The organism is Alphaproteobacteria bacterium (assembly GCA_023898745.1).
Taxonomy (GTDB): domain Bacteria; phylum Pseudomonadota; class Alphaproteobacteria.
Genome location: CP060237.1, coordinates 115,226 through 172,896, shown reverse-complemented (window position 1 = coordinate 172,896; position 57,671 = coordinate 115,226). Strand labels below are relative to the sequence as shown.

Here is a 57,671-nt window from a genome sequence, read left to right as displayed (position 1 = left end):
TTTTCTGGAGGGTAGAAGATATCCAAGCCTTGCGCCACAACAGCAATGCAGCCCCTTTCAAATGACCCTTTATGGGCGCTAGTGTCTATGCCTTTGGCGAGTCCTGATACAACGGTAATATCATGAGCTTCAGCTAAGGTTTGTGCAATTTTAAAGCTCAGATTTTGTCCGGCATAAGATGCATTTCGTGCACCAACAATTGCGATAGTGTTTTTATTCAGAAGATCTAAATTCCCCTTATAAAACAAAACAGGCGGTGGATTATGTATACTGCTTAAGGATTTTGGGTAACGTTTATCGCAAAAGCACAGCATTTGAATGCCAAGTTTTTTATGTGTTTTGATAATTTTTGATACGTCAGGAATCTTAAATCCGTTATTTACAATAAAGGTTTTTGCTCTTTCGATATCGTTGTTATGAAACTTTAAAATATCCCAGAATTTTTTTGGGCCGATGCCTTTTGTTTTAATGCATTCGAGGGTTGTAAGACAGTGCGGTGGCGTCATGATATCCTCGTCATCACGAGGGGCGTGGCCCCGCGGTGATCCATAGGGGTGGTCATGCTGCCTACGCTTAGGCTACGGCACGCTGGCCATGACGACTCTTTGTGTCCGCAATACATCATTTCGCAGGTGGCGGTAATGTCGCAACCAAACGGATGGATACAGTCAGTTCCTCCATTTGATAGTGCGGCCTTAAATATACAACTGATTTATATGACCCAGGTTTGCCTGGAATATCAAACACTTCAACGCGCGCTTCTCTCAGTGGATATTGCGCTTTGATGCTTTGTGAAGCTTCATCGTTTAAGAGTACATAATCTGCAAGCCAGTTATTTAGATATGTTTCAACTTCAGATCTTGCCATAAAAGAGCCAATTTTATCACGCATCATAACTTTAATATAGTGTGCGAAGCGAGACGCAACCAGTATATAAGGCAGTCTTGCTGACAATGCTGCATTAGAGTTTGCCTCATCTTTGTTATACAATTTTGGCTTTTGTGCTGTTTGACCTCCAAAGAATGCTGCAAAATCTTTACCTTTGCAGTGACATAAGGAAATAAATCCAAGGTCACTCAATTCTTTTTCACGACGATCTGTGATCGCAACCTCTGTTGGGCACTTCAAGGTTGTGTCGCCATCAGGTGTTTTGAAGGTGTAAGCTGGTAGATCTTCTACGATACCACCGCCTTCAACACCTCGCACAGCAACTGTCCAGCCAAATTGTCCAAACGCGCTTGTAATACGTTCTGCTAGAATATATGCGCAGTTTGTCCAACAGAATTTAGAGCTATCTCTGCCATCAATTGTTTCTTCGTAATTTAATCCATCGACTTCAATCGATTGACGTGAATAAGGGTTACGAATCATAACGCGTGGCATGGTCATAGCAAGATAGCGCGAATCTTCGGACGCTCTTAAAGAATTCCATTTTGCTAATTCGACAGATTCAAACACTTTAGATAAATCGCGCGGAATTGCTAAGTGTTCAAATGAATCCAAGTCAAATAGAGACGGATCAGATGCTGTGATAAGCGGCGCTAATGCAGCTGCTGCTAGGCCTGTTAATTTTTCTAAGATTTCAATATCTTCAAAGGATCTTCCAAAATAAAAGTCACCCACTAAACAAGAGTATGGAGCGCCGCCAAAAGTACCATACTCTTCTTCATAAATTTTCTTAAACAGTTTGCTTTGATCAAATGAGATCGCAGACTCCAAGTCCTTTTGAATTTCTTTCTTAGAAATATTAAGAACGCGTAGCTTCAAATGTGGTCCGCTTGGTGTTTTACTTACAAGGTATAAAAGACCTCTCCAAGACCCTTCTAAAGCGAGAAAATCTGGATGATGTAAAATTAAATCTAGTTGATCACCCAGCTTTTTGTCTAAGTCTGCTATTGCATTCATAAGCGCGCCCATCGGAGTTGCGAAGTTTTTATCATATGTATCCAAAAAGGCGCCTATCATATCAACGCATGTTTTCGGATTTGAAGGGTCGCGTAGAACTTTGATATCATCTAAGAGTGTCGTAAGTTGTTTGCCAACTTTTTGCGATTTATTGAAATCATCAACTTCTTTGCTAAGCGCAGTCATATCACCAGATTTTTGAATTAAGTTTGTTAAAAACTCTTCAAGGCGCTCATTACCATCAATTTTTGTAGCTAAATCCTTTAAACTGGATCGTCTTTCATATAATACTTTTAGGTCCGGGATAATTTTGACGATTCTGTTGGGATTAAAGTCATCAATCGTATTCAGTGTGAAATTGATTTTGAGTTGCACACGTGTTTTAGCCTTTGACTGATCTATTAACATATTATCAACGTTAAAGTTGAGCGTTGGTTGCACAGATTTCAACACATCATTGAAATTGTCTGCATCAATTTCCACAAACTTTCTTTCTTTAATGCTTGGAAGGTCTGTGGTTCTTGCTCCAGATAAGTCGGCTAATATACCCACAACAAATGGAAGTTCCTTCTTTTCAATTGCATCTCCAATTTCAACATCATATGTGATTTGTACGCGTGGCGGGCGAATGTAGCGCAATTGTTTTTGAATGCTGAGTGACATTTCAAAAATCTATATTCTTTCTCTAACCATAGAGTAGGGAAGTGGAATTTAATAAAAGGTTAAAGGGAGAATTGTCAGCACGAGGCGCGGAGCGCCGTGATGATCCATATGGATGGTCGCAGGTTAGACTAAAGAATTAGTATGAACCTTCGTCATCTTTGTGGTCAGGACGTCCTTCGTATGGAAGGTAAGGTCCATGAGGTTCTTTATCATGGTCGTTTTGAGATCCTCTATAGTCAGGTTTTCCATGATAGTGGTGCTGATTATACTTCTCATCAAAATGCTTGTAATCACCGTGAGGTCCGTGGTGACCGTGAAGAGGGCAGCCTTCTTGTGGGCAGTATAAGAATGTACCGTTCTTCTTCATAGTTACGATTTTGCTCTTTCCGCCGATTGCGAATGTGAAGACAATTTCATCTTCCAAGTCGTCATCAACGTCACAAGATTGTGCTTTCAATTCGTACAATCTTACAGGCTTACCTGTTAATGTAAACGCGTATAGGTAGAACAATTTAAACTTGTTTCTAATGCTTACAAGAATCTCAAGCTCTCCATCATCGTTTGCATCACAGCATGTTACACCGATGAATCTTTCATGGCAGTGACCAACTGGCTCACCATTAATTTTCAAATCTCCATCGCATGTTAGAAGGAATAATTTGTTTTGTTCAGCGCTGTTCTTTTGCACAACAAGGATGTTGTTTGCGCAACATTTTACTTCCAACAATTCGTTTGAGCTTTTTCCAACTCTTACAGGGCAGAACATCAATAATCCTGCAGCATCAACTCCTAAGAATTGATAGTGCCCATCCTCTTTGTAGTAGAAAACAAATTCATCTTTTCCATCTGCATTGCAGTCGCATAGTAGAAACTCTACATCTTCATTCGACTCAATTACTTTTCCAGTTTTATCAAGGAAAAGAACTGTGTATTTTGCGCCGTCTTTTAATACCGCACCGATTTTTTCTCCACAGCAGAATAGGGAGAACAGCTCGCTACCTGTATCACCGATTGTTTTTGATCCAAAAACTTTCTCACAATCTTTAGTATAAACAGACAGTTTGATAAGGTTGTCGTTTTCGATTGCGATAATTAAGCACGCCTCACCGTTATCTTGCGCACAGCAGATCCAGTTTTCTAAGTGGCCTGCTCCAAGCTCAGTAGGGCAGCACACTACTTCTCCGCCTTCTTTTAATACAAGAAGTTGGTAAATACCGTTAAGTTTAAAGATGAATGTTCTTTCTTCTGTGTTATCACCATCTAGATCACAACGTTTTGTTTGTACAGCTTCGTCAAATGTAACAGCTTCTATTACATATTTTCCACCTTCGTTTTGTACAGACTTAAACGCATTCAATTTACCATCTTTTGTTACGATGAATAACAACTCTTGTGCAGCTTCGTTTTTTCCAACTGTGCAGCAGAACGCGTTTAGGAAGTTCTCAACCGTTTTTGAGAATACCACAGCTCCTGTTGCTTTGCTTAAGAAGTACACGGAGTGCGTTTCTTCGTCTTTAAATGTCATCACAATGTTATCATTGCAGCAGAATACACGTTCTAGCTTTTGATTTGTCACACACCTTAAGAATTTTGGACAGAAGGATAGGGACATGTTGTGGCTATTGCTTAAGTGGAAGATTTTCGCTTCTCCTTCAAATGTGAAGAAGATAATACGGTTTTCGTCACACTTAACTTCATCTTCAGGGCAAACAACTGTCATGTTGCCTGTTCCGTCAATAACGAAGATTTGAAGATCTCCAGATGGAGTTTCCATAACAGCCATAATTTCGTTAACTCCGTCACGGTTGATGTCACAACAAGATACGTTTAGTAACTCGTCACATGCATCTCCAAGCAATAAGTCGCGAGGCGCGCCAAAGTCAGCTAAGATGCTGATTGTGTGTTGACCACTTTCTGCTTGCTCAACGATTACACCTTCTTTTTCCCCGTCGCCATCTAGATCGCAACAAAATGCTTTTACTGGGTTATTTTGAACTGCTGGGATATTGATAATATCTTGACAAGGGCAGCCAATATTTTTAAGTGTTTGCGCATGTTGCACCAAATCTCCTGATAAAGCGCCAGAGTTGAAAATTTCTTCACATGTACATCCAGCATCTTTCAAAATTTGAGCAGCTTCTTCTGAATCAAGATTCAAGTTCAATTCTGACCCCTTAAGGATTGAGGTAATAGTAGAACATGAACAGTCTGATGCTTTCAGCGCTCTTGCGATATTCGTAGGTGTTAATCCTAGAATATTTCTCAACACTTTTGCAAATGTAAGACAAGAATTACATTCACCTTCTGGAAGTGCATCTAAGATTTGTTTAATTTGTAAGTGTCTTTCAAGTCCTCTTGTGATAAGAAGATCTTGAATAGTAGCGATAACACTTGCGCATGAGCAGTTTGTATCTTGCGCAAAAATTTCTTTTGCAATTTCAATAAGATGTGCAACATCACCTCTACAAGCGCATTTTGTGTCTAATAAGAACTGATAGTATTCTGCATAAGTATTAAAATCATCTCTTTCAGGAGTGCAAGTTTTGCAATCAAAGTCTACCGCTTCTCCTTTATTGTTATAACCAAGCAATTTGTATCTGCCTGCTGTATTCACTAAAGTGATGGAGATAGAATCTGATGCACTTTCCCCACAGCATTTTAACTTAGTTAGCATATCGCCTTCTTTTCCAATTGGGAAACCAAATCTTGGAAGTGGGCTACCTTCGAAGTTGAAAACAAACAACCATAATTGAAGACTTAAATCGCGTGTGATTACAATGATTTCTTTTTGACTATCTTTATCACAACCAAGTTCACAACAATCGATTGTGTCTACAACATGACCTTTTGCGTAGTTTCTTTGACAGAAACGAAGAGTTCCATCATTGTTAAGAACGATAAGATAGTTTTGCTCTGATGTTGCTGTTGGCAATACAGAGTTTGCAAAGATAATGCGAGAATCAGTGCTTTTGTTTTTAAAGTTTACAAATTTTTGCACTGGATTATCGCCAGAAACGTCAAATAAGTACAAGAAGTATTCTCCGTATGCTTTTAACAATACAAACAACTCTTTGTCATCTCCATTATCGCAACAGAATGCAGAAACAAATTCATGACACTCTGAACCGAACCAGCATTTTGTGTCTGAGAATGCGAATAATTTTGTTGTTTTATGGCGAATGATTTGTATAAGCTTTTCATTGCAACATACAAGATGTTCACTTTCTTCATCTTTTGCAAGAGGCGTAAGATTTTCAGTTCCTTCTGTTGGAGTTGTATCTAAAGCGCCATTGTCATCAAATGTTAATTTGATTACAACACCATTTGCATCAATTAAGAAGATAACGCGGTAGCAGCATGCAAATTCGATAGTATTTGCATCGTAGTCAAAATCTTCATTTGTAAGAACGCCGCCAATAGGACTAGCTGTTTTTAACTTACCAGCATTATCGAAAACGAATAGTTGGTAAGCGCCTTGAGTTTCTGTTGTGTCTGTTGAAGACATTCCACCCGCTTCAAGGATAAAGAAATAATGCTCTACTTCACCGCAGTCATTTCTTCCTACGCAGCAGAAGATTTTTTCGTCACCATCAAGAAGGATCACTTGGTTATCACCAACGCTTGTAGTAAGTGTTAGAGAATTGTCTCCACTAATTGTTTCAATTGCATCCTTAACTTGCTTACAAGTGCAGCACGCCATTGTCATTGCAAGAATAATTTGGTTTACGTTAAACACATTTTGTTCAATTCCCGCTAAAGCTTGCGCGATTTCTGTGCATGTGCAGCCTGCATCTTTCATTGCCATAGCGATAAGGTTTGCAAGTTCTTGAGTCATGTTCATAAATTGACTTTGGAATGTTGTGTAAAGCGCAGCGCCAATTTCTGTTTGACAGCAGCAATTTACATTTTTCATTGCTTTTGCAATAATGTTAGCTTTATCTTGATTGCTTGCATTGGTTTCAAATAGTTTAGTTGCAAGACTTAGCAAAGCTGAAGCTACTTCTTGACATGAACAGTTTGGCATTGGGGATTGTTTTAATGCAGCAGCAATTTCGTCAGCACGTGCTTGTCCTTTTGCAGCGGCATTGCTAAGATCTGCTAATGCAGTCGCAATAGCGTTACAGTCACAGCTATCATTTGCAAGAGCGATAGCAATTTGGTTTTTTGTAATGTTGGAGCATTTATTGAAAAGCTGTTGAGCAGCGCTAGTGCAGTCGCATCCTAGACCGCCACCGGAACCTGTGTTATCTGCAGCAAGTTTTACAGTTTTTGCAAGTTTGTTAAAGTCGTCTTGCGTACCGCATTTGATTGAAGTTAAATCTCTCCAGCAAGTGCTGCTGCAAGTTGGTAAAATGTATGTTCCGTTTGTTGCGTGAACATCTACAAATTTGTAAGCTGAGTTGCTATCTTCAAATAAAATTGTGATAGTTGTTCCGCAGCAGACAAGCTCTTTAAATGTATCGCTAGTTGTTCCAACATTAAGAGGAAAGAGATTTGATGTAAGATCAGCATCCTCATCATTGTTGAAAACATAAATTACATGTTGTGTTGGAGTGGCATCTACTGTTGCAAGCACAACGATTCTACCATTACAACATACGATGTGTTGTGGTGTATTCTCACCGAATTCTACGTCATCCACTAAGCATGATTGACCGTCATTAGTAACAATTGCACCGTTTAGAATTTTTGGACCGTTTGGACATTCTGTTATGAAAGCCATTTTTAGTTAGTATTATATTTTCTTACCTATATTATATCACAATTTATTTATAATTGTAATTTATTTATTATATTTTTTTTATAAATTAAAAAAGGTCATTTGCTCCGTCATCCTGGGCGAGCGCGGTAAGAGAAGGATCTTCTTACGACAAACTCAAGAAGATTCTTCGCTGCGTTCAGAATGACGGAGTTAACGTTTTTTTTACTCTCAGTGTTTTAGCATGAAAATAAAACATATTTCAATGGTTTCAAAATGTTATACAGTGGCATTTAAGGGTGTGCACGCTATACCAGTTATGGTAGAAGTCCACTTTTTACCGGGTTTACCCAAATTTACAATTGTTGGGTTAGCCAACAAGGCGGTTTCAGAATCTAGGGATCGTATTCGTGCATGCTTTCATGCAATTGGTTTGGATATGCCACTTAAGAATGTGGTTGTAAATCTTATGCCCGCAGATATGCAAAAGGAAGGTTCACATTATGATTTACCTATTGCGCTAGGGATTTTTGCGGCAATGGACATTATAGATTCTACAGAGCTTGAAAATTACATTGCTTTGGGTGAGTTAGGGTTGGACGGAAATGTTATTCATACAACTGGTGTTTTATCTGCTGCCTTGCACGCATTTGAACAAAGCAAAAAATTTATTTGCCCCTATAATAATAAGAGTGAGGCAACTTGGGTGGGTGAATTATCGATTTTGCCACTTAAGAATATTGTTGAGTTGATTCAACATTTTAATGGTAAAGCAATTGTAGCGCAGCCAGAACCTGAAAAGCCGAGACATATAAATAAGAGTCATAAATACGATATGAGAGATGTAAAAGGGCAAAGTGCTGCAAAACGCGCTTTGGAGATTGCGGCAGCGGGTAAGCATAATGTTTTAATGATTGGGCCGCCTGGCACAGGAAAGTCGATGTTAGCTAAGCGCATAACTTCAATTCTACCTTCACTTGCCCCAAAAGAAGCTTTAGAAACCACTATGATTTACAGTATTGCGGGTATGTTAGATAAGTATGGACTTGTTTCAGATGTGCCATTTCGGGAGCCGCACCATTCGTCGTCTTTGGTGGCGCTTGTTGGAGGTGGTCAAAAAACTAAACCTGGGGAAATATCTTTAGCGCATAATGGTGTGTTGTTTTTGGATGAGTTGCCAGAATTTTCAAGAATGGCGATAGAATCTTTAAGGCAGCCTATTGAATCAGGTGAAATTATTGTAGCGCGTGCAGAAAATCATGTGACTTATCCTTCAAAGTTTCAGTTGGTTGCGGCGATGAATCCTTGCAGATGCGGATATTTTGGTATGCCAAAAAAAGAATGTCACAGAGCGCCTAAATGTGCGGGGGATTATCAAAATAAGATTTCGGGGCCAATTTTGGATCGTTTTGACATATTTATATATATGAGTAATGTGAAAATTAAAGATTTGGATGATAAAAAAGAAGAATCTTCTCAAAAAATTAAAGAGCGTGTTTTGAATGCGTATTATCGACAAAAAGACAGAGGGGTCATGAACTCGGAACTAGATGGGGAAAAATTAAGAAATACTGTTGTATTAAATGATGAGTTGAAAGATTTTTTTATGGAGGCATGTGAGAAGTTGGATATTTCAGCAAGACGATACAATAGGATTTTACGTGTAGCCAGGACAATTGCAGATTTAGATGCAAAAGAGATGATTGAAAAGAAGCATTTACTTGAGGCGATGTCACTTAGAATGTATGGAGTATCAAATGTTATATGAAAATGTTTTGATTCGGGTGGATTTAAACACCAAAGATCCAGACGATCCAAAGTTTCAAGTGATCGATGAGACGATTAGATTTTACTTGAAACATAGTCGTAAGGTTATTTTAGCAACACATTACAAAAATCCCAGACCGTCATCACGAGGAGCGGAGCGACGTAGTGATCCAGAATGGATGGCCACAGCCCCTCCGGGGCTTCGCCATGACGAATTTTCTATTCAATTTCTCATTCCACCTTTACAAAAACAATTCAATATACCCATCGAATTCCTAATAGATCTAAAGCGACCAACCTCCAATAACCAACTATTTTTATTGGAAAATATCCGTTTATTTTATGGGGAAACTGATAATGATCCAGCTTTCGCTGAAAAATTGTCTGAGATGGCAGAGTTTTATGTGAATGAAGCGTTTGCCTCATCTCATAGGCAGCACGCATCTTTAGACAAGATTCTGGACTATCTACCCTCTACATTAGGCTTTTCACATGCGAAAGAGTTGCATATGTTAGAATTAATTTTATCGCGGATTCAAAGGCCTATCCTTGCGGTTATTGGAGGGGTAAAATGGGAATCTAAGCGCCACATCATTGAGAAATTGCAAGCAGTTTGTGATGATGTGTTTTTGGGTGATGGCATGTTGCAAACAGGTGCACTGGATATTTCAAAAGAGCGGCAAGAAGATTTAGCACAGCGTGTTGCAAAAGCAGGAACGGTTATATGGAATGGCGCTTTAGGTAAAATTGAAGACAAGCCCTATGATGCAGGAAGTCTTTGGTTTAATGATTTGCTACAATCTGTTGTATCTGAAAAATCTGTGATTATTGGGGGAGGAGATTTGACAAAGTTTTTAGCGCCTGATTATGCAACATATTCCTCCACAGCTGGTGGGGCGCTGCTGCAATTTATTGTGGAGTTTCTTACTATCCGCAAAACACTATAAATAAACCGCTAAGGATAAGTAGGGTAGATGCCACAGAACGTGTTTTTATCCATTGCATAGAAAATGGAAGGATAATAGCGAATGTTGCCAGTGCTGCGGCAGCATATCTTAAGGCAAAAACGAATCCTGCGGGATAGAACATAACAAAAAGCAACGGCGGAATAAATGTTGTTAGTGTTGTAAACAACTTACGCTTATTTAAAGCATGATAATTTAAGTCAAAAAGCGCCATAGCCACACCTAAGAACGATGTCAAAATAGCCAGCAAGCTAAAGCAATTGACGAGAATTTTGCATAGCCAATTTATGCGAGATAGCTCCTGAATCAAAGCATCTAATGTGTTTGGAATACTCGCTAAACCTCCAAACACAATCCACATCCAAATAATATAAACAAAAAGAGGAATGAGACTACCTATAATAAATACACGCTGAAGTTGTTTGCGATCATGACCAATATAATTGATCAAAACAGGAATGGATCCATGGAATCCAAATGAAGTGAAAAATATAGAAATCAGTGAACCAGATACTGTGTCTAATTTAACTTTTTCCAGAGTCGGGATGCCCGTTTGCGGCAAAAGATAAAAAACTAACACTGCAAAAGTGAGGATCTTAGTAAAAAATAAAAAACGATTTACTATGTCGACGCTTTTATAAGCTGTTGAAATTAAAATGGCGGAAGATGCAATGAAGAGAAAATAGGATAATTCACGCGGTAGCCAAAGCGATAAAATATCACTGCTGCCAGCTGTATAGGCAGCTAGAAGACTGTAATGCAGTCCTACAAAACTCACAATACTCAACCATTTTCCAACTGGCCCTAAAAGTTTTTGTGCTAATTGCGGAAGTGTTTTTTCTTTAGGGTGCTCTAAAAATAACTCAATTGTTTCAAGTGCGGAGTAGATCATCCACAACCATATACACAGCATAAGAAGGACGTTCGTTGTAAAGTTTGTATGGTGCGCTTGAAGGGGGAGCGCAAGCATACCCGCGCCAATTGTTGTGCCTGCTACAATGAGCGTTGCACCAAATGTTTTGTTAAGCAAAGTGTCAAATACATAATTACATGCTTAATTGTAGACGTTTTAGATATATGTTTACAAAAAAACCATTCCTTTACTTGACTTCGAAAAAGTCGTACAATCTCGAGGTAAGGTAATAAGCTATCCCATAAAAATGTTTAAGCGACTTTTAGAGCTTCCAAAAAATCACAGTTTTTTCTTATTTGGTCCTAGAAATACAGGAAAGACCACGCTTATAAAAGAGCGATTTCCTGAAGCGGTTTTTATAGATTTGCTTGATCCTGAGGAAGAAGAAAAATATATGCGCCATCCTAACGAATTAAAATACAAGGTAGAGGCTCTGCATAAAGATCAAATACATATTGTGATAGACGAGGTGCAAAAAATCCCGAAACTTTTAAACGTTGTGCACTATTTAATTGAGTCAACAGATAAGCATTTTATTTTAACGGGTTCTAGCGCAAGAAAACTTAAAAAGGATGGTGCAAATTTGCTTGCTGGGAGGGCTTTCGTTCGTTATCTGTATCCTTTGAGTTTTATGGAGTTACAAGATGATTTTGATCTGAATAAAGCTTTAAGTTTTGGTTTATTGCCAAAAATTTATCAATTTGATAGACAGGAATTATATGCAGACTTTTTAAAAGGCTATGCACGTACCTATCTAAAAGAAGAAATTTGGGCGGAGCATTTTATTAAAAAACTAGACCCGTTTCGTAAGTTTTTAGAAGTTGCTGCGCAGATGAATGGTAAAATTGTGAATTTCACAAAAATAGCTGCAGATATAGGTGTGAGCGATCAGACGGTCAGGCATTATTTCGAAATTTTAGAAGATACTTTGATTGGGTTTTTCTTAGAGGGATTTAAACACTCTGTCCGCAAGCGTCTTTTAGAGCGGCCAAAGTTTTATTTTTTTGATACAGGTGTGAAGCGGGCGCTAGCCAGAAATCTTGAAATACCTGCGCAAAAAAGCACATATGAATACGGAGAGCTCTTCGAACACTTTTTGATTTTGGAGTGTCAAAAGTTGGCGCAATATAGCGATAAAGATTTTCGATTTAGTTATTTTATGACCAAGGATGGTGTGGAAATTGATCTTGTGGTGGAGAGGCCTGGACAGTGTACGCTTTTTATCGAGATGAAAAGCAAACAAACAGTTGATGAGTCAGATCTAAAAGAGTTGCGAATGATTTCAAAAGATTTTAAAGGTGGAGAGTTTGTATGTTTCTCAGATGATTCTTACAAAAAAGTGATTAATGGGATAGAGGTTTATCCCTGGAGAGAAGGTATTAAAAAGTACTTCACTTAATTAACCATGTGCAATACTGACCATCCGGTTTTTCACATAGACAATTTTTTTGATAGGCTTATCAGCAATATATTTTTGTGCAATGTCTTTTGCCTGCGCTGTAATAGCATCTTCTGACGTATCAATATCAACCTCAAATTCGCCACGTCTTTTTCCATTTATTTGTACAACAATAGTCATTTTATCGTCTTTTGTTAGCGCTTCATTGAATTCAGGCCAAGTAAACTGTTCGTTTGAGAGCTCTGCAAGCATTTCATTTGCAATGTGTGGCATAATAGGCGCTATGGTTAAGATCATAGCGCGCAACGCTTCTAGTGCAACCTCTTTTGTTTGTTTTAAGTATTTACTCTCTATAGTTGATACAAATTCACGGTGATGTGCAATCGCGATATTAAATTCATGCTTTTCATAGTCTGTCGTGATTTTTTGAATAAATTTATGTGTATCATTTTGTAAATCGGTATCATTTCCAAACATTTGCGCAGATAAAACGTTTTGATATAAGCGCCATACGCGATTGGTATAGCGGTAACATCCTTCCAATCCTTCTTCATTCCAATCAAAGTCTTTATCAATCGGTGTATCAGATAAAATAAATAGTCGTGTTGTGTCCGCGCCGTAACTGTTAATGATGTCATCAGGATTGATAACATTGCGTTTAGATTTGCTCATTTTTTCAGAACGACCCACTTCAATTCCTGTCAGATCATCAGGTAATTCTTGTGGATATAAAAATTTACCGGCTTTTGTTTTGTAAGTTTTATGACAAACCATACCTTGTGTGATAAGTTTTTTAAATGGTTCACGCACGTTAATGTATCCAAGATCTGTTAAGGCTTTCACAAAAAATCGCGCATATAAAAGATGCATAACAGCATGTTCAATTCCGCCAATATATATGTCTACAGGCATCCATTCATCAATATTTTCTACAGGTTTTTCTGATTGTGGAGAGCAGTAACGCAAGAAATACCAAGAGGACTCAAAGAATGTATCTAAAGTGTCAGTTTCTCTCGTTGCTTTACCTTTACAGGTAGGGCAAGTTGTATGCTTCCATGTTGGATGGTGGTCTAATGGGTTGCCTTGACCTGTGATGTTGATATCGTAAGGTAATTCAATTGGAAGGTTTGTTTCTGGAACAATGCCACATTTATTGCAGTAAACCATCGGTATTGGACAACCCCAATAACGCTGTCTTGAAATACCCCAATCTCTTAGGCGATACTGCGTTTTTTCTTCACCTTTTCCAATTTCGTTAAGTTTTTCTATAGCAACTTTTTTGGCTACTTCGGTGGTGAGTCCATTTAAGAAATCAGATTCAATTAATATGCCATTTTCATCTACAACTGTTTTAATTGGTAGATTGTATTTTGTTGTAAACTCATGATCGCGCTCATCATGTGCAGGACAGCCAAATACGACTCCTGTGCCATATTCCATTAATACGAAATTTGCTGCATAAACAGGAATTTTGCGTGAAGAATCAAATGGGTGGTCAACGGTGAATTTTAGGTCAAATCCTTTTTTCTCAGCCTTTTCCACAGCTTCCTCTGTGTTTGGTGTAGCTTTTATTTCTTCAATAAATTTCGCAAGCTCAGGGTTATCTTTTGCGAGTTTTAAGCATATTGGATGTAAAGCGGACATCGCAATAAACGAAGCGCCAAAAATTGTGTCAGGGCGTGTGGTATATACGGTGATGTCATCGCTGAAATGAATTAATGCGCCTCTGGATTTTCCAATCCAATTTTCTTGCATTTTTAAGACTTTTTCTGGCCAGTCGAGCTTTGTTAAATCTGCTAATAACTCATCAGCATAATCTGTGATTTTGCAGAACCACTGCTTAAGTTTTTTACGCTCAATTACAGCACCAGAGCGCCATCCACGACCATTTACGACTTGTTCATTCGCAAGTACTGTGTTTTCTACAGGGTCAAAATTTACATAAGATTCTTTTTGATAAATCAGACCTTTTTTATAAAAATCTATGAAAAATTGTTGCTCATGCTTGAAATAGCTTGGGTCACATGTAGCAAATTTACGACTCCAATCATAAGAAAATCCAAGCTTTTTTAGATCGCCTACCATGTCTTCAATATTGCTATATGTCCAGTCTTTTGGATTAATGCCGCGTTCAATGGCGGCATTTTCTGCAGGTAAGCCAAATGCATCAAACCCCATTGGATGCAAAACATCAAATCCTTTCATGCTGTGAAAGCGCGCAATGGCATCACCAATGGTGTAGTTTCTCACATGCCCCATATGAAGATTTCCGGAGGGGTAGGGCAGCATCTCAAGAACATATTTTTTCTTTTTCACAGGAAGAGATGGGTATGTTTGAGTTTCCCAATTTTTCTGCCATTTTTGCTCAACTTTTTTGAAAGGATAGTTCATAAGGAGTTTTTGATGATATAAAATTTATAGCTTATTATGGCACGGATAGAAAAAGATGAAAATTGCTACTGCGTTTTAGTGTGGTCGGTACTTTGCCAAAAAGACGGGCATAAACATCCAAGAAAACCAAGCCAGCTACTCTCTTCTTGTTTTGATAACTGATCTGTTGGGTATGCATATTTTGCTTGAATATGAGCTGAGAATTCTTCCGCAGTAAGTTGATCCATAGACTTTGTCAAAGACGATCCTTTGTGTGAATGAGGCGAGGTAAGTTTCGCTTGCCATTGTGTCAAAGATTCTAGCGCGTTACTTCCAGAGATAGGCGAGCCTATTTTGCTTAAGACATCTATTAACACCTTATTACTCTCAAGGCAGCCTCTGTTGTTTCTATAGACTAGAATGTGCAGCGCAATCTCTCCACATGGAAAACGAGCAGAAAGATCAACAGAGTCTTTTAGTTTTGCTTTGCAGCGTAAGAGATAGATTTTCACAAAAGGTTCTACTACTGAAAATGGTTCTAATTTTTCAGAAATAAGTTCCTGTGAAGGGGTGCATTCAAGAGAAAATTTAGCAGTTTCAGGAGTTCTATGAGAATTTTCCACTAGCAAAAAAGGGGCGGAATTTGAGAAAATAAAAAACATAAAGCCAAGCATCATAAAATCCTTTAAACCTGTTGAGTTTTAAACATTATATACCATTTTTCTAAAGAATGATCAACTGCGTCATCAGATGTATGAATTTTATAATTTAGCGCTTTATAAAATATAGCTAGATCAAACTCTGATTCATTTTCTGGTTGAGTTTGTGCGAGTGTGCTTAAAAAATCTGCAGTTCTTTCTAAGTTTTCATTGCTTCTCGTATCTGATAGTTTTGGGTGAGCTTTTTTTCCAATCAAGCCAAACATAAGATACTCCTCATATACCAAAGACATAAAATAAAATACCGCAGATAAGGCGGATAGCTCTTTTTTCCAGTCTGTAGCAGCAAGAGCCATCAAAGCAATAAACTTGGATAACACATTGAACCCAAAAGAACCTTCAATTTTTACACTGAGTGGCAATTTATCATGCATAAAAACTCTTTCAGATCTGCAAAGAACTTGCATTTGTTCCATAATTCTGACTTTTCGTTTTTCATGAGTTGCTGCTGATTCTAAAATTTTTGCTGTCTGTAAGTTTTGTGCACTGCTTCCATGCAAGTGGCACATGCGCACAAAATGTAGTATTTTTCTGCGATCTTCTTTGTTTTTTGAAATTGGAGCCTGTGAGATTTTTAAAACAGCATCTGACCATTTTCTGCTTTTAAGATCTTGCATAATTTCCCAGTTATCTCGTAATAGCTCTGTAACACTCACATAAGGAGTGGCTTTAGGCAGTCCAACTATAAATTCAAAACTGCACCTATGTCCTTTTTGCAATAGTGTATCAATTTCTGCGAAAGCGCTGGAATTTTCAGTGTCTGTTGAGTGCTGGGTTGCTAACAATGAAGTGCAAACTGTAAACGTAGTATCATCTTGACCTTCTATTTTTGCGTCACCTAATTCTTGCGCAAAAGAAGGAGAGGGGTTGGTTCTTGGTTGCGCAATTGTTGTGGCGTACTGTTGAATTGTCTGTTGCTGTGTTGTTGCATATATGGATAATAAGAACCTAATTTTGCGTTAACATTTAGTTAACACATTCATAGTGAAAATTTTACAACAGACAAGAGAGTGTGCTTTCAACTCATTGACTTTTTTAAACGAAAACCCCTAAAATAGACAATAAAGGAGAGGTGGCCGAGTGGCTGAAGGCGGCGGTTTGCTAAACCGTTATACGGGATTTAACCCGTATCGAGGGTTCGAATCCCTCTCTCTCCGCCAAGAAATTACACTAAAGATATATTCTGAAGGAAAAAAACAATGTCAAGTTTAGTTGTTGAAAAGCGAGACAAAAAGAGCAATTTGCGTACTTTGCGTTTAGAGGGCAAAGTGCCAGCAACGATTTATGGAGACAATCAAGATCCTGATATGGTAACAATTTCAAGCGCTGATCTTGTAAAAGAGTCTTCTAAAAGGGGTTTTTTTAGCCGCGTTGTTACGTTGAAATTAGGAAGTAAAAATGTAGATGTTTTGACGAAAGACATCCAAAGAGAGCCTTTATACGATCAACCTATCCACGTAGATTTTATGCGCGTGAATAAGCAGCAAAAAATTCGTACGTTTGTTTCGATTGATTATGTGAATTCAAGAAGATCTCCAGCAATTAAGAAGGGCGGTGTCTTGAACATCGTTAAGCAAAACCTAGAGGTTCGTTGCTCACCTTATGATATTCCAACAGAGTTGGTGTGCGACTTGTCAAATTTGGATACGGGCGAGTCTGTAACACTTGATTCCTTAAAGTTAGGAAAAGATGTGACACCTGTACATCCAGAGCGTGACAATGTTTTAGCAACAGTTGTTGCGGCAGCTGAAGAAGATAAATCAGAAGCAGGGGAAGAGGCAGCTGCAGCAGCAAAAGCTTAGTCTATGCTGATTATTCTTATCTGTGGACTTGGAAATCCCGGATCTAAATATCAAAACAATCGACATAATATTGGTTTCAAAGTTCTTGATCGCATTGCATCTCATTATAATGTTGAATTTTCTGACTCCAAGAAATTTTTAGGACAAGTTGCGCAATACAAGCTTGGCGATACGGTCTATGTTTTATGTAAGCCCACTACATATATGAACTTATCAGGCCAGTCTGTGGCGGCAATTAAACGATTTTATAACATCGATAATGAAAACATTTGGGTGATTCATGATGAAATAGAGCTTCCATTTGGAGAAATTCGCACGAAAAAAGGCGGTGGCCATGCCGGACATAATGGCTTAAAAAGCATCGATGCTTATATTGGAAAAGATTATCACAGAATGCGTTTAGGAGTAGATCGTCCTTTGTATAAGGAAGATGTTTCAAACTATGTATTGTCAGATTTTTCCAAGAGCGAGAATGTGGGCGAGTTTATAGAGGAAGCATTTAGGAAGCTTTTGAGTTTGCTCGGCCTATAGTGCATATGTTAAAATGAATTACATTAAAGAAATAGAGGTGTTTAGCATGCAGCAACAACGCTTTATTTCTATATTTCAACTTTTCTCCTGGTGGCGTTTTAGCGCCTAAGTCTATATATAAATTATTTTAAAACCATTTATTTATTTACAAAATGAGGAGAAAGTTATGTTATTTTATATCGTTGCTGAAACAATTGGGGTCATTGTTCCTATGGAGCATGATGCATTAAAGGAAATTGTTAAGGAGTTTGAAAAAACACTAGATAGAAAACACAAGGTGATTGTGAAAAACGCTATGGGTGATTCAAATCTTCAAAGAAGTATTATTCAGTATTTTAATACGCAAAAGATAGATCTTTTTGCGCCTATTGGTACTGCAGCTACACAGATGACTACATCTATTGCGCGAGGAAAAAATATTTTAGGTATTGCATCTTATCAGGTTAAAGGAGCAAAGGTGTTGCAAGACGAGGTCACAGCTGAACCCATTTTAAATTTGATTAAGGAGAATTTTTCCAACATTAAAACTTTGGCGTTGGTGTATTCTCATAATGAAAAAATATTACCCGAAATAAAGCATGCGCAGGAGGTATGTAAAAAATTAAATATAAATGTTCAGTTGATGCCCGTATATACAGCGCAAGATATTTACACAGTCTCAAAAAGTATCAAGGCAGAAGGTGTATTGATTTTAAAAGATCATATTGTTGTGTCCGGATTAACAACACTGCTGAAGATTGGGTTGCCTGTATTTGCGAGCGATCATATTTCTGTTCAAAAGGGCGCGTTATGCGCTATTGGGGTGCATGAAGGAGATATCGGTATCGCAGCTGCTCAGCTTTCCAATAAGCTTCTGAAGGGTGAGCAGCTTGCAGATGTGTCCCATATGAAGACACTGAAGGTTTTTGTCAATAAAGATAAGACAAAGGGTATGACTCTTAAGACGAGTTATGAAAAGGTGTATTACTAATGGATATTTTATTACATAGTCTGCAGCAAAGTCTGGTTTTGTTGCCTTTAGTATTAGGTATTTATATGAGTTATGGATGCGCCAAGCTAACAGATTTAACCATCGAAGGGAGTTTTGTTTTTGGTGCAGCTGTATATGCGCAAAGTCTTATTTTTACACAAAGCCCTGTTTTGGCTTTTTGTATTGGGACATTGGCTGGTGTGATTCCTGGCATGTTAACAAGCGCCATTCAAATCAAAAACAGAATGAATAGTTTGATGGCAGGAATTATCACTTTATTTATGTTTCAAAGCTTTAACATTTTCGTATTGAATCAGCCTAATATTAATCTTTTGGATTTTCAGCACTGTTTTGCAGAAACGACTCATTTATTAGGTTTAGGGATTGTGTTGATGATTGTTTTAACCTATTTAGATCGCTCGGTGTTCGGGTTGCGATTTAAAGGCTTAGGCAATAATTCTAGATTATTTAGTGAAAGGTATAATTTAGATTTCTACAAGATGATCGTTCTAGGATTAAGCAATATGTTAGCTGCATTAAGTGGCATCTTGACGGCATCTGTAAATGGATATGCTGATATTTACATGGGTCAAGGTATTGCCCTTATAGGTATTGGTACATTTATTTTAGGGCAAGAAATTAAAAGACAGCTCATTTTCTGTTTTGTAGGACTGGCCATTTATTTTGGTTTAACGCATTTGCTTTTGCATCTTGGTGTTAGCATGCTGATTATGAAATGTCTCATTGGTTTATTTTTGGCGTTAATTTTAGGAGGTCGTTATGGATTTCATTAAATTTAAAAATGTTTGTTTTCAGCATATTATCAAAGATGTTTCTTTTGAGATTAAAAAAGGCGAGTTTGTTGCTTTGATTGGACCTAATGGCGCAGGAAAAAGCACAATTCTTAAGTTACTTTTGGGTATCTTGCAACCAACAAGTGGCGCTATTGAGAAGCCACAACATATAGAGATTGTGCATCAAAATATTGAGGATAATGTATTTTTAGATCTCACGGTTTATGAAAATTTTAACCTTTTTAATGCATTTAATAAGGAGGAGATCAAAAAACATTTGTGTGCATTTAATTCAAATATTGTTCTTGATAAAGTTGTGAGATTTTTATCAGGCGGAGAAAAGCAAGCCTTGGCATTAGCGCTGAGATTGTTTCACAAACCAGATCTATTGTTGCTTGATGAACATACAAGCGCATTAGATCCTGAGACATCTCAAAAAATTATGTCAGTAACGTATGAAAAAACACGTGATGTAACTTGTCTTATGGTGACGCATAATTTAGATTATGCCCAAAAATACGGAAGTGCTATTATTGAGATGAAAGCTGGTCAAGCTTATATAAGGAAAGGGTGATTTTTTTGTTTTTAACCGCCGCTATTACTGTTGGGATTTTTTCTGGTGGGTCATATATTGCGAGAACTGTCACTGAAACCACAGGAACTTTTGGGACATATAAACTGACTTTAAATGGGAAGGAAGTGTTTAAAAAAGGAAATACCGAAGTTGTTATAGGTTATGAAACAGTTATGGATGCATATCATTTAGGTTTATATGGGTTTGGTGGTTTCTCGCATTGGAATGAAGAATATATAAAAAATTATAAGTTTGGCGGTGCAGAATTCAATGTTGGAATGGATATTGGAAAGAGTGTAATAGGATATTTTGGTGGAGGTGCACAATTTGCATGGATGCAGTCTGTGAAATATAGCCTTGGTGTGACGCATAACGATAAAAGTGTTTCAGATGCGCCTGGATATTTGTGTAAGTCAGATGCACCCACAGCAGTTTTTACACATCCATTTGTATGCGCAGGTCTTCGCAAACGATATAAAAATTATTCATTTGAGCTCAAGTATCGTATGTTGTTTTGCATGACCCAGACTGTGGAAGATGCTGTGTATCAGTTTGATAAAGAAAAGAGTATATTTCAGAATAGCATGATAGATAAGACAAAAATTAAACCAAAACTGTCTTTTTTCACAAATCAGATTTTGATCGGGGTGAGGTATTGCTTTGAGGGGATGATGTGATGTTTTTATATTTGTATGCAGATTTTGCGATAGAGCCGGAGGGTGCGTACTATGAAGATCTCATGGATAAAGGGGTTATTTCTGAACGGGTGCCTGTTGATATAGCGAAAGGTTTAGTGCAATCTCAGGAGTTGGAAAATGGAAAAATAATTGTTACTGAAAAAGCAAAGGCTGAGGCAATTTGCTTTCAATTAGAATCTGATTCAAATTTGGAGCTTACAGATTTTTCGAAAGAAGTATTGGCAGAGATTGAGAAACTCAAAAGTAGCGCAAAATTTTATACTAGTTTATCTACTTCTGATCGAGCTTGGTTTAATGTGCGATTAAAGTTTGCAATTAACTCGGACAAAGAACCAAAAGAACTTCTTAGTGAATTTTCGAAAGATGAGTTGGATGAGTTGCAAGATAGGAAAGGTCAGTTAAAATTTTATAATGCTTCTAGTTTTAACTCAAAGAAAGCAGATTTTGATGATGTGCTAACTAAGACTATTGAGGCGAAGATGAAAGATGTTCTTTCTCAATCAAAGGACGAGATTGAGAAAGATTTGCATACTTATTCGTTAAGGACATTAGAAGGAATAAAGAATAAAAGAAAAGGTGAAGATTTTTATAAAAATATCTCGTCTGATGAGGAAAAAATCAAGTTTGATAAAAAATTACAAAAAGCAATTTTTATGAAAATGAAAAAAGATGTTATCAAGAAATCAGATGGATCTGGAGATGTTGATTCTGATGCTGAGCGTGATCTTATCCATAATCTAGGTTTTGTTTTTGAAAATCAGACTGACTTTGCAGATGTAATTTTGCCTTTCATAACACAAGAGCGTTATGATGCTGTGCTAGCAAGAGTTGCAGAGAGCTTAAAGAGCGATACGATACAGGAAGATGATCGACGGTTTTTGGCTTTTATGCAAATAAAAAATGGCGCAAAGCTAGAGAGTGTGAAGGAAGGGTATTTCGTTTTAGATGTTCCTTGGGATGGAACGTGCGTTTGGCATAGTTTATTGAGGCATGCGCCAGAATTGCTAAAAACACTTGAGTTGAGTAATAGTGAAGTGATGGACTATATCAAAGGAGGGTACACTGTAAGTTCTGTAAATACAGCCAAAGAAGCATTTGCTAAAAAAGTAGAAAAACTAACTTCTGCTGATAAAGCTTATCAACAGAATGGAGTTATTTGGGAAGTGACAAAAATAACATCAATTTTGGTGCAGTTTTATCTTGCGGCAAAATATCATAAAAGTTCTTACTCCGGCCTTCCATATAAAATGGATGAAATAAGAGATTACGCAAAAGATAATATAGATGAGAATTCAATAATAATAAGAGTAGCGCTGGAAAACCTTTATAAAGCTATAAAAAATCAGCAAGGGCAGAGCGCGACTCCATTACCAACACCCAATGAAATGAGAGCTTATGTGAAAGCAAATATAACTGTGCATTCGTCAACAATAGAAACAAGTTTGCAAGACATTTATCTTGCCATAGCAGAGCATAAAGCATTACCCTCAGATACTGTTTTAAAACAATATATAAAAACAAACATAAAGGAGGATTCGCCTAAAATAAAAGAAAATCTACAATTGCTTGAATTGGTTATACAAACTAAGATAGGAAGTGCATCTGGTACATCGGGAGATTTTGGCAAGATAAGAGATTATATAGTCGCAAATATAGATACGGCAGATTCACCCGAGATAAAAGAAGCGTCAGAAGAGCTGTATTTTTCTATCCAAGATCAAATGGGAAAAAGACGGAAGGATTTATTCCCACCGTATAATGAGGATGAAGTAAAAAAATACGTAGCAGATCATATAAAAAATCCAGGAGACTGGACGGAAGTGCGTTCTTTTATCTTATTAGTAGCATTTATTTTAAAGGTAAAAGTATCAACTGTAGAATTGAGAGCAACTTCGAAACAAGAGCATGTTGTTTCGTTTAAAACTGACGATAAAGATGTGACTTATCCAAAGATTTTCTTACATAGCAATGGCTATCATGCGCAACAATTTTCCGCTTTACCTAAAACTTTGAAAGATTGATTCAGCAAAAAGAATTAAGATATTTTCCCTTTCTTCAACACCAACTTCCTTGTCGACACCTCATTCACAAACGTTGCATCATGTGAAATAAAAATAATAATTCGCTCACCATTCTGATATGTCTTCAACACATCAATCACAATAGCTTTTGTGTCTTTATCCAAAGCTGATGTTGGTTCATCCAACAATAATATGTCTGGTTCCATAACCAATGTGCGAATTAACGCAACGCGTTGTTTTTGTCCACCAGATAAACTTCCGGGATATACATGCGCTTTGTCCGTCAAATCAAATCGTTTCAAAAAATCTAACGCTTTTTTCTCAGCATCTTTTTTCAATAGTTTTTTCACATGAATCAACGCATAAGTGATATTATTCAAAACTGTCATATGGGGAAAAAGATAAAAGTGTTGAAAAACGAATCCAATATCACCAATTTTTTCTATCACGCCTTCATGATCTTCTAAGCCAGCAATACACCTTAATAATGTTGTTTTTCCATGACCTGAAGGTCCAGACAGGCTAACATTTTCACCTGGGCTGATTTGCAGTGTGATATCTTCCAATACAGGAATGCTCTTAAAGGATTTAAATAAGTTTTTAATATGAATCATAGCGTACTCTTTTTTCAATCAGGCGGGAAATAAATGTTAATCCTGCAACTAAAATATAATAATAAAATGCCGCAATTAATAAAGGTTCTATATAAGAATATGTTTGCGCTCCTATCGTATGGGCGCGCCTCAAAATATCATTTTCACCAATCATAGAAACAACTGCTGTTTCTTTGAGCAAGTTCACAAATTCGTTGCAGATATTAGGGATGGAATTGATCAGAACCTGCTTTAAGATGATATCTTTCCACATCAAAAATGGTGAAATTCCTAACGTTTTTGCAGCTTCAAATTGTCCCTTATCAATAGATTCAATGCCAGATCTAATAATTTCGCTCATGTATGCGCCAGAGTTTAAGGATAGAGTGATGACTACAGCCATAAATCCAGGGATATCAATATCCAAAATTTGTGGGGCTGCAAAGTAAATAAAAAACAACTGCACGATAACTGGTGTACCTCTAAAAATAGATACGTATACTTTGAAAATTTTCGCTAAAATATTGTTGAATCGACTATTATACGTTGCAATAAAAAGCGCTAAAAAGAAGCTAAAAAAGAATGAAATGCCTGTGTATAAAAGTGTGTTGGAAACACCTTTTCCAATGGCAATAAATGTATCTAACATTCCAAGATTATTGTTTATCTCAAGTTAGATTAGCATGTTTTTTATAGAGGTGATAGGATTTACAGGGGTTTCCGTCATGGCGAGCGTAGCGTGACCATCCATGGATCACCACGATCTGCTTCGCAGATCTCGTGATGACGGCCTGTGGAGCGTTCTTTATAGCGTGTGGAAAGCTACAATGGATCACCACGGCGCTTCGTGCCTCGTGATGACGTTAGGTTGAGTATTTACAAAGAAAACGAAATTGCTTACCTTAAACTTACAGAGGTAAATAAATAATTTCGTGTTAATACAGAAAAATTGGTCTCCTTATATATCAGGGGTCATCATCGGTTTGTTGCAAATTCCCATTGCATATTTCTTCAATGCAACATTGGGCACATCTACATCTTACTCCCTCGTTTTTGAACAGCTAGCAGCTTTATTTCAAGGAAAAGGTTTTGAAATTGTGCGTCCGAATTATGTTTGGCAGTTGGGTCTTGTATTTGGTGTCATTGTGGGTGCTTGCTGGTCAGCGCGATTATCTGGTGCAAAATATCCAGAAATTTCACCAATTTGGAAAAAAGAATTTGGTATTACGTCTCAAACAACACGCTATGCGTTGAGTTTTTTTGGCGGTATGTTTTTAATTTTTGGTGCAAGATTGGCGCAAGGTTGTACAAGTGGAAATGGTATTTCAGGTGTTGCGCAAATGGATGCAAGTGCTTGGGTGACTTTAATGGCAATGTTTGCATTTGCGATTTTAACCGTTCAATTGATGCGTATGTGGAAAGGAAAATAAATGTTTGTAACGTTTTTATCAGGCATTGTCCTAGGAATTATCTTCGGTTTTGCATTTGAAAAATCTAAGGTATTTGATGCATCTTCAATTGTATCTCAAATGTTGTTTACACGTTTTACAATGCTGAAAGTGTTTTTAACAGCTGTATTAACAAGCTTAATCGTACTGAATCTTATGAATCATTTCGGCTGGTTTGTTTTTAATATTAAAGCTTTTAACCTTATGACACGTCTTGTTGGAGGTGGATTGTTAGGTATAGGAATAGGTCTATCTGGTGCTTGCCCAGGCACAGTGTTTGCCCAAATTGGCGTTGGGTATAAAGACGCCTTATTCACAATGGCAGGATGTTTTGTATCTGCTGGGTTGTTTTATTTTTACGGTCAAGATTGTATGAATGTTTTTAGCGCATGGGATGAAGGAAAGATTCAACTTACATCGAATATTCTAAAATTTGGTTTTGGTGCGTTTATCATTGCCTTTTTGTGGATGATTGAAAAATATTCTCCGTGGAGATTAGAAGTTTAAGCTCGTCATGGCAAGCGCGAAGCGTGGCCGTCCATAGATCACCACGTCGCTGCGCTCCTCATGATGGCGACTATCGAACAACTTTTAATTTAATAAACTTAAATATCACAAAAATAATCAAACATGGATAAAGCCATGATAAAATATACGTTCCTGCAAAATGAACAATTGCTTCAAATCCCACAAGTGACATCACATAAGATATAATTGTTGCAATGATCAGTCCTGTAAAACGATCAATGCGTTTTTTTAATATATCTACTGCAAGAAAAGTTGCGAATGCGTTAAGAAGCGCAAGTGCGGTTGCAAGCGTTGAAAAAAAGAAACTTAAAGCAATGAGAATTGCTGCTGTATTTCCTAATGCAATTCGTGTAATTCTAGGGAAAATTTGTTCCCCAGGTAGGTTTTGTGTATGTAAAGAATATTTTGCGCCCAACAAAACGAGTAATAAATAAACAGCGCCAATGCACAATAGACCAATGACACCAACCCAAAAATTTCTTTTGTAAAATTCTTGCGGATCATTATTTTTTTCTGCTTTTAATTGTTGCTTTATAGCAGTAAAAAACAAGCTTGAGAAAAAGATAATACCTAACATGTCCATCGGCTGATATCCATCTTTCATGCCTTCGATAAATGCGTAATATGGTGTTATAATGGGTAGCGCACCTTCAGGCGCCATATATAGGGCGCCCAATACAATAAAAAGAATGCTACCCAATTTGAAAGGTGTTATAAATTTTTCAAGAATTCCAACAACTTTTTCTTCTTTTATTGCGAGCACAAAAGCAGTTGCTAAAAATCCAAACGAGAAGTAAGCAATCTGGAGTTGTGGAAACAGCTCTTTTGCACCTCCAAAAGCAACCAAAGCGCATCTTGGGATGACGTACAGTGGGCCTATCACAAAAAATATAACGAGTGTGATGAACCAATAGGCAAAATCTGGAAGTTCTTTAAAATATTCTCGCACGCTGCCATTGGAGGAAATGACACCTATATAGCTTATAAAAGATATAATAACAGTTGTTAGCATAAGGCCTATCATTCCAAAGGGATAAGAGCCGCAAGCTTTTTGCCCTGTTAATAAAGGGAACACCAGATTGCCAGATCCAAAGACTAAGGCAAAAAATGCTAAACCTGTGGGAAATACTTTTTTTATTCGCGCGAGAGTCATAAATAATCTCAATTTAGAAGTACGACTTAGTGTGCAGGATATTGCTCATTTTCGCAAATTTCGTTGAGACTGTAGATGCGTCATCACGAGGAGCGCAGCGACATGGTGATCCATTATGGATAGCCACGCTTCACTCGCCATGACGTTGCAATTACGCTACGTGCTTTTCATTCGCAAATAATATGTTTTTAAAGATTTGAAAATCACAAACGACATTAAGAATGGATACAACCACCACAAAATAAAGTTACCAGCAAGGTAATCAATAAAATCAAATCCAAGCATTGTCATAACAAATGACGTTACAACAGTTAAAATTAGTCCAGATTTTCTTGAGATCATACCTCGTAGAAGCGTGTTCACAAAAAAATCAGTGAAAACATTGCATAGCGTTACAGAGGTCGCAAGCGTTGCAAAAAATAAGGTAAATGCGATTGTCGCTGTTGCCAGCTTTCCAAGCGCAATAGTTGTGATGCGTGGCAGAATCAACTCCTTATCTAAACCTTCCGTATAAAAGGCATACTTTGCGCCTAAAAATAATAGAAATAAATATATAATCCCAATACATGAAAGTCCTACAAGACCCACTAACATGCCTCTTCTGTTGAGTTCCTTAGGGTCCTTGTTGTTTTCTTCTGCGAGTTGCGTTTCTAAAGATTTATGAATAATTGATGCGAAAAATAATACACCTATTAGATCCATAGGTTTATATCCATTCACGATCCCTTCAGAAAGAGCATGTGCCCAAGATGTAGACTCAAGGTTAAAATCTGGCAATACGTATAATGCCCCAAATATAACAAATAAAATTCCGCCTAGTTTGAGAGGGGTGAGATATTTCCCAATGATATCAATAACCTTTTCTTCTTTAAACGAAAGAAAAAAAGCAGTCAGCAGATAAAATAAAGCAAAATACGCTAATTCAATATTAGGGAACAGTTCTTTTAATCCTCCAAAGGCAACTAGTGTGCATCTCGGTATGACCAAGAATGGACCGATGATAAGGAAGATTGCTAACATCATGAAAAAATATAACGTATGCGGCATCTCAGAAAAATATTTCTTCAAGTCTCCTTGAGTAGACATTATGCTCACATAGCCAATAAAACTAAAGATAATAGAAGATAATGTCAAACCTATCATTCCGAATAAATAAGACCCTTTAGTGTTTTGGCCAATTAGCAAAGGGTAGACGAGGTTCCCTGAGCCAAAAAGCATAGAAAAGAAAGCAAATCCTGCAGGTAAAACTTTTTTTAATCTCGTCGTGTTCATATGTTTGATTCTAGAAACTATCTTTTTCATTTTGCACCCGATAGCTTAAATTTGCAACTTATAAGTGGGATTCGCTAGAATATACCTATACTTTACAATCCATACAAAACGTAAATTTCATGCATGTTGCAATTGTTCCTGATGGTAATAGAAGGTGGGCCCGTAATAACGGCAAATCCATTATACAAGGGTATGAACAAGGTATAGACGTCTTAAAAGCAACGGTAGAAGAGGCGATTAAGCTAAATATCCAGCACCTCACTTTCTTTGTGCTATCTAAGGAAAATGCTAAAAGATCTGCGGATTGGGTGAAAAATATAAAGTTTATTTTCAAAAAATTTTTGACCCCTATGTGTGAAGAAGCGGTGAGGCAAGGGTGTGAAATTCGCTTTATTGGAGATACGAAAATATTAGGCGGCGATGTTGATGATTTAATTCAATTGGCGCATAAAACACCTAAAGAAACAAAGCTACATTTGAATTTCTGCTTAGGTTACAGTGGACGTTCAGATATTATCCAAGCGGTAGAGAAGATGATAAAAGTAGGCGCAAAGCCTGAGGAGTTTCCGCAATTTTTATCGACTGTTGGATTGCCAGATCCAGAAATTGTTATTCGGACAAGTGGTGAGATGCGTGTGAGTAATTTTTTATTATTTGAAAGTGCATATTCTGAATTCTTTTTTATACAAAAACATTGGCCAGATTTTACGCGGGAGGATTTTCATAAGGTTGTTGAAGAGTTTGGGCAACGGGAGAGAAGGTTTGGGTTATGAGAAGTGCAGTGTATCGTGGCGAGCGCGCCGTAGCTTTAGCGAAGGCGGCGTGGCCATCTATTGTGGATCACCACGGCGCTTCGCTCCTCGTGATGACGGAGGGTGGTGATGAGTAATTTACTGCTACGTGCCATTAGTGGTGTATTTATTATGTGGATCGGGATTGGGATTGGATATCACACATGGATGAAAAACATTTTTGCTGTGTTGTTATTGAGCGGCAGTTTTTATGAACTATCTCAATTTCGACCTATTAAGGCGATTGTTGTGGTTTATGCGATTGGGGTAACTGCAGGTTGCGCAAGTATATTTTTTCTGCCAAAAGAACAAATATTTTTCATGATTGTTGGCGCTTGGGCGCATGATATAGGTGGATATATATTTGGAAAAATTTTAGGCGGTCCGAAGATTTGCCCATCTGTCAGCCCAGGAAAAACCTGGACAGGGTTTTTAGGAAGTTTAATCACATCTATTATTGGAATATATGGAATTGGGTGTTTAACATATCTCCAATATGGTTTGTCTTTTGCTAATGCAGTGCGTTTAGCAGCTAAAGATCTTTCTGTATCATATATACTAATTATGGTTGTGTTTTATATGATATGCGCTTTATTAGGTGATCTTTTTGTATCAAAAATTAAACGCCTCTATGGCGTTAAAGATTCTGGGAATTTAATTCCAGGTCATGGAGGGGTTTTGGATCGTTTTGATTCTTTTTATGGAATCCTTTTTGGCTTTTTGTTGATGCAAATCATTTCTATGACGTAATATAAAAATAAAATCACATAAAATGATTCTTGTTGCTGCAGATGCCTTTCAAAATTTCCTTACCAACTACGGTTATTTGGCTGTCTTTTTAGCGGCAATGATCGAAGGTGAGTCTATTGTTTTAACGGCATCTATTTTTGCGAGTCAAGGTAAGTTACAGATCTATCAAGTGGCAGTGGCAGCATTTATGGGCACTTTAATTGCAGATCAAGCATTGTATTTTATTGGGCGTATCTTTGGTCCGAGAGTGTATACGCGTTTTCCAACACTTAAGAAGAGATCTCGACGTATCACAGAGTTATTAGAAAAATACACAACAACATTTATTATGTCATTTAGATTTGTCTATGGTATTCGGATTTTGAGTCCCTTGGTGATTGGTGCGGCAAATATTCCGCCAAGGAAATTTATGATATTGAATTTTATTTCAGCTATTGTCTGGGCCGTTATAAGCTGTGCAGCTGGGTATTTTTTGGGTGAATTAATTTTTTACTATTTGGAAAAGGTTCAAGGTGTATTTAAATATGGCATTATTCTTTTGGTGAGTATGGTAATTATTGGGTTTATACATAAGATTTCCAAGAAGTTGTCACCAGTAGTTGACTGACCGTTATGGAGAGCGTAGCGTGGCTATCCATCGATCACCACGTCGCTTCGCTCCTCGTGATGACGCATTCAAATAGGAGGTAAAGTTATGAAAATATATATTGCCAACGATCATGCAGGCTACAATGTCAAAAAAACACTTCTTTTTGTTCTTGAGAAGTATGGAGAGGTAATAGATTTAGGTGCAGATAGTTCCGAATCTTCAGATTATCCGATTTATGCTAAAAAATTAGCAGATCATATCGATGATGGCTCAAGGGGGATCCTGTTATGCGGCTCAGGTATTGGGATTTGCATGGCTGCAAATCGTTTTAAACATATAAGAGCAGCTGTTTGTCATTCGGTTGAAGAGGTGACGCTTGCACGCCATCACAACAATATAAATGTTTTGTGTTTAGCTGCTAGATCGCAAGATCCGTTTGCTGAAATTATTGATGGGTTTTTCAGAATTCCATTTTTGAATGAAGAACGTCATGTAAGAAGATTAGCTTTAATATCTAGCTAAGCAACTACACAACAGCTACTACCAGCTGAATCACCTTGAGGTTTTGGTTTTCTCTCAGGGGATAGAAGGTAAAGTGCTTTTTCAGCAGGGTTGGTCGAATCTGCCAAAGATTCAACATACTGTGCATCCAAAGATTGAAGGGCAGGGGATGCGCTATCAAATACATTAGGCTGTTGTGCAAACGTTTGTAAGATTTGTCTAAACGTATCTGTTTGAGCTGATGTCATAGATGTTGCGGCTGTCTGATCAACCAAAGCCCTTAAGAAGTTCAAGTCACGATCGCTTGGTTGATCAAGCCTTTTGGCGAATATTTCTCGAAGTTTTGTTTTGAACTCTTCTTGCGCGCCATTTCTAGCCGAAGCTGCAAAGTGATCGACTTGCTCTTTCGATAGAATAATAAGCACTCTTTCCAAAGGTTCTAAAATTTTTAAGGCTGGTGCGTCAGAATTGTGTTGTCTTGCATCCTTATCCGTTTTTGTTTGGTAAGCTGTAATTTTTTCCATAACGACTGACATACCTCTGATTTTTTTCAAAGCGTGTCTAGCTGATACTGGTGTGATTGTAGCATCTGTGTCTGGTTTGCCCATTATGGCATGAAGTTGTTCATCTAAGGCTGTCGCATCACCTATCGCGCCTCTTATGTCCCTAGTGTCCGTGTTGATTTTAAAAGTTTCATAAGCTTGTCCAACTTTTTCCTGTTCTGAATCATGAAAATAAGGTTTTAAGTGTGAGCCCATAGGATATTTGATATCGAGTTTTGTGTAGACTGCTCCGCTGTCAGTGCCTTCTGTTGTGGGTCCATTATACGTCCCTGGAGGAAGGTTTCCAGGAACTCCTCCAGGCATTTCCGCAGTAGGTTCGTTTGATGTGAATAAGAGTAGAAGCATATTCGCCTCTCAGTTAGGTTGTTCTACGATTATTACGCGCAATCTCCCCTTAAAAAGCAGTTAAAGTTTTACAATATCTCGCATATTACATGTCGCTGTTTTTAAACAATCATTTAAAACAATGTAATCATATTCATTCTGATAACTCATATCTCGTTGTGCCAGAGCAACTCGCTCTTTAATCACTTCAGCTGTATCCTGAGCGCGCGTGATTAATCTTTGTTCTAATGTTGCAAGAGAAGGTGGGGTAATAAAAATAGATTTGGCGCTAGGTAAGTTTTGCTTGATTTGACGCATACCATGTATATCTACATCAAAGATAATGCGAAAATCCTTCAAGCGCAGCAACTCTGATTTTGGTGTGCCATAATAGTTGCTATAGATTTTTGCGTGCTCAAGAAATTTTTCTTTTGCAATATAGTCTTGAAATGTTGGAATGTCAGAAAAATAATAATCTTTTCCTTCCGTTTCTAATGAGCGTTTAGGGCGCGTTGTCATAGATACAGCGAGCTGAAATTTCGGATCTGTTTTTAAGAGTTCTCGAATAAGTGTTGTTTTTCCTGCGCCCGATGGGGCGGATATGATGAGGTGTGGTTGTTTATCTGTTTTTATAGTTTCTGACATGGCGCTTGTGCTCTTCAAATGTTTTGCTAAAAATATGCCCATCTTTTCCTAAAACAAAGTAAAGATAGGGTGTTGTTTCAACCGCCTCTTTTACAGCTTGTAAGGATTTTTCTCCTGGGCAACAAATAGGGGTGGGCGGCATCCCTTTATACATATAGGTATTATAGGGCGTTTTTTTGTTAAAATCACCTCGCGTAAGTTTTTTGAGGTTAAGGCCATAAATGATACTTGGATCAGCTTGCAATGGCATTCCTTTAAGAAAGCGCTTAAGAAAAATTGAGGCAACGAGGGGGCGTTCATGGTCTAAATGTGTTTCTTTTTCGACTAAGGACGCTAGGATTAAAAATTCTTTTTGAGTTAGTTTAGGATGTTGATAGTCTTGAAGTTTTTGCTTCATTTTGGCCTGCATTTTTTTAAGGATATCTTGTCGAGAGGTATTTTTTGGGTATACATAAGTTGATGGAAATAGTGAACCCTCTGGTATAGACACGTCATGGCGAGGCGTGCTAGCGCTGTGGTCATCCATTTCAGTTTTCTGAGATAGCCACAGCCCCTTTAGGGTTTCGCTATGACGAAGTTTTTCTCCGCTTAAAATCAGATCTTTATTTAATGCATCTATTATCTCACTCACAGTTGAACCTTCAGGAAATGTGATTTTATATAATACAACATCTTCATTCACAAGTTTATGCGTTATATGTGGAATAAAGCGGGTGCAAAACTTATATTCTCCATGTTTTATTTTGCGGCGCTGACCTGTTGCAATGGCATATGCTGCAAATGTGCCTCTATGTGGCGTTAGGTTATTTTTATAAAGTATTCGGTCGATATTCCATAAAGAGGTTCGTTTAGGAATGTCTAACGTTAAATTGGGATAGGGTTGTAGATAAAAAATACAAAGATAACATAGATAAATAAAACTGAGCTTTTTGATCATCCAATTTTTGTCACACCGTTCATATATGGCAACAACACCTCAGGAATCTCAATAGATCCATCAGCTGTTTGATAGTTTTCTAGAACAGCAAGAAGCGTTCGCCCCACTGCAAGACCTGATCCGTTCAAAGTATGTGCTAAAACAGTGCCTTTGTCTTCTTTAATGCGTGTTTTCATGCGGCGTGCTTGAAAGTCTTGACAGTTCGAGCAACTAGAGATCTCACGGTAACGATCTTGTCCAGGTAGCCATACTTCAATGTCGTATGTTTTGCTGGATGCAAAGCCCATATCACCTGTGCACAATAATATGACACGATAAGGTATATTGAGTTGTTGCAAGATAGTTTCAGCACAGCCAAGCATGCGTTCTAACTCTGCATTTGAATCTTCAGGATTCACGATGCTTACCATTTCAACTTTGTAAAATTGGTGCTGACGAATGAGGCCGCGTGTGTCCTTGCCTGCAGCACCCGCTTCTTTTCTAAAGCAAGGTGTTGCGGCTGTAAGGCGCATTGGAAGATCTTCTTTTTTCAGGATCTTTTCACGCACATAGTTTGTTAAAGAAACTTCAGCAGTGGGGATTAGCATATGTTCACCGGTTGTTTGAAACAAATCATCTTTTAATTTTGGCAATTGCCCTGTGCCAAACATACTTTTTTCTAACACAAGCAAAGGAACATCCATTTCTGTATATCCAAACTTCTGCGTAAGAATATCCAGCATGAAATTTTTAAGTGCGCGGTGCAATAGCGCTAATTCTTTTTTCAGAAATACAAATCTTGCGCCTGAAATAAGACTAGCAGATTCAAAATCCATCAGCTCAGGCACTAAATCAAAATGTTCTTTTGGTTTGAAATCTAAGGCTTTGATCTTGCCCCATTTTTTAACCTCAACATTATCATTTTCATCTATGCCCATTGGCACATCATCTTGAGGGATATTAGGGCACATAATTGCTATATCCAATAAATTCTTCGCAATTATACCTACAATACCTTCTTGTTCTTGAATTTTTGTTTTCACTTGCTCGCCTTTTTGGATAAGTGGTTGCCTGTCTGTTGCCGCGGGAATTTGATTGGCAATTTCATTTTTTTGTCTAAGCAGGTCTTCAAGTTTGGTTTTTTCTGCGCGAAGTTGTTCATCAAGTGCTAGCATTTGATCGAGTTCTTTGCTGAATTTTGGAAGACGTTTTTTTGTTGCATCGATGTTTTGTTTTAAGAGCTTAAGATCAATCATTATAAAATGTTCCTTGGTTTAGCGCGGACCGTCATGGCGAGTCCCGGATTTATCCGGGGTGTGGCCATCCAAGGTTGCTATGGATTACCACGTCGCTGCGCTTCTCGTGATGACGAACGCGCCGCGTGACAATTACTGTCTTATTTTGATACATTATAACGAAAATCTCAATAATTTCAATGAGATACTTTTTTTATTATAAAATACTTTAATTTTATAATAATTTACATATTTTTAGTTATTATAATAAAAGCAGAATATTGTTCAATTTCTGAGTTATATGTTATTTTTTTTAACAGCAAGTTGGGCATCTGATATTAAAAGAGCTGGGACATCTCTTTATCAGATATTTCGCATATCAACGCATAAAAAGCCTGAAGACTTGTGTGATTTGTGGGATACAAGTCAAAAAGGCGCTTTAGCAAAAATGTTTCAAGCACTTATTATTCTTGATATAAAAATGGAACATCAAGATTACTGGATACAAGTAGATAGATTTTGCAGTCATCTTGGCGGAGAAAAACAAGAAATCCCAGAGGATTTTGTGCCAAATATCAAAGCATATTTTGAAGAATTATCACACACAGCGATGGCTGCTGGATCTGTGACAAATATTTTTTTAGCCAAACGCAAAGATGGAAAAAAAGCTGTTATAAAGGTATATGTGCCTGAGACAGAGAAAAATCATGAGTTTGTGGCAGGATTTATTGAGCGATTTATTTCATTTTGCAAGAATCGTTCCGGATTGGTAAATAGCAAGGAATTAATTTGTGAGATTAACGAAGATTTTTATAAAGAATATGATTTAAATGAGGAGTTTAAGAGTGCACAAATTTTGTGGGAGATTTTTAAAAAAGACCCTGATATTCAAGTATCAAAACCTTTAATTTCGGATGGTAGAAAGTGGATTGCATTAGAATATATGGAAGGCAAAACGTTACCTCAGTTTATGCTAACAGAGAATGCGACAGAAAAAGAGCGATCAGAAATTTTCAGACTCATTTTTAAATTTTTTATTAAAACCATAAAAAATGGTTATTTCTATTCAGATTTTAGTCCTGGCAATTTATTAATTATGCGAAAAAAAGACAAACTTGCGCTACAGGTTATTGATTGTGGCGGTCTGCGGATACTAACGAAAGAGCAATCCAAAGCGTTAGTTGAATTTTTAAAAGTTGAAACTCCCGATCGATGGTCTCAAGCATGGCCAGAAAATTGTGCAAAAAGTTTTGCAAACAATAAAGAAACTATAAGACAGTTTTTTAAGTCTTTCGGCTCAACCGACGAAGATTTAGCTAATGAAGAAACGTTGAGATATTTATGGAGATTATTTACAGCATTTATGCATCCAATTTCTAAAAACAAAGTTTTGTCATCATCTTATAAAGAAGATAAAATTGCCTTTGAAGAACATATAAGAGAAAATATGCCTGATAATGCGAGGGGTCCTCTAAGATCTTTGCAGCTTCTACGAACATTTGAGTATTTATTTTCTTTGTATTATCGATTGGATGTGAAATTAAATCTGTACCAAGAGTTAGAAAAACTAGAGAAAAACTTAAAGCGCAATTCCTAAAATAATTCCAACAATTGCGCCACCTAAATGGCCGGAATAATCTATTCCAGGGATGACAGGAACAAGAGCGATAATAATAGTAAACAGAAGCTGTTTTAATAGCCAAGTGTTGTTTTGTTTGATTCCAATAATAAACAAATTCATTAAAAGGGCCATAATGCCAGATGAGGCGCCAACGGATATAACATAAGGGTTTGTCTGAAAAAAGAGCGATAAGCTTGAACCACCGATAACGCCACATAAGAAAATAAATATCATTTTGATAGGACCATCATATCGCTCAACAATTGAACCTATAGAGGATAATGCCCATGTATTGAAAAAAATATGCAAAAAATGTGCATGCAAAAATCCAGCGTATAATAATTTTTCATAAGAAAAACTAGCTCCTTGAAGAGCTCCCATGGAAAGCAATACATTGGTAGACGGCGATAATCCTTCGCTCAAATATAATTCAATACCGAAAACACACCATAAAATGAGTGTTAAAATTTTTGTCATCATTGAAGGTGAGGGGTTTTTGTTTATCAGAGCACAAAAAAAGATTAAGATTCAACTAATCTGTCTTCGCAAATTTTGCTGTAGGTAAAATTTAAGTTACTACGAGATTTATCGAGTCGAAGCATGCGAAGCGGATTCCGCGCCAAAGCTCGAAGAGCGAAGGCAGGACGGTTTGTTTGCGCCATTAATCAAACCGCACCCTTCGCTTTTCCTCATCCTCAACAGAAATATGCATTACAGGAATTGGATGATCTAGCACTTCATTTAATATGCCTGGCCATTCGATTAAACAAATTTTAGTGTGAAGATCTTCGAATATATCAAGGTCAAGAAGTTCGTCAGGTGATTTCAGGCGATATAAGTCATAGTGCGCAATGCGTCCATTGTCATAATATTGGGCAATAGGGAAGGTAGGGCTTGTTACTGTGGCAGTTGGATCAAAATGCTTAATAAACGCTTGAGCAAAGGTCGTTTTTCCAGCTCCTAAATCTCCTTCTAGTCCTAGCGCATAAGGAACTGAGGTTTGTTTTGCCATTTTTCTTGCAAGTGTTTGCAGTTCGTCTAACTTGTATAATGTCATGATTTAGGTTTGGATAAATTTTCAACATCTTGGAGAATTTGTGTGTTGTGATGTTCATGAAGCGGTTTTGCAAAAGAAGAAGGGGTTGTTTGAGTTCCGTAGCTCCATGCTAGAACAAATCCAAGCATAAAAAATAAGCTCACAATTACAAATTGCATAATAATGACAAAGAAAAGTGTTGTTTTAGACATTTTGATTGTGATCTCCTTATCGCTCGAGTCTTCAACTATATTATAGTTTTTTTTCTGCATTTCAGATGCTGATTCTAGATTACGTTTCAGTTGTTTCATGGTTCGTTTTTTCCTCTTTTTTCTTTTCTTTGATAATCTGTTTTGCAATTTTAATCGCTTCTTCCAAATTATTTGTTACGCTATAGTGACGCTTTTTTGATAAACCGATATGTTGAAAGAATGCTTGAATTTCCTCATTAACATTGATCATAATAAATTCCGTATCTTTATTTTCTTTAATGATCTTTGTTAACAATACACTGCCTGTTGAATCGATGAGCGGCATATTTTTTAAATCGAAAACAATCACCTTATCTGTAATCTTATCTTCTTCAAGCAAGACTTTTAAGCGACTTGATGCCCCAAAAAAGAAGGGGCCGTCTATGTGGTACACTTTAATGCCTTCATGAATATCACTAAATGTTGATTCAGATTGAACATTCGTCATATGACTCATCTTATGAATAAACAAGAATGCTGCGATCATTGTTCCAACCAAAATAGCTACACCATTGTTTACAAAGATGGTTAAGAAAAATGTGGTCATACATACAACAGATTCGCCATGAGGAAGTTTGATTTGTTCCCATAGTTTTTTGGGTTCAAGAATATCAAAGGCAATGGATAATAGAACGGCATTGAGGCATGCCAAGGGGATTTTTTTTAGGAGCGGCAGGGAAAATAAAAGCAATACCCAAACAAAGATCGCCTGAAATAGTGAAGATAAAGATGTTTTTGCGCCTTGCTCAATATTGACAAGCGTTCTAGATAATGTTGCGCTTACAGGCAATCCTCCAAAACATGCAGAAGCTACATTGGCTGCGCCCTGCGCAATGAGCTCTTGATTTGGATTGACGGGGGTGTTCGTTTTATCATGCACAACTGTTGCGTTCAGAAGGCTGTTGATAACGGCAACCGCTGTCATAGTGAGAGCATATGGTAGCGACTCTACAAATAAGTTAATAGAGAGTAGATTCGGAATGCGTGCTCGTGAAAAAATTGTTGAAAAGTCAGCGTAACGTGATCCAATAGTTTCGACTGGAAGTCTAAAAATCATAGCAATAAGTGTTGTTGCGAGTATTGCGCCAATAAACACAGGATACCTAGATCCTTTGTAGTAGCGTAATGATGTAATAACGATGACAGACATTAGGAATGAGAAAATATTCGTATTCCAAAAATTTGTGAAATACAGCGTCCAACTTTGTATGATCAAATTTCCATGTGCAAGGGGTTGTGTGAGGCCCAAACATTCTTTTAAAACCATGGAGATGATCACGACAGATAGGCCTGACATAAACCCTAGAGTAACAGAGTAGGGAACGTAATCAATAATAAAGCCGAGTTTTGCAAAGCCTGCACCTATTAAGATTAATCCCATGATGAAGGTGGCTAACAGAAGTCCCTCGAAACCAACTGTATTAAAGGCTTCAATGATTGTAAAAAAGAAAATTGTATTTGGGCCGCTGACAACAAAACGCGTACCCCCCAGAATGGCCGCAAGAATGCCACCAATAATTGTAGCCACTAGCCCTGCTTGAGGCGGAAGTCCTGTCGCTGTTGAAATTGAGAGCGCCAAAGGAAAGGCGATAAGCCCGACCGTGACAGATGCAATAATATCCTGTGCAGCTTCTTCTCTTGAATAACCTTTGAAAATGTTTGGAAACACAGAACTTTTGTTGGGCGATATATAAAAATGTTAGCATGGGATCTTTGGCTTCACCAAGCGTATTTGCAAGTCCGTCATCACGAGTCTTGCGTAGCAAGGCGTGGTGATCCAGAAAATAATGGATGACTTTGACTTTCTTACGAAAATCTCGTCATGACGAGCGTGCCATAGGTATAACGTAGGTGATGTGATCACCTAGAGTATAAACAGGATCACCACGGCGCTCCGCGCCTCGTGGTGACGATTCATTGTGTAATGATAAAAAAAATCACCTCAAGGAGAAGAAGAGTGAGGTAATTCAAGAAAAGTGGTTTAGAACAACCAAGTCAAACCAGCTGCAATGTTGTGAGAACGGTAGGATTGTGCTGCGTAGTACATTTGATTTTTCTCACGAGCTTCTTTTTCTTCATCGGCGCTAGAGTAAGTTTTGTCTTTATCTAATTTTTCACCACCCCAAGTGTAGTTATAGAAATATTTCAAGTGTCCGCGGATATTATCGCTAATCATATAAACGATACCACAACCAAGAGGTGCGGACTTCAAAGACTTAATATCTTTATAGTCATCGGTGTCTAAGTCATATGAATTGCGTGTAATCTTCAAACCAACTAGTAAAAGCGCACCAAATGATTTTGCAATCATGAATGTTGGCTCAATAGCGATTTGACCAAAATACCCAGGCTTAAACACGACGCTTTGTTGTTTGAATGTTTTACCAACCGATCCAACAACATGAAGATATGTATTTTGTCCAACTTTAAAGTTATAACCTAAATCAACTTGCCCAGATATGCCTGGAGTTGCATATTTACTAACAACGTCTTGCATTTCTTCGTTATCGGACCAAAGATTGTCTTTTTTTCCTTCTTCAAAAGCATCGTTGCCGTCTTTCCTCTTTTCTTGCACCTCTTTTGTAGCGTCAGTTAGTTTAGACATGAAATCAGCCCGCTTCCCCTTCAGGGTGTCATAAGCGCCCGCTAATGTTACATCGCCTCCAAGTGAGCCGCTTTTAAATTTAGTTTCGTCAAAGCCAGGCCCATAGGTTTCTTCAGCCGTCTCCAGTCGCGATAGAACTGTTTGCTCTTCTGTTGTAAGTCCTGTTGTAAACTGTTTGCGTAGATCACGTACTTTTTCTTGAATCTCTTTTTTATTTTGCATCATCCATCTTGCAGCTGCTGAAGCTTTTTCTTCAGTTTTTCCACCAGCAAGTTTCGTAAAGTTTGCGCCTGTCACCGTAACACCTGCAGTGAATCCAGCGTTCAAGAATAATAACATTTCATTAAGTTTAAAAATCTATATTACATTATTAGAGATTAATATGAAAAAAAACAACCTAATCTTATTTTTTTTCATTTGTTTTGCTCAGACACAGTTTCAACATATCCAAACCATGGAACTTTCACAAACGTTTGGCATGCTAAAAGTCTTAATATAATAAGCCCCATGCCTTTAATACAGCCCTTTTGCTCTAAAGCTGCAATTGCATAACGTGAGCAAGATAGTTCAAATAAACAACAGTTATCAATCCCAACATAAGGCGCGGCCCATTGATATCCCCGTATCAAACTAATGAGGAATTTTTGACAATAGTGTGAGATAATCATGCGTTAACTCTTTAAAATCTGTTTGATTGGTGGAAGGTGTGACGGATAAAAGATAATTTCCATAAATTCTAGGTGGATTTTGTCGCAATATTTCTTTCAGACGTCGTTTGGCTAAATTTCTATCTACAGCTTTTTTATAAGCATACTTACTAGCTGAAACTGCCCAGTTAATACAATCTTGATCTGTTTTGAAGTATCTAAGAACAAGCCCTTTCTTCCTGAAGAAAAGCCCTTGTTTTTTGATTTGGGTGAAATTTTTTTGTTGCTTAAGCTTATGCAGACAGCTTGACTCTGCCACGTGCACGTCTTGCATTGATGATTTTTCTACCATTTTTGGTTGCCATTTTCGCTCTGAAACCGCAACGTCTTTTTCTTACGAGGTTGCTTGGCTGATATGTTCTTTTCATTATCTTAAATTCACAGCATTTTGTTCATTTTAGGGTATTTTTGGTGGAAAAATCAATGAGGTGTATAAATTTCACTATTTTTATTGAATAAACTTTCAATAAAACTGATGTCTGGCAAGATTAAATCTGGAAATTTTGTCTCATTTTCAAGGTATTCTCTTTTAGTGATTCCGCTTAACACAAGAGTAGAGTTAGTTTGTGCGTTATGTGCCATTCTGATATCAGTTTCTATTCTGTCTCCAACAACTGTGATGTCGTTTTTATTGCATTTTTCTATATTTTGGATGGTTTCAATAATAGAAATACTAGGCTTGCCTAAACTAGCGCAAGGTTGTACGTTTGTTACAAGCTCTAAAAGGTATCCTATAGCCCCTGCATCAGGAGTAGGCCCTTCTTTATCTGGAAAAGATATGTCAGGGTGTGTTAGTAAGTATGGAGCGCCTTTATTGATGAAGTTAGTGGCTTGCACCAGTGTGGAATAAGTTAATGTTTTGTCAAATCCTATTACAACCATTTCAGGATCGTTGTCTACAATGATAAGCCCATGTTTTTTGAATTCGGATGTTAATTGTGATGTTCCTAATACAAAAATATTTTTTATGTTTTTGCTCTTTAAATAAAAAATAGTTGATTGAATTGGTGTGATGACGTCATGAGGGTCGCACTTAAATCCTAGTTTTTTTAGTTTTTGATGCATATCTAAACTAGAAATTGATGTATTATTGCTGCAAAAATAAATCTTTTTTCCCATATCCTTAAGATAGTTGATAATTTTAGGCGCATTTGCAATTGGTTTTTCATCCTTTACACATGTTCCATCAATATCAAATATAAAAACTTTAGAATTTAAAATTTTATCTATATTTATGGAAAACAGAATTTCTGCTTCCTGCAAATCTGCTAAATTATCCACTTCAAACCATTTATTCTTTACAAAGACAGGATAAATAGGAGATGTTTTGAGGAATTGATTGAATGCTACTTCATACCAAATTTTAATACCATGAATCTTGATGTTTTTTTCAATATGATAAAATAAGTTTTGCACATGTTTTAAGGAGAAAAAATAAAGCTCGACAGAAGTGCCAGATGAGTTTGTTTCTGAAATATCTTTTCCGATATAAGTAATGCATTCTTGGTTTTTGCATAGAATTTTCATAGATTCCTCAAGGTATAAATCTTTCTGAATAGCCAATCTATTTTCATGATCGTTTTCCAAATCTGTGAGTATGCCTTCAGAAAATACAATATCTCCATTTACACAAAAAAATGACACATTTTCTAAATATTTTTTTGCCAACCATAATGAATAAACATTTTCACTTTCTATATGTCTTTCATTTTTTATAATTCGTATTGGAGTTTTGGATTTTCTTTGCTTAATATAATTTTCTATAACTTCTGATTTATAGCCTGTTACAATGATAATCTCAGATACGTTATTGTTTTCAAAAGCTGTGAGCTGATATTCAAGAATAGGCTTCCCGTTGACTTTGGTCATGCATTTGGGTTTTTCATTTGTAATAGGGCGCAAGCGTGTACCTGGACCTGCTGCCATAATAATTGCTTTTTTTATCATAATTTATTTCTTTTTTCTATATCGTGCTTTTCAAGATCTTCTTTGTTTATAGGCGTTAAGGGGCCAAATGGTCCTGCTGGCAAAAACTCTTGCGTTTCAAAAGGCTTCTTATCTTCAGGCTTTATTTCAAAATGATGGGCATATTTTTTGACAGTGGTTTTCCATGCATCACCGCCCAAATTTGCGTTGAGTGCAAGTTCATAGTTTTTTGGAGTGTTGATTTCTATATCACCAAATTTTCTTTTAACAATTGAAAGATCTTCATTAGCATAGGTAAAAGTAAACCAGCCGCCCATATTAAATTGTTTATGTGTCTCACTTACAGGCGCGCCTTCATATAAAAATATATCTATATGTCGTTCAATTGTTTTATTTTCGCGATAGGTTACCAATTGAAATCCTGACCAACTACCTGGCGGGCGTTCAATTAAGTCGTTTCCTTTATCATCTATGCCGTAGTACCACCATGTATAACCCAATTTTTCCATATAAGGCAAAATATGTTTTTTGATGGCATCAAAATGTTTTCGTTCTATAAAAAAGTCCAAATCATCATCCCATGGAATAAGGCCTCCATGTCGCACCGCGCCTAGTAAAGTTCCTCCCATGGCAAAAGTAGGAATATTATAATGATCTGCTAAAGTTTGAAAGTCTAAAGCGGTTTGATAAAGCTCTATAGGTAAGCCTTCCACATACTCATGAGGAATCCAAGGTGTTTGATCTGTCATTGTTTAAATTAATAATTTTATTAGCCTAGATTATAACATACTTATCGATTTTTTGCAAGAATTTTTGAATTTACAATGAGAATTATGCTCTAGAAGTGGTGCCTGGTGCGGGACTCGAACTCGCAACCTACTGATTACAAATCAGTTGCTCTACCAATTGAGCTAACCAGGCCTATTCATATTCTGCCATTTTTTTGTTTCAAAAATCAATGTTATTTTTTTATAATGACGCGCATAACAAATTATGGTATAATTTAGACAAGAACTTAGCATAAACATTATTATGATTCCTGGTTTATCTGTTACGGAAGCAACACTGCAGTCCGCAACAGAAAACAGTATTGTTTATACATTTACGTTTACAACAGGGGAGAAAATCACTTCCATAGTTTTAGAGGATGGGCTAGAGAACCCTGTGTCTACCGCGAAAGTCAGCCTCTTAAAAACTGCCCAACCTAAAACAATTGTTGTTGTGTTCAAGAATCTACCTAGAGAGCCTTATAATATTTCAAGCATATTATGGAAATCTTGTAGCAATATGCAAAGAATTTTGAACAAAACAGAAAGTGCTTTACTGTTAAAAGAGCAAAAAATATCGAATGAAAAACTTGATAAACTCAAAAGTTCTTTTAGTTTTTCAGCTATGATTTCCCTTGTTATTACGCTTTTGGGTGCGGCGTATTTCGCTTATAGCATTTTCTTTAGAAAGAAGACTGAGGGTGCATTAGAGTCTCTTAAGCAGGTGCAGGGATTTATGCCGAGTTAACAATTAGAGTTTAATATGTTGCAGGTGTAGAATGAAATGTGAATCTTCTGAATTGTGGTATAGTTTATGATTGAGGTAGAGGCTTATAACCCAAAATGGCCTGAGATATTTTCAGGAGAGGTGAATATTATTAAAGGTGCTTTAGGAGAGAATTGCGTTGCTGTTCATCACATTGGTTCAACTTCTGTTGAAGGGCTAATCGCTAAGCCAAAAATTGATATCATTGTTGTCGTTAAGGATAGTTCTATTGTAACCGAAGTATTTGAGAAGCTTGGATACACAGCAAAAGGTGAGTTGAATTTGCCATTGCGTTTATATTTTTCAAAAGATGAGCCTCATAAGATCAATTTACATTTATTTGAAGAGGGTGATGCGCGGATTAAATTGAATCTCATGTTTCGAGATTATCTAAGAGCGCATCCAGAGGCATGTAAAGAATATGCAAAACTTAAGACAGAGTTGTTAGCAAAAGAAGAATCGCATGAAAAAGGGCAATATCGCCTGACAAAATATACTCTTGGAAAAAACAAATTTATCAAAAAGATTTTAAAAGTGACAGGATTTGATGAATTACATGTTGCGTTTTGCATTCATTATGACGAGTGGGAAACGGTGAAGAATTTTAGGCAAAAGTATTTCTTTGATAAAAAGTCAATAAAAGATCCATATACGTGGACATTTGATCATAAAGATCATGTGCATTTTGTGCTGTATAAGGGTGCTTCAGTTATTGGGTATGCGCATCTTCAGCTTTGGAAGAACGGCAGAGTCGCCTTGCGGATTATTGTGATTGATGAGCTATATCGCACGCTTGGAGCAGGAAAGTATCTTTTAAATTTGTGTGAAAGATGGCTAAGACAACGGGACGTGAAAACTCTGCATATTCAATCCTCACCAGAAGCATTGTCATTTTATATTAAGCATAATTATGTAGAAATGCCTTTCGATGATCCGGATGGATATGAAGTAGATTCAAGTGATATTGAGATTGGGAAGGTTTTATAAGATGAGATATCATATTAACCCGCATTTAATCCTTGAAAAAGAAAATAAAGTTTTATTATTGCATCGCACAAATACAGGTGTGTGTGATAATTTATGGTGCACACCAACGGGCGCGATAGAGTCTGGGGAAAATCCAAGCCAGGCGATTATCAGAGAAGGTGCAGAAGAAATCGGAATACATGTGCAGAAATTAGAGTCTGTATGCTCAGTGTTTCATAAAATCCATGACTATTTTGATCCAACTCAACCGCATTATGGTATGTGTATATTTTTTAACGTTCAAGAATATTCAGGAGATCCTTGCAACAAAGAGTCGCATAAACATGGAGATATGCAATGGTTTTCTTTAGATCAATTACCAGAAAATATACTCCCTGTCGCAAAACATGGGCTCAACTGTTTTAAAGAGGGTGTGCAATATACTGAATTTGATAATTTTGAGGGATAAATGAAGTTTTACTATATGCGGCATGGCGAAACAGAGTGGAATGCTTTAAAGAAGATGCAAGGCGGAAATGTTGACACTCTGCTTAACAATAAAGGTAGGCAACAAGCTCAAATCATTGAAGAGACGGTGTTTCAGCTGCCTATAAAAAAGATTTTGCACTCTCCCCTAAAGCGTGCGCAAGAGACAGCGGAAATTGTCAACAGAAGAGCAAATCATCCTATGGAGATTGCTCTCGGATTTAAAGAAAGTAATCTTGGAGATTGGTCCGGCATTTCTCATGAAGAATTTCAATCATATCTCAAACAAGGGCTGAGTCCACCCAACGGGGAAACTTTAGAAGAGTTTTAGCGCGAGTAAAATCTGCTTTTGATGAACTTATTGAGATGCATAAAGACTTTCTAATAGTTGCACATGGGGCTGTGTTCATAGCATTGAAGATGGCGGGGGTGCAATCAAATATTGAACATTTAGATCATTGTACATTAATTGAATTTGAGCACTTTGGTGATTTCTGGCGAGCGGTGAAATATGAATAATGGAATTGCAAATAAAATACAGATGCATCATCACGAGCCTTGCATAGCAAGGCGTGATGGTCCAGAAAGAATGGATGGCGACGATTTTCTGATGAAAATCTCGCCATGACGTGTTTTGCTATAAATGAAGTTTTACTTTATTCAAAGCAGTGACTGTTATACAATTACAATATCACCTAAATAATAATTACATATGTCTATAGAAATCACCCCTGCTTTTGAAAAAGCCATGCAATTGATGGAACAGGGCAATGAAAATGTTTTTATCACAGGGAAAGCTGGCACAGGGAAATCTACCTTGCTTAAGCATTTCAAAGAGCATACCAGTAAGAACATAGTGTTATTAGCGCCAACAGGTGTAGCAGCTGTGAATATTGGAGGGCAAACGATCCACTCTTTTTTTAAGTTTCAGCCATCAACGACACTCAATACGGTGCGTCGATATACAGGCAAGCCATCTGAAAATATCTATAAGAAAATTGATGCAATGGTGATTGATGAAATTTCTATGGTGCGTGCAGATCTTTTAGATTGCATTGATAGATCTATGCGTTTAAATGGTCGAGATCCAAAGCTGCCGTTTGGCGGTGTGCAGCTGATCTTTTTTGGAGATATGTATCAATTGCCCCCGGTTGTACCGCATATGGAGCGACATCTTTTTGAAAATTACTATAAAAGCCCATACTTTTTTTCTGCAGGTGCGTTTCAAGATGTGGCATTTGAAAAAGTTGAGTTAGACAAAATTTACCGTCAACAAGATCAGAAATTTATTGATTTATTGAATTCTATTAGAGGTGGGCAGTGTTCAAGTGAAGATTTACGCTTGGTAAATCAAAGATTAGATTTGGATTTTAGAGTTACGCCAGATAATCCTTATATTTATCTCACACCTAGAAACCAAAAAGCTACAGAAGTGAACGAACATATGTTAAATCAACTCAAAGCTAGAACGCATTCGTTTGAAGCAGAGATCAAGGGAAAGTTCGGCAAAGAATATTATCCCGCACCTTTTGAATTGCAATTGAAAGAGGGTGCGCGCGTTATGATGACAAATAATGATGCTAACAAACGCTGGACAAATGGCACAATGGGCACGGTGATGCGCATTCAGCCCAAAGCAATTCAAGTGAAGTTAGACAATGGCGAGTTTTATGATGTGAAACAACATACGTGGGAAATCACCAAATTTATTTTGGAAGATGGGCGCATTGACGCAGCTCCTATCGGGAGATTCAAGCAATTTCCTATGATGTTAGCTTGGGCGATGACAATTCACAAAAGCCAAGGCAAAACCTTTGATAAAGTCCTGCTGGATCTTGAGCATGGGGCATTTTCTCCCGGGCAAGTTTATGTGGCGTTGAGCCGTTGTACGTCTTTGGAAGGGATTGTTTTAACGCGCCCGATTCAACAAAGGAATATTTGGGTGGATCAGGTGGTTGAGAAGTTTATTGCGTCCTAACTGTGAAGAGTTTCTCTATAGTGTGTATGGCACACTCTTTCAAAAATCCAATGCACAAGTGCGCTAGAAGCTGTTAATCCAATAATTGCATAGTGCTCTGTTTTTAAATCTCCAGTTTCTGTTGCTGCAATAATAGAGGTTATTCCAGAGCCTAGAACTAAGATTGATGATATTAAGTCAAGAGCAATAAATCTATCAAAACGATTGGCATTGTGAGCAACTTTTAATGCATAAAGTGTGTGAACTAGTGGGAATGCACATGAGATAACGGCGTTAATAATGTGCATTGTTTTATTGAGTTCACTTTGATTGAGTCCATAATGTGAAAAAATAAAACCTAATGCTGCAGCTATTTTTTCCGAACCCTCAAGAAACATTTTTTTGTTATCTCGTAATTTATCCTGAGATCGATTAAGGTGTGTTATAACCTGGTGTACTATTTGTTGTTGCTGAGGCTGAGCAGTATGAAGCTGAAAGAACATTTTAGGGGTTAAAGTATACTATAATTTATTGTTAGCATAGACTATTACAAAAACATACCAGTGATTTTTTAGGTGGTTTTCATTTAATAGGAAAGTATAGAGCTATTATTTTGAATGCTTCTTTCGCTCATTTTCCCTTAAATATCTTTTGGTGTTATTTCCACAAGTTCATCGCTAGAAGTATATTGATAGCTTAATAAAAAGATGGTAGTTTTAAACATAAAGCAATTCAAAGAGAGGATTAAGATGTATATTTTGTTATTTATAAATGCGAGTTCTGCATTTTTCCCATATCCTGAAAAGGCGTCTATCCCAATAGAGCATGGTTGGTTTTATTTTGCAGCGCCTGTTGTAAGTTTTTTAGAACAAAGAGGAATGGGAATTAGTGAGATGCTTGCATTCGAAGAACTTGTTAAGCGAAATATGGGTGCGGCCGAACTAGCAAATGGCAATTTACACTTAGTTCTTGCTGGCGTTGATAAGAGTGGAGCGCAACATGCAGGTTGTTTTGATAATGACTCTAAATGTAGAATCATTGGGCTGTTTGAGATACCACGGAAATGATTTTTATAGGTGTTTTGAATGTTTTATATGCAAGCGAGATAAATGATTTTCGTATTATGGAATGTTTCAGAGCTATGTTAGGCTCTCACTCTATTCAAGAGAGATCCAGAGAATTGCTTCCAATTTCTCCAGTCTTCGAGCATTGTTACGTTGTTTTTGCTAAAGGGCATCAAGTTGTTGACAGTAGAGGGTTTTATGACACCGGTCCACAAAGAGAGTCTAAAGTTGATTTTGCAAAATGCTATGCTGTGAAAAATTATGGACAGTCTGAAGTTGAAGCTAGAAGTGATTGGGTAAAATTCTTGTTGCATTTTGATGATAATTCTATACAGTACAGTCTGGCTCAGAATAATTGCTGCACAAGATGTGTTGATGTTTTTAGGGCGATAGGGTTTAATATGCCTCCAAAATGTGAAGAGGTAAATTTAGGCATAGGAACAAGATTCAAAGCTAGCGGTTCTGCGGTAGATAATTTAGGCTGATGAGCTGTTATTTTGAATGTTTCTTTCGCTCATTTTCCATTAAATATCTTTTACGTAAACGAATATTTTTTGGCGTTACTTCCACAAGTTCATCATCTTCAATGAATTCAAGCGCATATTCAAGCGTTAATTTAATTGGTGGTGCTAGGATCATATTTTCTTCGCTTCCTGTATTCCGCACATTGCTGAGTTGTTTTTCTTTAGTTGGGTTTACGACTAAATCATTTTCACGTGAGTGGATACCTACAATCATACCTTCATAAACTTCATCTTGTGGTTTGGTAAAAAATTTACCACGTTGTTGTAAATTGAACAAAGCAAATGCAGTCGCTTTACCTTTCATATTTGAAATTAGTACGCCTTCAATGCGTGAGCGACCTCCATTTGCAGGATCTGCTTTTCCATAATGATCGAATACGTGTGTCAAAATTCCTGTTCCAGATGTTTGTGTTTGAAAGATGTTATGAAATCCAATCAAACTACGTGTAGCAATCATAAAGTCCATACGTATTCGACCTTTTCCATCATGGATCATTTGCAACATCTCAGCGCGTCGTTCACCTAACTGCCTCATAACTGTGCCTTGATGTTGTTCTTCAACATCAACAACTAACAATTCATATGGTTCTTGTTTTTCTCCATCAACATCTTTCAAGATTACTTCAGGTCTTGAAACTGCTAGCTCAAATCCTTCACGTCTCATAGTTTCAATTAAGATTCCTAGGTGCAATTCTCCGCGTCCTGAAACACGGAATTTTTCACCTCCACCAGTTTCTTCTACTCTCAAGGCGATATTATGAATCGTTTCTTGCATCAAACGATCTCTTAGTTGACGACTTGTTACAAATTCACCATCTTTTTTTACAAAAGGTGAATCGTTGATTTGAAAGGTCATGCTGATAGTCGGTTCATCAACTTTTAATGGAGGTAACATTTCAGCTTCTTTAAATGTACAAACGGTGTCAGAAATTGTTAATTTGTCAATTCCAGCAATCGCTACAATGTCACCAGCTTCTGCAGATTCTGTTTCTATTCTGTCTAAACCTTTGAAGGTCCAAATTTGCAAGACTTTTCCTTGGCGTATTTCGCCATTTCGATCAATTACGGACACGGGCATATTTTTCTTAATAATGCCACGCGTGATTCTTCCGATTCCTATTACGCCTACATAGCTTGAATAATCCAGTGCGCTGATTTGTAATTGCAATGGTCCATTGAGCGTTGCTGGCGGAACAGGAACATGCGCAATAACTGCTTCAAGAAGAGGTGTAAGATCTTTCTGTTCATCACCTAGCTTTTTGATAGCATATCCATTTAAAGCAGAAGCATAAATGACAGGAAAATCTAACTGCTCTTCTGTAGCGCCTAAGCGATCGAATAAATCAAATACTTGGTCTATAACCCATTCAGGTCGGGCACCTGGGCGGTCAATTTTATTTACAACCACAATTGGTTTTAGTCCTTTTTCAAAAGCTTTTTGGGTCACAAAGCGTGTTTGCGGCATAGGACCGTCAACTGCATCAACCAAAAGTAAAACAGAATCCACCATGGAGAGGATGCGTTCAACCTCGCCACCAAAGTCAGCGTGCCCTGGTGTATCTACGATATTAATGCGATAGCCATTCCATTCAATAGCAGTGTTTTTAGCTAAAATAGTAATCCCGCGCTCTTTTTCCAAATCGTTTGAGTCCATAACGCGCTCAATGTTCGCAGATTTTGCATTCAAGCTGCTGGTTTGTTGCAGCAGTTTATCTACAAGTGTGGTTTTGCCATGATCAACGTGTGCAATGATGGCAATATTTCTTAATTTTTCAATCATTATAATCTCCGTTCCTGAGCCAAAGGCGAGGAATCTTTTTTTTGCAAACTCATCAAGATCCTCGCTCTTTGTTTCGCTTAGAGTCAAGATGCTGACAGAATGCTATTGTGTCGCCATTTTAATTGTAGTTTAAAAGAAGGACGGTAACAATGGTCGTCATGAGTCTGCATTGTATTTGTAGTATTCTCTTTAAGCTTGATGCAAAAATGAAATCTCAGTAACATAAAGAAAAAATATTTAGCATGTATGACTTTACCTTCCATATGGTTAATCTTATTCATTTGCGGACTTCCGCTTTTTTCAGAGTCATTATACACACCTGCTTTACCTGAAATTGCACAAGCGCTCAAAACATCGGCATCTGCTGTAGAATATACCCTGACAATTTATCTAGGGTTTTTTGCTCTAGGTGTATTATATTGGGGCAAATTATCTGACAAACTAGGGAGAAAGCCTTGTTTACTATTAGGGTTTTTTGTCTATTTGATAGGATGTTTTGGATGTTATATGTCCTCATCTATTTCATTCCTTATGCTTAGCAGAGCAGTTCAAGCCTTTGGAGGAAGTGTTGGAAGTGTTTTGGCGCAAGTGGTTGCGCGAGATTCTTTTAAGGGGACGCGCTTATTGAAAGTATATGCAGCAATTGGAGCAGGGCTTGCTGTATTTCCAGCACTTGGACCGATTATCGGTGGAGCTATTACACAATATTTTCACTGGTCTTATGTATTTTTGTTGCTTATCATATGTGGCATATTATTGCAGATCATGATCACGCTTTATTTGCCAGAAACGCTTAACGCGCTTAATAAAAAATCTCATCCTATTTTTGAGGTGATTTTGCATTTAGTGAAAGACAAAAGGGTTTTGATTTATGGGAGCTTAGTTGGATTGGCTCATGGCATAACTTTTGGCTATTTCGCAGAAGGCCCTTTTGTTTTAATTGAAACTTTAGGTTTAAGCGAAACGCAATATGGAAAAAGCTTCTTTTTAACCGCGATAGGGTCAGTTTTAGGAGGGCTGATTGCAAAAAAATGGCCTGAAAATAATAATGTCTTATTCGGCAGCTCTGTCATTTTTGCAGGCAGCCTCATGGTGTTGGTTGCTTCGTTCACTTTAACGCATTCTGTTTTAGTTGCGGCCATATTATTTGGACAAGTCTTTATAAGTTTAGGGATTTGCATGACAACTTCTGAGGCGTTAGCTGTGGCCTTAAAAGATTATCAATGGTGCATGGGTACAGCATCCAGTTTGTTTGGTTTTTTTTATTATACGATTATTTCATTATTTACGTTTGGATTGGGTTATTTGCATAATGGATCTGTTGTTTTGATGCCATTGTATTTTTTTGTTACCAGTATTGTGATGTTGACTCTTACACGCTTTGTTGAGCGAGAAGCGTAATGAAGAGTGAATTGTTGAGCCTCATGAATGTAGGTAAAGCGGTTTTAGAGGATTTGATGATTTTAGGAATTATAAATATTAAGCAGTTAGCACAACAAGATCCTGATGAAATGTACAAGCGCCTTTGTAAAATTACAGGCAAGAGACATGATCCGTGTATGTGGGATGTGTTCGCAGCAATTATTCATGAAGCGAAAACGGGGGAGAAAACACCATGGTGGAATTGGACAAAAATAAGGAAAAGTAGAAATGAAAAAAATTAGCTATGAAGAATTTGCGCAAGTTGAATTGCGTTCTGGAACAGTTGTAAAAGCAGAAATGTTTCCAAGAGCTAAAAATCCCGCATTTAAAGTATGGGTAGATTTTGGTGATGAAATAGGCGTATTGCAGACATCTGCGCAAGTTACTATTCATTATACGCCAGAATCTCTCATTGGTCGCTCCGTTATAGGTTGTGTCAATTTAGGTGAAAGAAATATAGCAGGATTTATCTCGCAGTTTTTGCTAGTTGGTTTTTCTGATGAGAATAATGCTATATGCTTAGCAACAATTGATTCAAAAGTTCCAAATGGGCAAAAATTACACTAATGATATTATAACTTTAGAATTCGAGGATAGTGAAAATGAAAAATATTTTTAATCTGCTTACCGTTGCATATCGTTTTCGAGCAGCAGTTAAACGTTGTATGAAAGAGTTGCCTGATTCGGAAGATTTTCAAGTGGGGCAATTTTACAAAACAGAAATGAAAAGATTGGAGAAGGTGAATATTACCATTCAAGCGATTGATGAATTGATTGCACGAACTCATGCAGATAAAGAAAAATACAAAACTTCTGATCTTATAACAGTTATGTTGGATGAATTTATTTTGTTTTGGGAAGCTATGAAGCCTTTGGTGAAATGTAACCAGATATAATGCAACATGTTTTTTTAGAGTATTTTTATTCCGTATTTTTACCGTATTGCATATATTCACAAAAACCATTAAAATAAGCGCGTAAGTAGTTTAGATGGAGTGCGGTCTATGCATGCACTTAAGCAACATGCCTCACCACATGCAATTTTGAAAACACATTTTCAAGATATGCATAAGTTATTTGCGGAGGCAGGTATTGTGCGAAGTGCTCATTGGTCGCAAGAAGATGGCGTGCTTCGTGTTTATTCAGGCGTGCCGCTTCTGAATATGAACGGGGTTATTTTTAGTCAATATCAACAAAATATTAATACATCTATTCAAAGAGAAATTGATTTCTTTAAGAATAAGCCAATTCCCGGTTTTGTGTGGTATGCAGAAGATTATGAGTTAGAGCTACAAAAGGCCTTGCTTAACAAGGGTTTTCAGTCGCATGGTTCAACGCAAGTTGTCCTTGGTTCAACTAACTATACAGTTCCGCAGGTTCTGCCTCAGAATTTGCAAATAAGACCCGTTGATAGTGAGGCTGTGTTAGAGGATTGGATGAAAGTTGTAGGAACGGTCTTCAATATGCCTCAAAAAGCTCAGGATGCATATAAAAAGATGAATTTTTACTTGGGGTTTGGTGAAGATGCGCCAATAAAGCGGTATATTGGTTATGTGAATGAAAAGCCTGCGGCTGTTATTAGTGTTGCGGTAACGTCTCATCTTGTGTCGTTTCTGGATGGCGCAACATTAAAAGAGTACAGAAGGCGAGGGTTTAGCGGTTCTTTGCGCATGTATGCCTTAAATGAAATGCGACAAAGAGGTTATGAGCAAGTTGCATCTTATTTGATGTGTGATGCTATGGCGTTAGGTGTATGTCAAAAATTAGGTTTAGAGAAAACTTGGGCATACCAAGCTTATTTTTGGACAAAATCAGTGTAGCTGTCATCACGAGGCGCGAAGCGCCGTGGTGATCCATATGGATGGCTATGCTACGCTCGCCATGACAGCGTTTCTAACGAGTGTTCTTAATAAACTTCTCTTCATCTGCTTTCAGCATATTTTCCCATGCTTTCATGATATCAATTTTTAACTCATGTGCAATAAAAAGTGCCAGAGAAAGTAAATCAGCAAGCTCATCTGCTATCTCGTCTTTAATGGCTTGATCAGATTTGCGATATGCATCTCGCTCATTTTCCAACTGCATACTTAGTTTTGTTAAGCTTCCAACCTGAACAGATAAATCTTTTACAGCGATTTTATAATCCCATGTCTTAGTGTGTAGTTTTTGAGGATAGGTTTGCATTTGGCGCCTAACTTGTTGCGTCATCTTATCAAAAGCGTTATGCGCAATCATTTGGGAAGATGAGGCGCTTGGCAGCTTAAAATAAAAATACACATTGCATAGCAAACTTATAGCAAGAAACATAAAAACTGTTTTTAGTAGGTTGGTATTCATTAGAAAAGATGCAAGGCTCCAATAGGGTATTTTGGCATATTCAATTTGCATTTTTAAATCACTTGAAAGAATAAAATCACACTTTCTTTTGCTTTAATATCTTGAGATCAATTGTTGCATAAGGTCAGAGCCATTGGTTTTGTGCTACAATGCAATAATGTTAGTATGTCTAGACATTTTATGCAGCTTACAATTACAGTTATTTTGTATTTTTTGATCATTTTTTATATTGGGTATTTGGGCTATAAATCTACCAAAAGTATGTCGGATTATATTTTGGGTGGCCGTAAATTGAACTCTATCGTGACAGCCCTTGGTGTAGGCGCGTCTGATATGAGTGGTTTTTTGATGTTGGGTATCCCGGGCGCGGCTTATGCTGTAGGACTACAAAGTTTATGGATCCCAATAGGACTATGTATAGGTGCGTATTTAAATTGGAAGCTGGTCGCGCATCGTTTACATGAATTTACAATCAAAGCGAACAATGCGCTTACAATTCCAACATACTTAGAGGCTCGTTTTTCGCAAAATCATCGATTATTGCGTCTAGTGACCGCTGTAATTATACTGATATTTTTTACACTTTATAGTTCATCGAGTTTTGTGTCTTGTGCATTATTATTTCAAACATCCTTTGGAATATCTTATAAGATGGCGTTATTTATTAGCGTACCTGTTATTGTAATTTACGCAGGAATAGGCGGTTTTTTGGCTGTAAACTGGGTAGATGTGTTTCAAGGCACATTAATGTTATTTGCTATGCTGTTTCTTCCTTTAGTTACGCTGTTTTCTATTGGAGGAACAGGTAGCTTAATTCAACAAATAGGCCCTGGCTATTTTGATATATATCATGACGTTTCTATAGTTAGTCTTGTTTCTTCGTTATCTTGGGGGTTGGGATATTTTGGTCAACCACATCTTCTTGTGCGATTTATGGCTGCTAAAAACAAAACGGAAATAAAAAAAGCACGTTGGATTTGTATGACTTGGATGATTTTGTGTTTAGTTGGAGCGTTTTTGGTTGGGTTTTTGGGTCGAGTGTATTTTGCGGGAGCGCCGTTAGCAAACCCGGAAGCTGTCTTTATGTCGCTTAGCAAAGCTTTAGCAAATCCTTGGATTGAAGGTGTGCTTATAGCGGCAGCGTTATCAAGCGTTATGAGTACAGTTGCTGCGCTTTTAATTTTAGCGTCGAGTGCATTTGCGGAAGATATCTATCACTTTACTCGTAAAAAAGAGGCAACACCAAATGAGCTTATTTGGATAGGGCGTTTAGCCGTATTCGTAGTATCGGTGATCGCGGTTTATTTTGCTTGGGATGATACAAAAAATTCTGTTTTGTCGCTTGTAGGGCATGCATGGGCGGGGCTCGGTTCTTCATTTGGTCCTATAATCTTGCTTTCCTTATTCTGGAAACGCATGACAGCGCGCGGCGCAATTTCTGGGATGGTTGTTGGAACAGCGACAATATTTATTTGGATGTGGCTAAGCAGTATTTATAAAGAATATGAAATTTTTCAATTATACGAACTTTTGCCTGGGTTTATCGCAAATTTAACTGCGATTATTTTGGTAAGTTTGTGTGACCGTTCTCATAATTATAGTCAAAAGTTTTTTGATTGAAGCTCTGTGAAAATGAGTCGTGCAAGCTCATCCAATAATACAGAAATTTTTATATCGGAAAGTGCCGCTTCTCCCACAGTTTCAACCTGAAACTTGTTACCAAGAAGTGTTTTAAGTATTAAGTCCTGTCTTTGGATATACGGGTTATTGGAAATAGCCAAGATTGTACCTGGTTGCGGACTGGTTTCAAGCCACGCTTGTACGGTGTCAGCGGTATTGGGGCGCGCGCCATTCTTGCCTTTAGCATTTATCACACATACATTATGAAACTTATGCTTTTTCATGAGATATCTAGCGACGTGATACTCTGTTTGAAATCCTAAAGCTATAAAAGACGGCTCTTTTACTGGATCTAAAAGTCTTGCGCCTGTCAAAAACACAACTTGTTTGTACTGAATATTAGGGAGTGTATTTTTAAAAAAGGAAATCCTGTTTTCCATGGTTGTTGCATAAGCTCCATGAAAAATAATGTAAGTGTATTGCGTTTTGGATGGCATAACTCGATCAAGCATGTTGAGTGCATTGAGTTTTGCGAGTATAAAATCCCTATTTATACTATGGATCGTTTTTTCTTGAAGATGTGCGCGCTCTGTTCCAGGTGGTCGAATCCATTTTTCTTGTGTATAAGATTTAAGCGAGTCTTTGTCTTTTTTGTATCCATCTCGCTCCAATAATTCTTGCAAAGGTTTTTTTGGTGTTTGATCAGGTTGTAGGACAACTGAGAATAAGAAAAAAAACATATTTTTTTGAAAGTACTTTTTCAAATTGTAGCTTACATGATATGATGAGAACATGGAACCCCAACATAAATTTTAAATGAAAGCGGCTAATATTCATCTAAGTAATTCTTTTGAATGGTCAGATATTTACAAAGCAGCGTTTTTGAAATATCTAGAAAAAGGTGGATTTTTTGTATGGGGTGGGGTGTTAGACAGGCTAGCCCCAACACTTATAAAGTTTCATTCTGTTGAGCACTTTTTGTCTGAAATAAATGATCCACAGACATGCAGAATTTTTGCAAACCAAAATTCTGAAGCTTAAAGAATCTGCCAGATTTTTAGAAATAAGTAAAAACTTCCTACATACACTAGTCCCTTCAATAACAAGAAACCTGCATAAGCCGCACCTGTTGTGGCTGAATAATCTTCCGTAAATACAACAGTAGCATGATATCCTTGCGCCGGGATATCGGTGTCATCTAATGGAATAGCATCAATGCCAATATTTATGAGCGAACCTACGACTAAAGCTAAGATAAAAGGAAAAAGGACGCTTTTTGTTTGGGTTTCCATCCGTTATTATAAGAATCATCCTTATTTTTATTATAAATTTAATTTAAATTTTTGTAAAGCCAGTTCTCTGTCATCCTGAGCTCTTTAGGTTGAAGGCTCTTCCTAAGTTCGACTGCGAGGAGATTTTTTTGCTATGCTCAGAATAACGAGCAAAGTTGATTCGATTGTTAATATTTTGTTAAATAACGAAGGGACACAATTAAAGTCATGTTTGAAAAAAGTCAGTTTACCTAACAGCTCTATTTCGAGTGTTCCAAATCTTATTTCTCTATTGAGAATTCTGATACTGCCATTTATGCTGTATTTTATGTATCAGAGAACACAAGAGGGTTTAAAAATTGCATTTGGGTTGTTTGTTATAGGCTCAGTGTCTGATGTCTTAGATGGTTACTTGGCTCGTTCTTTAAAGAGCGAAACGAAATTTGGCGCTATGCTTGATCAAATCT

At 37.3% G+C, this 57,671-nt stretch carries 63 protein-coding genes and 2 tRNA genes (2 of these 65 running past the window's edge); 34 read left to right on the top strand and 31 right to left on the bottom strand.

Features of this window, described 5'->3' with window-relative positions:
- The 3 genes from dprA to H6850_00930 all read right to left on the bottom strand — a co-directional run.
- A protein-coding gene (gene dprA, locus H6850_00940) for a DNA-protecting protein DprA (protein ID USO02547.1) crosses the window boundary here: on the bottom strand, positions 1 to 506 show its 5' portion. The gene continues 583 nt to the left of window position 1, outside the view; 506 of the gene's 1,089 nt are visible here — the first part of the coding sequence; the start codon lies at positions 504 to 506; the stop codon falls past the left edge of the window.
- A gap of 115 nt (positions 507 to 621) precedes the next feature.
- Positions 622 to 2,568, bottom strand: coding sequence for a type VI secretion system contractile sheath large subunit (gene tssC, locus H6850_00935; protein USO02546.1), 1,947 nt, complete (start codon positions 2,566 to 2,568; stop codon positions 622 to 624).
- Between the two features lie 136 nt (positions 2,569 to 2,704).
- Positions 2,705 to 7,291: a hypothetical protein gene (locus H6850_00930; GenBank protein ID USO02545.1), complete on the bottom strand. Its 4,587-nt coding sequence runs from the start codon at positions 7,289 to 7,291 to the stop codon at positions 2,705 to 2,707.
- A 241-nt stretch (positions 7,292 to 7,532) separates the two neighbouring features.
- On the opposite strand from H6850_00930, the gene H6850_00925 reads away from it, so the two are divergent.
- Both H6850_00925 and pgk read left to right on the top strand, forming a co-directional pair.
- Positions 7,533 to 9,035: a YifB family Mg chelatase-like AAA ATPase gene (locus H6850_00925; protein ID USO02810.1), complete on the top strand. Its 1,503-nt coding sequence runs from the start codon at positions 7,533 to 7,535 to the stop codon at positions 9,033 to 9,035.
- A complete protein-coding gene (gene pgk / locus H6850_00920) occupies positions 9,025 to 9,981 on the top strand; it encodes a phosphoglycerate kinase (GenBank protein USO02544.1) in 957 nt (318 codons plus the stop codon). The genes H6850_00925 and pgk overlap by 11 nt, the downstream gene beginning before the upstream one ends.
- On the opposite strand, the gene H6850_00915 is transcribed toward pgk, so the two are convergent.
- On the bottom strand, positions 9,962 to 11,029 hold the full coding sequence (locus tag H6850_00915; GenBank protein USO02543.1) for a tyrosine transporter TyrP: 1,068 nt from the start codon (positions 11,027 to 11,029) through the stop codon (positions 9,962 to 9,964). The two genes, pgk and H6850_00915, sit on opposite strands and share 20 nt — an antisense overlap.
- A 130-nt stretch (positions 11,030 to 11,159) precedes the next feature.
- On the opposite strand from H6850_00915, the gene H6850_00910 reads away from it, so the two are divergent.
- Positions 11,160 to 12,311 (top strand): ATP-binding protein, encoded by a 1,152-nt coding sequence (locus H6850_00910; GenBank protein ID USO02542.1) that lies wholly within the window; start codon positions 11,160 to 11,162, stop codon positions 12,309 to 12,311.
- Here the strand turns inward: H6850_00910 and H6850_00905 are convergent, their stop codons facing one another.
- The 3 genes from H6850_00905 to H6850_00895 all read right to left on the bottom strand — a co-directional run bounded on the left by H6850_00905 (position 12,312) and on the right by H6850_00895 (position 16,185).
- Positions 12,312 to 14,702, bottom strand: coding sequence for a leucine--tRNA ligase (locus H6850_00905; GenBank protein USO02541.1), 2,391 nt, complete (start codon positions 14,700 to 14,702; stop codon positions 12,312 to 12,314). It abuts the gene before it with no gap.
- 65 nt (positions 14,703 to 14,767) lie between these two features.
- Positions 14,768 to 15,343 (bottom strand): hypothetical protein, encoded by a 576-nt coding sequence (locus H6850_00900; GenBank protein USO02540.1) that lies wholly within the window; start codon positions 15,341 to 15,343, stop codon positions 14,768 to 14,770.
- A gap of 23 nt (positions 15,344 to 15,366) precedes the next feature.
- A complete protein-coding gene (locus H6850_00895) occupies positions 15,367 to 16,185 on the bottom strand; it encodes a hypothetical protein (GenBank protein USO02539.1) in 819 nt (272 codons plus the stop codon).
- Between the two features lie 281 nt (positions 16,186 to 16,466).
- On the opposite strand from H6850_00895, the gene H6850_00890 reads away from it, so the two are divergent.
- The 8 genes from H6850_00890 (at position 16,467) to H6850_00855 (ending at position 22,790) form a co-directional block, all read left to right on the top strand.
- Positions 16,467 to 16,560: transfer RNA gene (locus H6850_00890), tRNA-Ser, on the top strand.
- A gap of 39 nt (positions 16,561 to 16,599) precedes the next feature.
- Positions 16,600 to 17,202 carry a 50S ribosomal protein L25/general stress protein Ctc gene (locus H6850_00885; protein USO02538.1) on the top strand — a complete coding sequence of 201 codons (603 nt, stop codon included), beginning with the start codon at positions 16,600 to 16,602 and terminating at the stop codon, positions 17,200 to 17,202.
- Between the two features lie 9 nt (positions 17,203 to 17,211).
- Positions 17,212 to 17,733: an aminoacyl-tRNA hydrolase gene (locus H6850_00880; protein ID USO02809.1), complete on the top strand. Its 522-nt coding sequence runs from the start codon at positions 17,212 to 17,214 to the stop codon at positions 17,731 to 17,733.
- Positions 17,734 to 17,899: 166 nt separating this feature from the next.
- Positions 17,900 to 18,703, top strand: a complete 804-nt coding sequence (locus H6850_00875; GenBank protein ID USO02537.1) for a hypothetical protein — start codon at positions 17,900 to 17,902, stop codon at positions 18,701 to 18,703.
- Complete coding sequence (locus H6850_00870; GenBank protein USO02536.1) at positions 18,703 to 19,497, top strand: hypothetical protein; 795 nt, start codon at positions 18,703 to 18,705, stop codon at positions 19,495 to 19,497. The genes H6850_00875 and H6850_00870 overlap by 1 nt, the downstream gene beginning before the upstream one ends.
- Entirely contained in the window at positions 19,484 to 20,071 is a 588-nt protein-coding gene (locus tag H6850_00865; protein ID USO02535.1) for an ATP-binding cassette domain-containing protein, read from the top strand. The genes H6850_00870 and H6850_00865 overlap by 14 nt, the downstream gene beginning before the upstream one ends.
- Positions 20,068 to 20,748 (top strand): hypothetical protein, encoded by a 681-nt coding sequence (locus H6850_00860; GenBank protein USO02534.1) that lies wholly within the window; start codon positions 20,068 to 20,070, stop codon positions 20,746 to 20,748. Before H6850_00865 ends, H6850_00860 begins: the two co-directional genes overlap by 4 nt.
- A complete protein-coding gene (locus tag H6850_00855; protein USO02533.1) occupies positions 20,748 to 22,790 on the top strand; it encodes a hypothetical protein in 2,043 nt (680 codons plus the stop codon). Before H6850_00860 ends, H6850_00855 begins: the two co-directional genes overlap by 1 nt.
- Before the next feature lie 14 nt (positions 22,791 to 22,804).
- On the opposite strand, the gene H6850_00850 is transcribed toward H6850_00855, so the two are convergent.
- Positions 22,805 to 23,404 carry an amino acid ABC transporter ATP-binding protein gene (locus H6850_00850; protein USO02532.1) on the bottom strand — a complete coding sequence of 200 codons (600 nt, stop codon included), beginning with the start codon at positions 23,402 to 23,404 and terminating at the stop codon, positions 22,805 to 22,807.
- Positions 23,391 to 24,032, bottom strand: a complete 642-nt coding sequence (locus H6850_00845) for an amino acid ABC transporter permease (protein USO02531.1) — start codon at positions 24,030 to 24,032, stop codon at positions 23,391 to 23,393. The genes H6850_00850 and H6850_00845 overlap by 14 nt, the downstream gene beginning before the upstream one ends.
- 283 nt (positions 24,033 to 24,315) lie before the next feature.
- On the opposite strand from H6850_00845, the gene H6850_00840 reads away from it, so the two are divergent.
- Together H6850_00840 and H6850_00835 are read left to right on the top strand one after the other, a co-directional pair.
- Positions 24,316 to 24,813: a YeeE/YedE family protein gene (locus H6850_00840; protein USO02530.1), complete on the top strand. Its 498-nt coding sequence runs from the start codon at positions 24,316 to 24,318 to the stop codon at positions 24,811 to 24,813.
- Entirely contained in the window at positions 24,814 to 25,338 is a 525-nt protein-coding gene (locus H6850_00835) for a YeeE/YedE family protein (GenBank protein ID USO02529.1), read from the top strand. It begins immediately after the preceding gene.
- Between the two features lie 70 nt (positions 25,339 to 25,408).
- Here the strand turns inward: H6850_00835 and H6850_00830 are convergent, their stop codons facing one another.
- A complete protein-coding gene (locus H6850_00830) occupies positions 25,409 to 26,512 on the bottom strand; it encodes a branched-chain amino acid transport system II carrier protein (protein ID USO02528.1) in 1,104 nt (367 codons plus the stop codon).
- Between the two features lie 156 nt (positions 26,513 to 26,668).
- Positions 26,669 to 27,784, bottom strand: coding sequence for a branched-chain amino acid transport system II carrier protein (locus H6850_00825; GenBank protein USO02527.1), 1,116 nt, complete (start codon positions 27,782 to 27,784; stop codon positions 26,669 to 26,671).
- Positions 27,785 to 27,903: 119 nt separating this feature from the next.
- Here H6850_00825 and uppS point away from each other — a divergent pair, with 119 nt between their 5' ends.
- From uppS to H6850_00805, 4 genes are all read left to right on the top strand, one after another.
- Entirely contained in the window at positions 27,904 to 28,557 is a 654-nt protein-coding gene (gene uppS / locus H6850_00820) for a di-trans,poly-cis-decaprenylcistransferase (GenBank protein ID USO02526.1), read from the top strand.
- A gap of 108 nt (positions 28,558 to 28,665) precedes the next feature.
- Positions 28,666 to 29,325, top strand: coding sequence for a phosphatidate cytidylyltransferase (locus tag H6850_00815; GenBank protein ID USO02525.1), 660 nt, complete (start codon positions 28,666 to 28,668; stop codon positions 29,323 to 29,325).
- Positions 29,326 to 29,347: 22 nt separating this feature from the next.
- On the top strand, positions 29,348 to 29,932 hold the full coding sequence (locus tag H6850_00810) for a DedA family protein (protein USO02524.1): 585 nt from the start codon (positions 29,348 to 29,350) through the stop codon (positions 29,930 to 29,932).
- 87 nt (positions 29,933 to 30,019) lie between these two features.
- Positions 30,020 to 30,436 carry an RpiB/LacA/LacB family sugar-phosphate isomerase gene (locus tag H6850_00805; protein ID USO02523.1) on the top strand — a complete coding sequence of 139 codons (417 nt, stop codon included), beginning with the start codon at positions 30,020 to 30,022 and terminating at the stop codon, positions 30,434 to 30,436.
- On the opposite strand, the gene H6850_00800 is transcribed toward H6850_00805, so the two are convergent.
- Genes H6850_00800 through serS form a run of 4 tightly spaced genes read right to left on the bottom strand, consistent with a single transcriptional unit; the run spans position 30,433 to position 34,119 of the window.
- Positions 30,433 to 31,323, bottom strand: coding sequence for a hypothetical protein (locus H6850_00800; protein USO02522.1), 891 nt, complete (start codon positions 31,321 to 31,323; stop codon positions 30,433 to 30,435). The genes H6850_00805 and H6850_00800 overlap by 4 nt on opposite strands.
- Before the next feature lie 60 nt (positions 31,324 to 31,383).
- Entirely contained in the window at positions 31,384 to 31,947 is a 564-nt protein-coding gene (gene gmk / locus H6850_00795) for a guanylate kinase (protein USO02521.1), read from the bottom strand.
- Complete coding sequence (gene mltG, locus H6850_00790; protein ID USO02520.1) at positions 31,922 to 32,884, bottom strand: endolytic transglycosylase MltG; 963 nt, start codon at positions 32,882 to 32,884, stop codon at positions 31,922 to 31,924. Before mltG ends, gmk begins: the two co-directional genes overlap by 26 nt.
- Positions 32,881 to 34,119, bottom strand: a complete 1,239-nt coding sequence (serS, locus tag H6850_00785; GenBank protein ID USO02519.1) for a serine--tRNA ligase — start codon at positions 34,117 to 34,119, stop codon at positions 32,881 to 32,883. The genes mltG and serS overlap by 4 nt, the downstream gene beginning before the upstream one ends.
- A gap of 280 nt (positions 34,120 to 34,399) precedes the next feature.
- Between serS and H6850_00780 the strand changes: the two genes are divergently transcribed.
- The gene (locus H6850_00780; GenBank protein USO02518.1) at positions 34,400 to 35,695 is read left to right on the top strand and encodes a hypothetical protein; all 1,296 of its coding nucleotides are present in this window, start codon (positions 34,400 to 34,402) and stop codon (positions 35,693 to 35,695) included.
- Here H6850_00780 and H6850_00775 read toward each other — a convergent pair.
- From H6850_00775 to H6850_00725, 11 genes are all read right to left on the bottom strand, one after another.
- A complete protein-coding gene (locus tag H6850_00775; protein USO02517.1) occupies positions 35,678 to 36,199 on the bottom strand; it encodes a rhomboid family intramembrane serine protease in 522 nt (173 codons plus the stop codon). The genes H6850_00780 and H6850_00775 overlap by 18 nt on opposite strands.
- Positions 36,200 to 36,380: 181 nt before the next feature.
- Positions 36,381 to 36,776: a tRNA (adenosine(37)-N6)-threonylcarbamoyltransferase complex ATPase subunit type 1 TsaE gene (tsaE, locus tag H6850_00770; protein USO02516.1), complete on the bottom strand. Its 396-nt coding sequence runs from the start codon at positions 36,774 to 36,776 to the stop codon at positions 36,381 to 36,383.
- The gene (locus H6850_00765; protein ID USO02515.1) at positions 36,773 to 37,066 is read right to left on the bottom strand and encodes a hypothetical protein; all 294 of its coding nucleotides are present in this window, start codon (positions 37,064 to 37,066) and stop codon (positions 36,773 to 36,775) included. The genes tsaE and H6850_00765 overlap by 4 nt, the downstream gene beginning before the upstream one ends.
- Entirely contained in the window at positions 37,047 to 38,675 is a 1,629-nt protein-coding gene (locus H6850_00760; protein USO02514.1) for a SulP family inorganic anion transporter, read from the bottom strand. Before H6850_00760 ends, H6850_00765 begins: the two co-directional genes overlap by 20 nt.
- Before the next feature lie 312 nt (positions 38,676 to 38,987).
- Entirely contained in the window at positions 38,988 to 39,950 is a 963-nt protein-coding gene (locus H6850_00755; protein USO02513.1) for a hypothetical protein, read from the bottom strand.
- A 74-nt stretch (positions 39,951 to 40,024) separates the two neighbouring features.
- Positions 40,025 to 40,279: a membrane protein insertion efficiency factor YidD gene (gene yidD / locus H6850_00750; GenBank protein ID USO02512.1), complete on the bottom strand. Its 255-nt coding sequence runs from the start codon at positions 40,277 to 40,279 to the stop codon at positions 40,025 to 40,027.
- On the bottom strand, positions 40,242 to 40,592 hold the full coding sequence (rnpA, locus tag H6850_00745) for a ribonuclease P protein component (GenBank protein ID USO02511.1): 351 nt from the start codon (positions 40,590 to 40,592) through the stop codon (positions 40,242 to 40,244). The genes yidD and rnpA overlap by 38 nt, the downstream gene beginning before the upstream one ends.
- Complete coding sequence (gene rpmH / locus H6850_00740) at positions 40,552 to 40,686, bottom strand: 50S ribosomal protein L34 (protein ID USO02510.1); 135 nt, start codon at positions 40,684 to 40,686, stop codon at positions 40,552 to 40,554. Before rpmH ends, rnpA begins: the two co-directional genes overlap by 41 nt.
- A gap of 52 nt (positions 40,687 to 40,738) precedes the next feature.
- Complete coding sequence (locus H6850_00735; protein USO02509.1) at positions 40,739 to 42,265, bottom strand: HAD-IIA family hydrolase; 1,527 nt, start codon at positions 42,263 to 42,265, stop codon at positions 40,739 to 40,741.
- A complete protein-coding gene (locus H6850_00730; GenBank protein ID USO02508.1) occupies positions 42,262 to 42,993 on the bottom strand; it encodes a LicD family protein in 732 nt (243 codons plus the stop codon). Before H6850_00730 ends, H6850_00735 begins: the two co-directional genes overlap by 4 nt.
- Before the next feature lie 96 nt (positions 42,994 to 43,089).
- Positions 43,090 to 43,165 (bottom strand) — tRNA-Thr (locus H6850_00725).
- Positions 43,166 to 43,276: 111 nt separating this feature from the next.
- On the opposite strand from H6850_00725, the gene H6850_00720 reads away from it, so the two are divergent.
- The 6 genes from H6850_00720 (at position 43,277) to H6850_00695 (ending at position 47,207) form a co-directional block, all read left to right on the top strand.
- Positions 43,277 to 43,759: a hypothetical protein gene (locus H6850_00720; protein USO02507.1), complete on the top strand. Its 483-nt coding sequence runs from the start codon at positions 43,277 to 43,279 to the stop codon at positions 43,757 to 43,759.
- Between the two features lie 66 nt (positions 43,760 to 43,825).
- Positions 43,826 to 44,764, top strand: coding sequence for a GNAT family N-acetyltransferase (locus tag H6850_00715; GenBank protein USO02506.1), 939 nt, complete (start codon positions 43,826 to 43,828; stop codon positions 44,762 to 44,764).
- Position 44,765: 1 nt separating this feature from the next.
- Complete coding sequence (locus H6850_00710) at positions 44,766 to 45,212, top strand: NUDIX domain-containing protein (protein ID USO02505.1); 447 nt, start codon at positions 44,766 to 44,768, stop codon at positions 45,210 to 45,212.
- A complete protein-coding gene (locus tag H6850_00705; protein USO02504.1) occupies positions 45,213 to 45,560 on the top strand; it encodes a histidine phosphatase family protein in 348 nt (115 codons plus the stop codon).
- Complete coding sequence (locus H6850_00700; protein USO02808.1) at positions 45,497 to 45,748, top strand: histidine phosphatase family protein; 252 nt, start codon at positions 45,497 to 45,499, stop codon at positions 45,746 to 45,748. The genes H6850_00705 and H6850_00700 overlap by 64 nt, the downstream gene beginning before the upstream one ends.
- Before the next feature lie 193 nt (positions 45,749 to 45,941).
- Positions 45,942 to 47,207: an AAA family ATPase gene (locus tag H6850_00695; GenBank protein USO02503.1), complete on the top strand. Its 1,266-nt coding sequence runs from the start codon at positions 45,942 to 45,944 to the stop codon at positions 47,205 to 47,207.
- Here H6850_00695 and H6850_00690 read toward each other — a convergent pair.
- Complete coding sequence (locus tag H6850_00690; GenBank protein USO02502.1) at positions 47,204 to 47,689, bottom strand: hypothetical protein; 486 nt, start codon at positions 47,687 to 47,689, stop codon at positions 47,204 to 47,206. The genes H6850_00695 and H6850_00690 overlap by 4 nt on opposite strands.
- 246 nt (positions 47,690 to 47,935) lie before the next feature.
- On the opposite strand from H6850_00690, the gene H6850_00685 reads away from it, so the two are divergent.
- Both H6850_00685 and H6850_00680 read left to right on the top strand, forming a co-directional pair.
- Positions 47,936 to 48,253: a hypothetical protein gene (locus tag H6850_00685; GenBank protein ID USO02501.1), complete on the top strand. Its 318-nt coding sequence runs from the start codon at positions 47,936 to 47,938 to the stop codon at positions 48,251 to 48,253.
- The gene (locus H6850_00680) at positions 48,250 to 48,735 is read left to right on the top strand and encodes a hypothetical protein (GenBank protein USO02500.1); all 486 of its coding nucleotides are present in this window, start codon (positions 48,250 to 48,252) and stop codon (positions 48,733 to 48,735) included. The genes H6850_00685 and H6850_00680 overlap by 4 nt, the downstream gene beginning before the upstream one ends.
- 7 nt (positions 48,736 to 48,742) lie before the next feature.
- On the opposite strand, the gene typA is transcribed toward H6850_00680, so the two are convergent.
- On the bottom strand, positions 48,743 to 50,554 hold the full coding sequence (gene typA, locus H6850_00675) for a translational GTPase TypA (GenBank protein ID USO02499.1): 1,812 nt from the start codon (positions 50,552 to 50,554) through the stop codon (positions 48,743 to 48,745).
- 246 nt (positions 50,555 to 50,800) lie between these two features.
- Between typA and H6850_00670 the strand changes: the two genes are divergently transcribed.
- The 5 genes from H6850_00670 (at position 50,801) to H6850_00650 (ending at position 53,796) form a co-directional block, all read left to right on the top strand.
- Positions 50,801 to 51,955, top strand: coding sequence for a multidrug effflux MFS transporter (locus tag H6850_00670; GenBank protein ID USO02498.1), 1,155 nt, complete (start codon positions 50,801 to 50,803; stop codon positions 51,953 to 51,955).
- Entirely contained in the window at positions 51,955 to 52,218 is a 264-nt protein-coding gene (locus H6850_00665) for a Mitomycin resistance protein mcrB (protein ID USO02497.1), read from the top strand. The genes H6850_00670 and H6850_00665 overlap by 1 nt, the downstream gene beginning before the upstream one ends.
- A complete protein-coding gene (locus tag H6850_00660) occupies positions 52,205 to 52,543 on the top strand; it encodes a tRNA-binding protein (protein USO02496.1) in 339 nt (112 codons plus the stop codon). Before H6850_00665 ends, H6850_00660 begins: the two co-directional genes overlap by 14 nt.
- Before the next feature lie 35 nt (positions 52,544 to 52,578).
- On the top strand, positions 52,579 to 52,872 hold the full coding sequence (locus H6850_00655; protein USO02495.1) for a hypothetical protein: 294 nt from the start codon (positions 52,579 to 52,581) through the stop codon (positions 52,870 to 52,872).
- Positions 52,873 to 52,980: 108 nt separating this feature from the next.
- A complete protein-coding gene (locus H6850_00650; protein ID USO02494.1) occupies positions 52,981 to 53,796 on the top strand; it encodes a hypothetical protein in 816 nt (271 codons plus the stop codon).
- Between the two features lie 73 nt (positions 53,797 to 53,869).
- Here H6850_00650 and H6850_00645 read toward each other — a convergent pair whose 3' ends face one another.
- Positions 53,870 to 54,313 carry a hypothetical protein gene (locus H6850_00645; protein USO02493.1) on the bottom strand — a complete coding sequence of 148 codons (444 nt, stop codon included), beginning with the start codon at positions 54,311 to 54,313 and terminating at the stop codon, positions 53,870 to 53,872.
- A 180-nt stretch (positions 54,314 to 54,493) separates the two neighbouring features.
- Here H6850_00645 and putP point away from each other — a divergent pair, with 180 nt between their 5' ends.
- A complete protein-coding gene (gene putP, locus H6850_00640) occupies positions 54,494 to 55,933 on the top strand; it encodes a sodium/proline symporter PutP (GenBank protein USO02807.1) in 1,440 nt (479 codons plus the stop codon).
- On the opposite strand, the gene H6850_00635 is transcribed toward putP, so the two are convergent.
- Positions 55,915 to 56,673 (bottom strand): hypothetical protein, encoded by a 759-nt coding sequence (locus H6850_00635; GenBank protein USO02492.1) that lies wholly within the window; start codon positions 56,671 to 56,673, stop codon positions 55,915 to 55,917. The genes putP and H6850_00635 overlap by 19 nt on opposite strands.
- A 76-nt stretch (positions 56,674 to 56,749) precedes the next feature.
- On the opposite strand from H6850_00635, the gene H6850_00630 reads away from it, so the two are divergent.
- A complete protein-coding gene (locus H6850_00630; GenBank protein ID USO02491.1) occupies positions 56,750 to 56,974 on the top strand; it encodes a hypothetical protein in 225 nt (74 codons plus the stop codon).
- Here the strand turns inward: H6850_00630 and H6850_00625 are convergent.
- On the bottom strand, positions 56,971 to 57,225 hold the full coding sequence (locus tag H6850_00625; protein ID USO02490.1) for a hypothetical protein: 255 nt from the start codon (positions 57,223 to 57,225) through the stop codon (positions 56,971 to 56,973). The two genes, H6850_00630 and H6850_00625, sit on opposite strands and share 4 nt — an antisense overlap.
- 133 nt (positions 57,226 to 57,358) lie before the next feature.
- Here H6850_00625 and H6850_00620 point away from each other — a divergent pair, with 133 nt between their 5' ends.
- On the top strand, positions 57,359 to 57,671 hold the 5' portion of the coding sequence (locus H6850_00620) for a CDP-alcohol phosphatidyltransferase family protein (protein USO02489.1). 305 nt of this gene lie beyond the right edge of the window; 313 of the gene's 618 nt are visible here — the first part of the coding sequence; its start codon is at positions 57,359 to 57,361; its stop codon lies beyond the right edge, outside the window.

Coding starts and splice junctions, on each gene's coding strand:
- tssC (USO02546.1), bottom strand. CDS start 2,568: ATGTCACTCAGCATTCAAAAACAATTGCGCTACATTCGCCCGCCACGC.
- H6850_00930 (USO02545.1), bottom strand. CDS start 7,291: ATGGCTTTCATAACAGAATGTCCAAACGGTCCAAAAATTCTAAACGGT.
- H6850_00925 (USO02810.1), top strand. CDS start 7,533: ATGGTTTCAAAATGTTATACAGTGGCATTTAAGGGTGTGCACGCTATA.
- pgk (USO02544.1), top strand. CDS start 9,025: ATGTTATATGAAAATGTTTTGATTCGGGTGGATTTAAACACCAAAGAT.
- H6850_00910 (USO02542.1), top strand. CDS start 11,160: ATGTTTAAGCGACTTTTAGAGCTTCCAAAAAATCACAGTTTTTTCTTA.
- H6850_00905 (USO02541.1), bottom strand. CDS start 14,702: ATGAACTATCCTTTCAAAAAAGTTGAGCAAAAATGGCAGAAAAATTGG.
- H6850_00900 (USO02540.1), bottom strand. CDS start 15,343: ATGTTTTTTATTTTCTCAAATTCCGCCCCTTTTTTGCTAGTGGAAAAT.
- H6850_00885 (USO02538.1), top strand. CDS start 16,600: ATGTCAAGTTTAGTTGTTGAAAAGCGAGACAAAAAGAGCAATTTGCGT.
- H6850_00875 (USO02537.1), top strand. CDS start 17,900: ATGTTATTTTATATCGTTGCTGAAACAATTGGGGTCATTGTTCCTATG.
- H6850_00870 (USO02536.1), top strand. CDS start 18,703: ATGGATATTTTATTACATAGTCTGCAGCAAAGTCTGGTTTTGTTGCCT.
- H6850_00865 (USO02535.1), top strand. CDS start 19,484: ATGGATTTCATTAAATTTAAAAATGTTTGTTTTCAGCATATTATCAAA.
- H6850_00855 (USO02533.1), top strand. CDS start 20,748: ATGTTTTTATATTTGTATGCAGATTTTGCGATAGAGCCGGAGGGTGCG.
- H6850_00850 (USO02532.1), bottom strand. CDS start 23,404: ATGATTCATATTAAAAACTTATTTAAATCCTTTAAGAGCATTCCTGTA.
- H6850_00845 (USO02531.1), bottom strand. CDS start 24,032: ATGTTAGATACATTTATTGCCATTGGAAAAGGTGTTTCCAACACACTT.
- H6850_00835 (USO02529.1), top strand. CDS start 24,814: ATGTTTGTAACGTTTTTATCAGGCATTGTCCTAGGAATTATCTTCGGT.
- H6850_00830 (USO02528.1), bottom strand. CDS start 26,512: ATGACTCTCGCGCGAATAAAAAAAGTATTTCCCACAGGTTTAGCATTT.
- H6850_00825 (USO02527.1), bottom strand. CDS start 27,784: ATGAACACGACGAGATTAAAAAAAGTTTTACCTGCAGGATTTGCTTTC.
- uppS (USO02526.1), top strand. CDS start 27,904: ATGCATGTTGCAATTGTTCCTGATGGTAATAGAAGGTGGGCCCGTAAT.
- H6850_00815 (USO02525.1), top strand. CDS start 28,666: ATGAGTAATTTACTGCTACGTGCCATTAGTGGTGTATTTATTATGTGG.
- H6850_00810 (USO02524.1), top strand. CDS start 29,348: ATGATTCTTGTTGCTGCAGATGCCTTTCAAAATTTCCTTACCAACTAC.
- H6850_00805 (USO02523.1), top strand. CDS start 30,020: ATGAAAATATATATTGCCAACGATCATGCAGGCTACAATGTCAAAAAA.
- H6850_00800 (USO02522.1), bottom strand. CDS start 31,323: ATGCTTCTACTCTTATTCACATCAAACGAACCTACTGCGGAAATGCCT.
- gmk (USO02521.1), bottom strand. CDS start 31,947: ATGTCAGAAACTATAAAAACAGATAAACAACCACACCTCATCATATCC.
- mltG (USO02520.1), bottom strand. CDS start 32,884: ATGATCAAAAAGCTCAGTTTTATTTATCTATGTTATCTTTGTATTTTT.
- serS (USO02519.1), bottom strand. CDS start 34,119: ATGATTGATCTTAAGCTCTTAAAACAAAACATCGATGCAACAAAAAAA.
- H6850_00780 (USO02518.1), top strand. CDS start 34,400: ATGTTATTTTTTTTAACAGCAAGTTGGGCATCTGATATTAAAAGAGCT.
- H6850_00775 (USO02517.1), bottom strand. CDS start 36,199: ATGATGACAAAAATTTTAACACTCATTTTATGGTGTGTTTTCGGTATT.
- tsaE (USO02516.1), bottom strand. CDS start 36,776: ATGACATTATACAAGTTAGACGAACTGCAAACACTTGCAAGAAAAATG.
- H6850_00765 (USO02515.1), bottom strand. CDS start 37,066: ATGAAACAACTGAAACGTAATCTAGAATCAGCATCTGAAATGCAGAAA.
- H6850_00755 (USO02513.1), bottom strand. CDS start 39,950: ATGTTATTATTCTTGAACGCTGGATTCACTGCAGGTGTTACGGTGACA.
- yidD (USO02512.1), bottom strand. CDS start 40,279: ATGATTATCTCACACTATTGTCAAAAATTCCTCATTAGTTTGATACGG.
- rnpA (USO02511.1), bottom strand. CDS start 40,592: ATGCAAGACGTGCACGTGGCAGAGTCAAGCTGTCTGCATAAGCTTAAG.
- rpmH (USO02510.1), bottom strand. CDS start 40,686: ATGAAAAGAACATATCAGCCAAGCAACCTCGTAAGAAAAAGACGTTGC.
- H6850_00735 (USO02509.1), bottom strand. CDS start 42,265: ATGATAAAAAAAGCAATTATTATGGCAGCAGGTCCAGGTACACGCTTG.
- H6850_00730 (USO02508.1), bottom strand. CDS start 42,993: ATGACAGATCAAACACCTTGGATTCCTCATGAGTATGTGGAAGGCTTA.
- H6850_00720 (USO02507.1), top strand. CDS start 43,277: ATGATTCCTGGTTTATCTGTTACGGAAGCAACACTGCAGTCCGCAACA.
- H6850_00715 (USO02506.1), top strand. CDS start 43,826: ATGATTGAGGTAGAGGCTTATAACCCAAAATGGCCTGAGATATTTTCA.
- H6850_00710 (USO02505.1), top strand. CDS start 44,766: ATGAGATATCATATTAACCCGCATTTAATCCTTGAAAAAGAAAATAAA.
- H6850_00705 (USO02504.1), top strand. CDS start 45,213: ATGAAGTTTTACTATATGCGGCATGGCGAAACAGAGTGGAATGCTTTA.
- H6850_00695 (USO02503.1), top strand. CDS start 45,942: ATGTCTATAGAAATCACCCCTGCTTTTGAAAAAGCCATGCAATTGATG.
- H6850_00690 (USO02502.1), bottom strand. CDS start 47,689: ATGTTCTTTCAGCTTCATACTGCTCAGCCTCAGCAACAACAAATAGTA.
- H6850_00685 (USO02501.1), top strand. CDS start 47,936: ATGTATATTTTGTTATTTATAAATGCGAGTTCTGCATTTTTCCCATAT.
- H6850_00680 (USO02500.1), top strand. CDS start 48,250: ATGATTTTTATAGGTGTTTTGAATGTTTTATATGCAAGCGAGATAAAT.
- typA (USO02499.1), bottom strand. CDS start 50,554: ATGATTGAAAAATTAAGAAATATTGCCATCATTGCACACGTTGATCAT.
- H6850_00670 (USO02498.1), top strand. CDS start 50,801: ATGACTTTACCTTCCATATGGTTAATCTTATTCATTTGCGGACTTCCG.
- H6850_00665 (USO02497.1), top strand. CDS start 51,955: ATGAAGAGTGAATTGTTGAGCCTCATGAATGTAGGTAAAGCGGTTTTA.
- H6850_00660 (USO02496.1), top strand. CDS start 52,205: ATGAAAAAAATTAGCTATGAAGAATTTGCGCAAGTTGAATTGCGTTCT.
- H6850_00655 (USO02495.1), top strand. CDS start 52,579: ATGAAAAATATTTTTAATCTGCTTACCGTTGCATATCGTTTTCGAGCA.
- H6850_00650 (USO02494.1), top strand. CDS start 52,981: ATGCATGCACTTAAGCAACATGCCTCACCACATGCAATTTTGAAAACA.
- H6850_00645 (USO02493.1), bottom strand. CDS start 54,313: ATGAATACCAACCTACTAAAAACAGTTTTTATGTTTCTTGCTATAAGT.
- putP (USO02807.1), top strand. CDS start 54,494: ATGCAGCTTACAATTACAGTTATTTTGTATTTTTTGATCATTTTTTAT.
- H6850_00635 (USO02492.1), bottom strand. CDS start 56,673: ATGTTTTTTTTCTTATTCTCAGTTGTCCTACAACCTGATCAAACACCA.
- H6850_00630 (USO02491.1), top strand. CDS start 56,750: ATGAAAGCGGCTAATATTCATCTAAGTAATTCTTTTGAATGGTCAGAT.
- H6850_00625 (USO02490.1), bottom strand. CDS start 57,225: ATGGAAACCCAAACAAAAAGCGTCCTTTTTCCTTTTATCTTAGCTTTA.